Below are 56,513 nucleotides of genomic sequence, written 5' to 3' on the forward strand. Positions count from 1 at the left end.
ATCGATCGGCACGATCTGGTCGTCGTCGCCGTGGATGATCAGCGTGGGCACGTCGAACTTCTTCAGGTCCTCGGTGAAGTCGGTTTCCGAGAACGCCTTGATGCAGTCGTACGCGTTCTTGAAACCCGACTGCATGCCCTGCGTCCACCATGCGCGGATGTTGCCTTCCGATACCTTCGCACCCGGCCGGTTGTAACCGAAGAACGGGCCCGTGGCGACATCGAGGAAAAACTGCGCGCGGTCGGCCAGGTACGCCTGGCGGAAGCCATCGAACACCGACAGAGGCAGGCCGCCGGGATTGGCATCGGTCTTCAGCATGATCGGCGGCACCGCGCCCATCAGCACCGCCTTCTTCACCCGCTGGGTGCCATGGCGGCCGATGTAGCGCGCCACTTCGCCGCCGCCGGTCGAGTGGCCGATCATCACCACGTCCTTGACGCCCAGGTGCTCGAACAGCTGTTCGAGATCGTCGGCATAGGTGTCCATCTCGTTGCCGTTCCACGGCTGGCTGGAACGGCCATGGCCGCGCCGGTCATGGGCGATGCAGCGGAAACCCTTGCTGGCCAGATGGAAGATCTGCGGATCCCATGCATCGGCGCTCAATGGCCAGCCGTGGCTGAAAGACACCACGGGGCCCTTGCCCCAGTCCTTGTACCAGATCGTCGTGCCGTCTTTGGTGGTGAACGTGGCCATGCGTCGTTCCTCGTGAGGGAGGGTGGAAGAAGGAGTACGCGCCGCCGACAGCGGCAACGCGGGAAGCGCGGCGAGCGCGGTAGCGGCCGCACCGGCGATGACCACGCGACGTCGTTGCGGGTCGGCAGGCAGGTGATCGTCTGGAATGCGCATCGCGATGTTGCGCCTGTGGGCGTGGAGACCACGTCAGCGTGCGCCCGTGCCGGCGTGTCGCGATTGCACATCCGTGCGCGACGTGGCGCGGCGATCAGAGCTGGATGATGCCGCGCTTGATCGCGATGGTGACCGCATGCGTGCGGTCGTTGGCACCGAGCTTCGACAGGATGCTCTTCATGTGCGCCTTGACCGTCTCTTCCGAGATGCCCAGCGTGCGCGCCACGCGCTTGTTGGCATTGCCTTCGGCGACCTGGCGCAGCACTTCGACCTCGCGCGCGCTCAACCCGTCGTCGCCCAGGTGTGCGGCCAGGCAATCGGCGATTTCCGGTGGCACCCGACGCCCACCGGCATGCACCACGCGGATCGTGTCCACCAGCTCCCGGCGCAGCATGCTCTTGAGCAGGTAGCCGTGCGCGCCTGCACGCAGTGCGCGCAATGCCTGCACGTCCCCCTGGTAGGTCGTCAGCACGACGATCCGTGCCGCGGGGTCGCGCTCGCGGATGGCGCGGATGGCGCTGATGCCATCCATGCCGGGCATCTGCAGGTCCATCAGCACCACGTCCGGGCGCCACCGACCATACAGTTCCACGGCCTCGGCGCCCTCGGTGGCCTCGGCCTGCACGCGCATGTCCGGCTGGGTGCCGAGCACGGCGGCGATACCCTCGCGCAGCAAGGGATGATCGTCCACGACAAGCACCCGGATCGTGCCGTCGGCGGGAGACAGGCTGGCAGGCGTCGGCTGCGACACGGGCGGGGAAGGAAGGCCGGAGTGCGGGCAAAGATAGCGCGTGCCTTCCTTCGGCGCGAGGCATTCCCGAGCCTGTGCCGCCCGTCGGAAGGATGTCTGCGTTTCGTTGGCGGGTGAAGCGGACGAACGGCCCACCGGCCTACCCCAATCGAGTGAGGACACCCCTACGCTGACAGGGGTATCAAGGCACATCGACACCGGTGCACCTTGAGCGGCAGGGGACCCCACGGCGCACGGGCCACGTTGCGCCTCCATGCCCAACAAGGCACGACCATGCACGCCTGCCACGACACCCATCCTGCCGTCCAACGCAGTGCGCCGGGCCTCAACGAGCGCGCCTTCCTGCGCGCGGACGCCTTCATCCTGCGCAACCTGGGCAGGAACTTCACGCTGGCGGACGTCGCCTCCGCCGCCTGCATCAGCCGTTTCCATTTCGCCCGCCAGTTCCGCCAGCGCGTGGGCTGCAGTCCTATGGCCTACGTGATGCGGCTGCGGCTGGAGCGCGCGAAGGAAATGCTCGCACGCGGCGACCAGCGCATCGCCGACACCGCCGCGGCCCTGGGCTTCTACGACCAGAGCCACTTCACCCGCACGTTCCGGCGCGCCACCGGCGTGTCGCCGCGGGCGTTCTCGCACCAGTGCCGTCACGCCGGCGCCACGGGTCCGATCCGCATACTGCGTCTGCCTGACGCTGCGCAGGCGCACACGCATCCCTGAGGAGCAACGACGATGGCCAGGATCCTGGTGCTGTACTACTCCGCCTACGGGCACATCGAAACGATGGCGCACGCGATCGCCGAAGGCGCGACCGGCGCGGGCGCGCAGGTCGACATCAAGCGCGTACCGGAACTGGTGCCGGAGGACGTGGCGCGCGCCTCGCACTACAAGCTCAACCAGGCCGCGCCGGTCGCCACCATCGCCGAGCTGGCCGATTACGACGCCATCATCGTCGGCACGGGCACGCGCTTCGGCCGGATGAGTTCGCAGATGGCGAACTTCCTGGACCAGGCCGGCGGCCTGTGGGCGCGCGGCGCCCTGCACGGCAAGGTCGGCGCCGCCTTCACCTCCACCGCCACCCAGCATGGCGGCCAGGAAACCACCTTGTTCTCGATCATCACCAACCTGCTGCATTTCGGCATGGTGATCGTCGGGCTGGACTACGGCCACGCCGGGCAGATGACGCTGGACGAAATCACCGGCGGCTCGCCGTACGGTGCGAGCACCATCGCCGGCGGCGACGGTTCACGACAGCCGTCGGAGAACGAACTGAAGGGCGCGCGCTACCAGGGCCGTGTCGTCGCGGAGACCGCCATCAAGTTGCATGGCTGAGCCGTTCGCGACGTCGCGCCTCATCCCGCGCACGACTGGCCGAACACCGCTGGCTGCGCGTGCGCGACGGCGGCGACCGCAGCGGCTGGCGTCGGTGTGGACCGCCAGGTCAGCGACCGCTTCAAGGCCAGCCTGCGCTTCAACTACACCGACTTCAGCGGCGACCTGACCCAGCTCGGTCGTTCGCGTAGCGGCTGGGCGGTTCGCCGACGCTGCGGCTGAAGGCGACGCTGAAGGTGCTGGTCGAGCCATAGCCCACGCGCTCGGCCACTTCCGCCACGGTCATGTCGCCCTGCCGCAACAGGTCCTTGGCGATCTCCATGCGCCACGCCAGCAGGTATTCCATCGGCGCCACGCCGACCGCGCGGGTGAATCGTTCAAAGAACGTCGAGCGCGACAGCGCGGCAGCGTCTGCCAATGCCGCCACCGTCCACGGATGCGCGATATCGGCATGAAGGCGCGTCAGCGCCTTCGCCACCCGTTCGTCCCCGAGCCCGCGCAGCAGGCCGGGCGGCGCGTCGACGGCACTGGTCCAGCGCATGGCTTCGACCAGCAGCATTTCGACCAGGCGCGACAGCAGGTAGTCGCTGCCGGGCTGCTGCGCGTCGTACTCCTCGCCGACCATCTGCACCAATTGCATCAGCCGTTGCGATCCGCGCACATGCACGACAGTCGGCAACAGCGAAGCCAGCAGGCCCGCCTGTTTCGTGTCGAACAGGAACGCGCCACCGAGCGAGCGCATGTCCGCGGGGCCGTCCTGCTCACCGTGACGCAACTCGCCGCGCCCACCCGGCACGAGGTCGGGATCGATGAAGACCGGCGGCGCCGGCGCGAACCCGGAGAGCGTGAACGGTGGCGTGGTCGGCAGCAGCACGAAGTCGCCTGCGCCGAGGGTGATGGCCGCGTGTCCGTCCACCGTCAGCAGCGCGCTGCCCTCCAGCACGATGCAGAACCCCGGCAGCCCGTAGTCGGCATAGCGCACGGCCCAGGCGCCCTTGCCGCTGATGACGTTGGCGAACACCGAGCGCGGACGCAGCAGTTGGACGACATCGGAGAGCGGATCACCCATTCCGGACGCTCACTAAAAAAATAACGACGATCTGTTATCGACCGTCCGGCGAGGCTCTCGTATCGTGCCTCCCGCGTCAACCCATCCCCGGAGAACGAAACACCATGAAGACCCTTCTGATCACCGGCTGCTCGTCCGGCTACGGTCTGGAAACCGCCCGCCACTTCCTCGCACAGGGCTGGAACGTCATCGCCACCCAGCGCCAGCCTCGCGAAGACCTGCTGCCCGCCTCACCCCGTCTGCGCCTGCTGGCGCTGGACGTCACCCGTCCCGACAGCATCGCGCAGGCGATGGCCGCCGCCGGCCCCATCGACGTGCTGGTCAACAACGCCGGCATCGGCCTGTTCGGCGCGTTCGAAGCCACGCCGATGGCGACCGTGCGCGAGGTGTTCGACACCAACACCTTCGGCACGATGGCGATGTGCCAGGCAGTGATCCCGCAGTTCCGCGAACGCCGCGCCGGCGTGATCGTCAACGTCACCTCCAGCGCCACGCTGGCGCCGTTCCCGCTGGTCGCCGCGTACACCGCGAGCAAGACGGCGGTCGAGGGCTTCACCGCCTCGCTGCGCCATGAACTCGAGGCTTTCAATGTGCGCGTCGCACTGGTGGAGCCCGGCTACGGTCCATCCACGCGATTCACCGCCAATGGCCAGCAGCGCATGCAGGGCCTCATTCCGGAGCCGTACCAGCCGTTCGCGCACAGCGTCTTCGCCGGGCTCGGCCGCAACACCGCGGTGACGATGGAAACCGATGTCGCCGAAGGCGTGTGGCGTGCGGTCCACGATAGCGACGGACAGCTGCATTTCCCCTCCGGTGCGGACGCGGTCGCGCTGGCGGCGCAGCGCTAGCGCACGAAGACGCGCGCGGGCGCGCGACTTACGCCGGGAAGCGGATCGGCGATGCGTCGTGCCACGCCAGCACCAGCGTACTGCCGAGCGCCGGCGGCGGCGCTACGCCGAGATCCACGTCGATGCCGCTGCCGTCCGGCAATTGCACGCGGCCTTCGAAATGCGGGCCGCGGAAGCTCACCGCGGTCAGCACGCCGCGCAGTTGACCGTCCGGATCCGGACGCAGATCGCCAGGCCGCACAAGCACCTCACCGTCGCCGGCATCGAGCACGGACGCCGGCACCAGCAGGCCGCGCCCGATGAAGCTGGCGACGTCGCGGTGCGCAGGCTGCCGATAGAGCTGTTCGGGCCGATCCCATTGCAGTAATCGTCCCTGTGCCATCACGCCGACACGGTCTGCCAGGGCGAAGGCTTCGGCCTGATCATGGGTGACGAACAGCGATGTAGTGCCGGAAGTCTTAAGCAAGCCGCGCAACTCCGTTGCAAGACGCCCACGCATCTGCACATCCAGGCTGGAGAACGGCTCATCCAGCAGCAGCAGCGACGGTCGCGGGGCCAGCGCGCGCGCGAGCGCGACACGCTGCTGCTGCCCGCCGGAGAGTTCGTGCGGATAGGTGCGCAGCGCCTCCGGCAGGCCCACCAGTTCCAGCATCTCGCGTACCCGCGCGTCGCGCTCGACCGCACCCAGCGCCCGCAGACCGAAGCCGACATTGCCCGCGACATCCAGGTGCGGGAACAGCGCGTAGTCCTGGAACATCATGCCGATCCGCCGCCGTTCGGGCGGCACCGCCTCGTCCGTCGATGCCAGTACGCGACCATCGAGCACGATGCGCCCCGCCTTCACCGGCTCGAAGCCGGCGACCGCGCGCAACGTGGTGGTCTTGCCGCAACCCGATTCGCCCAGCAGCGCGCCGATCTCACCGCGCTGCAGGCGCAGCGACAGACCGTGCACTACCGCACGCCATCCGGCCGGGCCGGGATAACCGACCACCAGATCCTCCACTGCGAGCCAGTCGTTCTGCGTCATGCGACGTGATGCCTCCCCATGCGATGGCCGGCGCGCGCCAGCAGGATCACCGGCAGCAGGCCCGCCAGCACGATCAATAGCGCCGCAATTGCGCCTTCCTCATACGCGCCGCGCGCGGCGTCGGCGTACAGCCACGTGGCCAGCGTATCGAAGCCCAGCGGCCGCAGCAGCAGCGTGGCGGGCAGTTCCTTCATGACGTCGATGAACACCAGCAGCGCCGCGGCGGCCAGCGCAGGCCGCAACAGCGGCAGATGCACCTGGCGCAGCGTGGCCGACGAAGTCCTGCCCAGGCTGCGCGCGGCGTCGTCCATCGACGTGGGAATGCGCTCGAACCCAGCCTCGAGATTGCCGATGGCGATCGTCAGGAAGCGCAGCGTGTATGCGAGGACCAGGGCCGCCATCGACCCCATCAGCCAGAGTTGCGGCGCGATGCCGAACGGCGACAGCACACGGGAAAGACTGGCGTCGAAGATCGCAAACGGCACCAGCAACCCGAGCGCCAGCACCGTGCCCGGCACCGCGTAGCCGAGGCTGGCCGCACGCACACTGGCGGTCTCCAGCGCGGGCCTGCGCCGTGCACGCGCAAACCGCAGCGCCCACACCACGACCAGCGCGGCGATCAGCGCCGCCAGCGTCGCGAGCACCGCCACCGTCAGCGTGTTCCACAGGCTGTCCATCAGCTGCGCCGACACGCCTTCGCGCCGCCAGCGCGCCCATGCGCTGGCGGTCAAGTGGCCGAACGGCAGGATGAAGCCCGCCAGCACCGGCAGCAGCGTCGCGACGAACGCCGCCACCGCCTTCATTCCATGCAGGCGGCGCGGTCGCATCGGTTGCGGCCGGCGTTGCGCGGCATAGCGCTGCCTGCGCCGGCCGTACCGTTCCAGTGCGATCAAGGCCAGCACGATCACCAGCATGCCGAGCGCGATCTGCGCGGCGCCGGCAAGGTCGCTGCGCGAGATCCAGGTGGTGTAGATCGACACGGTCAGCGTCTGCACGCCGAGGAATTCCGACGCCCCGATATCGTTGAGCGCTTCGAGCAGCGCCAGCACCATGCCCACCGCGATCGCCGGCCGTGCCAGCGGCAGCGCCACACGATGGAACAGCGCCGCGGATGGCATGCCCAACGACCGCGCCGCCTCCAGCAGCCCGCCGGCCTGGGTCATGAACATCGCCCGCGTAGTGAGGTAGACGTACGGATACAGCACGGCGCCGAGCAGCACGATGCAGCCCACCAGCGAGCGCGCATCGGGCAGGCGGAGATCGCGCGGATCGTCGATGCCCAGCAGTGCGCGCAGGCCGCCATGCAGCGGCCCCAGCGGATGCAGCAGGTCGAGATAGACGTAGGCCACGATGTAGGTGGGCACCGCCAGCGGCAGCAGCAGTGCCCACGCCATCGTGCGACGGCCGGGGAACTCGAACGCGGTGACCAGCCACGCGGTGCCCGTGCCCACGATGCCGACGATCAGGCCCACGCCCGCCAGCACCAGCAGCGTGTTGAGGCCCGCGCGCGGCAGCACGTGTTCGGCCAGGTGTGCCCACTGGCCGACACTGCCGCCCGCGGCCTGCCATGCGAGTGCCAGCAGGGGCGCGACCGCGACCAGCCCGATGCCGGTCGCGGCGATCCGCCATCCCGCGGTCAGACCGGGGACCTGCCGCATGCTGGGTGCCTCAGTTGTCGAAGCCCACGCGATCGACCAGTTCGCTGGCCTTCTTGCGCTGTGCGACGACCTGCTGCAGCGGCAGCGGATCGCTGGTCAGTTCGCCGAAACTGGCGACGACCGTATCCAGTTCCACGCCCGCCTTCACCGGGTACTCGTAGTTGGCCTTCGCATACAGGCTCTGCGCCTCGTCCGAAACCAGGTACTCCAGCAGCTTCACCGCGTTGTCGCGGTTCGGCGAGAACTTCGCCACCGACGCGCCGCTGATGTTGACGTGGGTGCCGGTCGGATTGGCCGACGCGAACACCGGACGCACCACCTGGATCGCATCGCCCCACTGCCGCTGCTCGGAGCCTGCCTCGCTGTTCTTCATGCGGCCGACGTAGTACGCATTGGCAATACCGATGTCGCAGATGCCGCCGAGGATGTCGCGCGCCACTTCGCGGTCGCCGCCGGCGGCCTTGCGCGCCAGGTTGGCCTTCACGCCGCGCAGCCATTGCTCGGTCGCGGCCTCGCCGTCATGGGCGATCATCGCCGCGATCAGGCTGACGTTGTACGGGTGCTGGCCGGAGCGGATGCACACCTTGCCCTTCCATTCCGGCTTGGCGAGATCTTCGTAGGCGAAGCCGGCCAGCGACAGGTCCTTGCGCGCATACAGCACGCGGTCGCGCAGCGACAGCGCGAACCACTGGCCATCGGCCGCACGCAGGTGCGCCGGAATCGCCGCGTTGAGCACCTCGGAGGCGACCGGTTGCGTGTGGCCGCCGTCGACCAGTTCGATCAGGTTGCCGCTGTCGACCGTCATCAGCACGTCGGCCGGCGAACGTTCGCCTTCGGCGCGCAGTCGCTCGGGCAGGCCATCCTTCACGAACACCGTGTTGACCTTGGTGCCGGTCTGCGCGGTGAATGCATCGAGCAACGGCTGCACAAGTGCGGGCTCGCGCGTGGTGTAGAGATTGAGTTCGCCACCGCCCGCAGCAGGTGCCGGCGCGGCCGCGGTGGGTTCACTGGCAGGGGCCTGCGGCTTGCAGGCGGCGAGCAGGACAAGCAGGCCGCCGGCGGCCGCGAGCTTGCAGGTACGCGCCATCAAGGACGCAGGGACACGGTGCGCAACAGGACGCATGGGTTCTCCTAGGTGATTGAGTGGAGCGCTCTGGCGTAGCCGTCTGCGGGCTTGAGCGACGAGGCGATACTACGGTGTGAACAGGCGATGCTGCCACCTTCCTCCCTCGCTCTTTGGTCCTATGCCGCCGCATCGACGTGCAGGAATCATGCGTAGGGCGCGAAAAACTGAATGGTAATTCAGGTTGGCGGCATGTCGTCGGAGGGAAGAATTTCGCGCATGCGATGATCGACCTTCCTCCGCTACCGCTTGACTGTATGGAATGGCTCTCCGACCCGACCATCTGGATGGGTCTGGCTACGCTGGTGGTGCTCGAGATCATCCTCGGCATCGACAACCTCGTCTTCATCGCCATTCTGGCGGACAAGCTCCCTCCCCATCAGCGGGACAAGGCGCGCCTGATCGGTTTGAGCCTGGCGCTGCTGATGCGGCTGGGCCTGCTGGCGACACTCTCCTGGATCATGCGGCTGACCGCGCCGCTGTTCTCCGTTTTCGAACACGCTTTCTCCGGCCGCGACCTCATCCTGCTGGTCGGCGGCCTGTTCCTGCTGTTCAAGGCGACGATGGAACTGCACGAGCGCCTTGAAGGCCGTGCGCACGAGGCCGGCGGCAACAAGGTCTACGCCAGCTTCGGCCTGGTGGTCACGCAGATCGTCATCCTCGATGCGGTGTTCTCGCTCGACTCGGTGATCACGGCCGTCGGCATGGTCGACGAGCTCGGCGTGATGTTCGCGGCGGTGATCATCGCGATGGTCGTGATGATGATCGCGAGCAAGCCGCTGACCAGCTTCGTCAACCGCCATCCGACCGTGGTCGTGCTGTGCCTGGGCTTCCTGCTGATGATCGGTTTCAGTCTCGTGGCCGAAGGCCTGGGCTTCAAGATCCCGAAGGGCTACCTGTACGCGGCCATCGTGTTCTCGATCCTGATCGAGGCCTTCAACCAGTGGTCGCGCTTCAACCGCGAGAAGCACGCCAAGCGCCTGCCGTTCCGCCAGCGCACCGCCAATGCGGTGCTCACGCTGCTCGGCTCGCGCCCCTCGACCGACGCCGGCGGCGAACCGTCCGGCGAGGAGACGCGGGAAGAGCCCGGCCTGGAAGCCGTCGAACACGACATGATCCGCAGCGTGTTGACGCTGGCCGACCGCTCCGTGGCCAGCGTCATGACCGTGCGCACCGACATCCAGTGGATCGACGCGCGCAAGGGCGCTGAGCATGCGGCCGAGCGCCTGATGCAGTCGCCGCATACGCGCCTGCTGGTCGGCGATGGCGAACTCGACAACCTGCAGGGCGTGGTGCAGAGCCGTGACCTGCTCGCCGGCCTGCTCGCGGGCAGGCCGATGGTGCTGTCGGAGCATCTGCGCGAGCCGCTGACGCTGCCGGAAGGCACGACGGCATTGAAGGCGCTGGAACGGATCAAGGAACACGCGATCCCGCTGGCCGTCGTGGTCGACGAATACGGCAGCATCGAAGGCATCGTCACCGCCAACGACCTGCTCGCCGCCATCGCGGGCGACCTGGCCGATACGCGCGATGCCGACTACGGCGTCGTGCAGGCGGAGGATGGCTGGATCGTCGATGCCTCCATGTCGATGGAGGACATCGAGCGCACGACCGGCATCGCGCTGGAACGGCATCCGTCGTATGTCAGCCTGTCGGGGTTGGTGCTGCACGCACTGGAACGCCTGCCGGTGGCCGGCGATACCGTCCGCACGGGCGCCTGGACCGTGGAAGTGCTGACGCTGGAGCGTCGCCGGGTAGGCAAGGCGAAGCTGCTGCCGGCGGAGCCCGCCTAGCGGAAGCTCATCCCTGCGGCACGCCCGTCATGTCCGGCAGATGATGGGCGACGCCCTTGTGGCAGTCGATGCAGGTCTTCTTGCCGGTGCCGAGCCACAGCTTGTGGACCTGCGCGGCGCGCGAGCCCTGCCGGGTCAGGTCCATCGAATCGTAATCGTGGCAGTTGCGGCACTCCAGCGAATCGTTGGCCTTCAGCCGGTTCCATTCGTGCGTGGCCAGGATCAGGCGCTCGTCGAGGAACTTCTCGCGGGTGCTGATCGTGCCGAAGATCTTCCCCCACACTTCCTTGGACGCCTGCATCTTGCGCGCGATCTTGTCGGTCCAGTTGTGGGGCACGTGGCAGTCGGGGCACGTCGCACGCACGCCCGAGCGGTTGCTGTAGTGGATGGTGGTTTTCAGTTCCTCGAACACGTTGTCCTGCATCTCGTGGCAGCTGGTGCAGAACGCCTCGGTGTTGGTGGCTTCCAGTGCCGTGTTGAAGCCGCCCCAGAAGATCACGCCCGCCAGGAACCCCGCCACCGTCAGGAAACCCAGGCTGTAATGCCGGCTGGGCAATCGCAACGTACGCCAGAACGCCAGCCCTTCCCGCTTCATCCGTGACCACATGGGCTACTCCTTTGCCGTCGGCCGCGTCGACAGCACGCTGTCGATGTCGCGGAACTGGTTGGCGACCAGCACCGGCGCGTCGGTCTGCACCACGTGGCACTGGTTGCAGAAGTAGCGGCGCGGCGAGATCGTCGCGAGGAACTGGTCGTCGCGGTCCATGTAGTGCGTCACGCTGACCGGCGGCGCCTGGAACGTCGCCGCGTTCGCGCGCGCATGGCACAGCATGCACCGGTTGCTGTTCTTGTCGACCTGGTAGCCGTCGATGGCGTGCGGGATGGTGGGCGGCTGCATCGGATAGGCGCGCGCGCGTTTCAGGTCGGCGTTCTCCACGTGCGCCATCGGTGGCGGATGGCCTTCCTGGTCGATCGGCACGCCGCGGCGTATCGCATCGATCTGACCGGCGCCCGGCACGAACACCGCGCGCGCGTCCACCGGCGTGGAAGCCACCGGCACCGGCGTCTCGTGCTTCGCCGGTCGCCCCACCATCCAGCCCGCCACGAACACCAGTGCCATCAGCGCCACTGTCAGTCCCACCGCGATCCAGAGATGCTTGTTGCGCATGACGAGCCTCCTAGGCGGCGACGACCTTGACGGCGCACTTCTTGTAGTCGGTCTGCTTGGAGATCGGGTCCGTCGCATCCAGCGTGACCTTGTTGATCAACTGTCCCGCGTCGAACCACGGCACGAAGACCACGCCCTTCGGCATGCGGTTGCGACCGCGCGTTTCCACGCGCGAGCGCATCTCGCCACGCCGGGACGCGACGATGATCTCGTCGCCGCGCTTGAAGCCGCGCGCCTTCGCGTCGTCGGGATTCATGAACACCACGGCCGCCGGGAACGCCTTGTACAGCTCCGGCACGCGCATCGTCATCGAGCCGGAATGCCAGTGCTCCAGCACGCGTCCGGTCACCAGCCACAGGTCGAACTCCTCATCCGGCGATTCGGCCGGCGGTTCATACGGCAATGCCCAGATCACCGCCCTGCCGTCCTTGTTGCCGTAGAACTCGAACCCCTTGCCGGCTTTCACGTATGGATCGGTTCCTTCGCGATAACGCCAGCGCGTCTCCTTGCCCTCGACGACCGGCCAACGCAGTCCGCGTGCCTTGTGGTAGTCGTCGAACGGGGCCAGGTCGTGGCCATGGCCGCGACCGAACGCCGCGTACTCCTCGAACAGGCCCTTCTGCACGTAGAACCCGAACACCGCGGATTCGTCGTTCGCGTACCCGGCTTCGATCTCCGTGGTCGGAAACCGGTCCACGTTGCCGTTCCGGTACAGCACGTCGAACAGCGTCTTGCCCTTGTACTGCGGGTTCGCCGCCAGCAGCTCGGCCGGCCAGCATTCGTCGGTGGTGAAGCGCCTGGAGAATTCCATCAGCTGCCACAGGTCCGAGCGCGCCTCCCCCGGCGCCTTCACCAGCTGGTGCCAGAACTGCGTACGACGCTCGGCATTGCCGTAGGCGCCCTCCTTCTCGACCCACATCGCCGCCGGCAGGATCAGATCGGCCGCCTGTGCGGTCACCGTGGGATACGCGTCGGAAACGACGATGAAGTTGTCGGGATTGCGGTAACCGGGCCAGGTTTCCTCGCGCAGGTTCGCCGCCGCCTGCATGTTGTTGTTGACCATCACCCAGTACGCGTTGAGCTTGCCGTCCTTCAGCGCGCGGTTCTGCTCGACGGCGTGGTAACCGACCTTCGGATTGATGGTGCCGGGCGGCAGCTTCCAGATCTCTTCGGCGTGCTTCCGATGTTCGGGATTGGTCACCACCATGTCGGCCGGCAGGCGATGGCTGAACGTGCCCACCTCGCGCGCCGTGCCGCAGGCCGAGGGCTGGCCGGTCAGCGAGAACGGGCTGTTGCCCGGCGTGGCGATCTTCCCGGTCAGCAGGTGGATGTTGTAGACCATATTGTTGGCCCAGGTACCGCGCGTGTGCTGGTTGAAGCCCATGGTCCAGAACGACATCACCTTGACCTTCGGATCGGCATACAGCGCGGCCAACTGCTCCAGCCAGCCGCGCTCCACGCCGGTCATCTCGACGGCCTTCTCCAGCGTGTACGGCGCCACGAACGCGGCGAAGTCCTCGAAGCTGATCGGTTGGCCGCCGTTGGGGTCCTTGGCGTTCTTCGCCTTGACCTCCAGCGGATGCTCGGGACGAAGGCCGTAGCCGATGTCGTCGTTGCCGCGCTTGAACGTGGTGTGCTTGCCGACGAAGTCCTCGTTCACCTTGCCGCTGCGGATGATGTGGTTGGCGATGTAGTTGAGGATCACCAGGTCGGTCTGCGGCTTGAACACGATCGGGACATCGGCCAGCTCGAAGCTGCGGTGTTCGAACGTCGACATCACCACGACCTTGACGTGCGGATGCGACAGCCGGCGGTCGGTCACCCGCGTCCACAGGATCGGATGCATCTCCGCCATGTTCGAGCCCCACAGCACGAACGCGTCGGCGGCCTCGATGTCGTCGTAGCAGCCCATCGGCTCGTCCATGCCGAAGGTGCGCATGAAGCCGGTCACCGCCGACGCCATGCAATGGCGGGCATTCGGATCGATGTGGTTGCTGCGGAAGCCCGCCTTCATCAGCTTGTTGGCGGCGTAGCCCTCGAAGATCGTCCACTGGCCGGAGCCGAACATGCCGATGGCATCGCCGCCCTTGTCCTTCAGCACGCGCTTGAACTGCGCGGCCATCACGTCGAAGGCCTCGTCCCATTCCACCGTGGTGAAGTCGCCGTCCTTCGCATACACGCCGTCCTTCTTGCGCAGCAGCGGTTTCGCCAGCCGGTCGGCGCCGTACAGGATCTTCGACAGGAAGTAGCCCTTCACGCAGTTGATGCCGCGGTTGACTTCGGCGTGCACGTCGCCGTGGGTGGCGACCACGCGCCCGTCCTTGACCGCGACGTTCACGCCGCAGCCGGTGCCGCAGTAGCGGCACGGCGCCTTGTCCCACTTCAGCGCGGTCAGGTCGCCTTCGGTGACGACGTTGCTGCCGCTGCCGGTCAACGGCAGGCCGGCCGCCGCGGCCGCCGTGGCCAGCGCGCTGTGGCGGATGAAGTCACGACGTGTGCTCATGGGCATCTCCGGTCGCCGACACGATGGACAGGGAAGGAAGCGGCTGGTCGAGCGCGTGCGCCGGTTCGGCGTGGTGGTAGACCAGCAGCACGTTCAGCACACCGGGGACGGCCTGCAGCTGGTCCACGCGTTCCATCACCGCATGGCGGTCGGCGGATTCACAGATCACCACGCTGCGCGTCTCGCCACGCAGCGCGAGATCGAGGTCGTCGTGCGCATCGATCATCGCGGCAAGTGCCCGTGCCGCACTGTCGCGGTGCTGGATGACGAAGCTGGCGATGTGGACGTCGGCATCGGGACGTTGGCGATTCATGCGATGGCCTCCATGGCGGGTGCGTGCTGCAGGGAAAGGGCGTCGACCGGACAGGTACCGATGCAGGCGCCGCAGCCGGTGCAGGCGTCGGCGTCGATCTCGGCGATGCCGCGCGCCGCGGGCGGCACGTGGATCGCGGTGGCGGGACAGGCGCCGCGGCAACTGGCGCAGACCACACCGTGCGCGGAGAGGCAGGTATCCGCGACCCGGGCGGACAGCGTCCAGGGTGGATCGAGGGTCGGCAGGAAGGCGTTGCTGCCGCAGGCCGCCATGCAGTCGCCGCAGAAGGTGCATTCGCCGGCCTGCGCATCGAAGCGCGGCAGGCCATCGTCGCCACGCACCAGAACCTGGGGTGGGCAGGCGGCCACGCAGGCGTCGCACCGCGTGCAGGCCGTCGCGAAATCAGGTTCGGGCTTCGCCCAGGGCGGGCGGAAGGCGACGGCGATCGGAACGATCGCCTCGCGGCCGAACAGCAGGGTACGACGCGAAAGGGAGCGGAGGCCGTCCATCGCTCACGGCCCTGTCGGCGGACCGGCGAACACGAGCTGCCACATCCAGACGAGGAAGCCGTACCCGGCCACGATCAGCACCGCCATCAGCGGAAAGATGACCGCCGTCAGCAACAGGAACGCGGTGCGCTCCTGCTTCTTGCTCGCAACGGCTGTCCCTTCACTCTGCTCCATGATGCCTACCTTGCGGGTGGGTACTGGGTGCAACGATGCTGCCGCCGCAGGCTATCACATTCATGTTGCAGGTCATGCCCGGCCATCGGCGGGCGGGGTTTCAGGCCAGCGCCTGCAATGCTGCCCAGTCTTCCGGTGTGTTGCAGTTGCGCAGCGCGCGTTGCCAGGGCGCAGCAGGCAGATGCTCCGCACGCAGCGACTGCTGCAATGCGCGCAACGAGCACTCGCGTCCCGAGCGACCGCCGATATCGGCCATCACCGCGCGCACCCGATCATCGATCCGCAGCACCATCGGCAGCATGTGGTCTTCCACGCAGGCGCAGGCGGACCTCGTCGCCAGCAATGCGTCGATCAGACCGCGTGAAAGCAGCGGCATGTCCACCGGCACGATCAGCCAGGTGCCGTCCTCCAGGCGCGGCGCAAGCTGGGCCAGCGCGCCCATGGGGCCGGTGCCGGGAAGCACGTCCGGCACGCTATCGATACCGGGCCGGTGACCGCTGATGATCACGCCATCCGCGCCCGCTGCGCGCAACACGTCGTGCATGCGGGTGAGCAGTGTGCCGTCACCCCACGGCAGCATCGCCTTGTCGGTGCCCATGCGTGAGGAGCGGCCGCCCGCCAGCAGCACCGCACGCCAGCCCGGTGTCATGCCGGCATCCATGACGGCGCCCGCAGATGGCCTGGCCCGTGCACCTGCACGAGCGTGCCTGCTTCGACGCGCGCGGTGTCTTCCGGCAACGTGATCCACACCGACGACTGCGAGAACGGCAGCAGGCGGAACGACGCCTGCGCGTCGGCGACGCAGGCCTGCAACCGACCATCACCCCTGCAGCGCAGCGTGCCGTGGAACGCGGCGTGCAGGCCGGCACGCTTGGCGCAGGCGGCGGCCAGCGGCAGGCAGCGCACCGGTTCGGGTGCCATGCCGAGCCATGCACGCAGCAGCGATTCGACCAGGAAGCGGAAACCCACCGCCGTCGACAGCGGGTTGCCCGGCAACCCGACGAACATCGCGCCTTCGCGCAGGCGCGCCGCCAGCACCGGTTTGCCGGGCCGCATGGCCACGCCATGGAACAGCCGTTCGGCGCCACGCGCATCGAGCGCATCGGGCACGAAGTCGTAGCAGCCTTTCGACACCGCCCCCGTGCTGAGCACCAGGTCGATGCCGCAGGACAGTGCCGCGTCGATGGCGGCCTGGAAGCCCGCCACGTCGTCACCGACGTGCGCAATCCGGATCATCTCCGCCCCTGCGGCGGCGACCGCTGCGGCGAGGTACGGCGATGTCGCATCATGGATGCCGCCCGCCGGCAACGGCGCGCCCGCCGCGACGATTTCACGACCGGTCGCCAGCAGGGCCACGCGCGGACGCCGCGCGACCCCGACGCGGTCGATGCCGGTGCCCGCGAGCAGCATCAGCTGCGCCGTGTCGATGAGTGTCCCGGTCTCCAGCAACCGCTGGCCCGGCAGCACGTCCTCGCCGCGTCGCCGGATGTTCGCGCCCGGCAACGCATCGGCCAGCAGGCGCACGCGTGGCGCGTGGTCATGTCCGTGCGGCGACAGCCGGTCGATGCGTTCCACCGGCACGACGGTGTCGGCGCGCGCGGGCAGCGGCGCGCCCGTCATGATGTCCCACGCGGAGGCGTCGTCCTGCGGTGGCGGATCGCCGGCGCCGATGCGCGCGGCGATCTCCCACTCGCTGCCTGCGCGCACGGCCCGGCCCATCGAGGCCAGTGCCACGCCATCCATCGCCGCGTTGTCGAACGGCGGCAGCGCGAGCGTCGCCACGGCATCGCCGGCGAGCACGCGACCGACCGCATCGGCCAGCGCGACCTGCTGCACGGCCAGGCGACCCGCACCGTCCGTCAGTCTCGCCACCGCCTCGTGGTAACCGATCACTGCGCCTCCCTGTCCCCGTGCTCCGCGGCGGCGACCAGCCTAGTGCGGGGCCCGGCGCTTGCCAATCCTGCTCGTCCGTGCCGCTTCACGACGCTGAAGCCTGCGGCGGCCTGCCGCATCCGATTGACCCATGTCAAGGACAGCGCGGCGCGACCTGCCTAGGCTGCTTCCATGGCCAGCCTGTCCTCCCTCTTCGACCCCGACCTGCTGCGGCGCTACGACACGCCGGGGCCGCGCTACACCTCGTATCCCACCGCACCGCAGTTCTCGCCCGGTTTCCAGGAAGCCGACCTGCGCGAGATGGCGGTAGTCAGCAACGGCGACCCGATCCCGCGACCGCTGTCGCTGTACCTGCACATCCCGTTCTGCACCAGCCCGTGCTTCTACTGCGGCTGCAACCGCATCATCACCCGCGACACCGCACGCGGCGCGTCCTACCTCACCCGCCTGTACCGCGAGGTGGCGATGAGCTCGGCGCTGTTCGACCGCGATCGCGACGTGGAGCAGGTGCACTTCGGCGGCGGCACGCCGAACTTCCTGTCGCCGGCGCAGATCGCCGAAGCGATGGACGTGTTGCGCCGGCACTACTCGTTCGCACCGGCGTCGCGACTGGACTGCTCGATCGAACTGGATCCGCGCTTCGTCACCCCGGACGACATCGGCGAACTCGCCGCCGCCGGCTTCAATCGCGCCAGCCTGGGCGTGCAGGATTTCGACCCCGAGGTGCAGCGCGCGGTGAACCGCATCCAGAGCGTCGAGCAGACGCTGGCGATCATCGATGCCTGCCGTACGCACGGCCTGCAGTCGGTCAACGTCGATCTGATCTACGGCCTGCCGAAGCAGACGCTGGCCGGCTTTTCGCGCACGCTCGACATCACCCTGGATGCGCGCCCCGACCGGCTGGCGATCTACAGCTACGCGCACATGCCGTCGCTGTTCCGTCCGCAGCAGCGCATCAATGCCGACGAACTGCCGGCGCCGGAAGACAAGCTGGGCCTGCTGCAGTGCGCGATCGACAAGCTGGGCGAGGCGGGCTACGTCTACATCGGCATGGACCACTTCGCCCTGCCCGGCGACAGCCTGGCCATCGCGCAGCAGCGCGGTGGCCTGCACCGCAACTTCATGGGCTACACGACGCATGCCGAGAGCGATCTGGTCGGCCTGGGCGTCAGCGCGATCAGCCACATCGGCCCCAGCTTCAGCCAGAATCCGCGCGACCTCGGCAGCTGGGAACAGGCGATCGACCAGGGCCACCTGCCTGTCTGGCGCGGCATGCGGCTGGAGGAGGACGACGTGATCCGCGCCGACGTCATCCAGCAGCTGATGTGCCACGGCACGCTGGATTACCGCGATCTCGGCCGCCGTCACGTGATCGATTTCACGAAGTATTTCGCCGAGGCGCTGCAACGCCTGCGCCCGCTGCAGGACGACGGCCTGGTGCAGCTGGCCGCCGACGGCCTGCGGGCGACCTCGCGGGGACGACTGCTGTTGCGTATCATCGCGATGTGCTTCGACCGCTACCTGCCCACCACCGCAGCCTCGACGCCTCGCTTCTCGCGCACGGTCTGATCCACCCGGGAGTGTCCGCATGACCTCGCCGCTGGTCTTTCCGCGCACCGACGCGAGCATCGTCGCCGACGACGGCGATTCGCTGACCTTCTGTTCCACCTGCGCGTTCTCGCAGGCCTGCCTCTCCGAGGGCATGGACAAGCGCGCGCTGATGGACCTGCACGTCCTGGTCGAACACGTCGGCCCGCTGCGCGCGGGCGAACACGTGTTCCGCGAGGGCGATCCGTTCGGCGCCATCGCCGCGGTGCGCGCCGGCACGGTCAAGACCTACCAGATCGACCGCAACGGGCACGAACAGGTACTCGGCTTCCACCTGCCCGGCGAGGTGATCGGCCTCAACGCGATCCACGGCGACCGCTATCCGTGCAACGCCATCGCGCTGGACACGGTGATGCTGTGCCGGTTCTCGTTCCCCAAGATCGCGATGCTGGCCACGCGCCTGCCCAACCTGCAGCAGCACCTGTTCAAGCTGATGAGCCACGACATCGGCGTGGCCTCGCTGTTCGCGCGCGACAACACCGCCGACGAACGCATGGCCGCGTTCCTGATCGGCCTGTCGCGGCGGCTGGCCGCGCGCGGCTTCTCGCCGCGCCGCTTCCAGCTGACCATGGCGCGCACCGACATCGCCAACTACCTGCGCCAGGCGCCGGAGACCGTCAGCCGCGTGCTGCGCCGCTTCGAGAAGGACGGCCTGCTGCACATCAAGCAGCGCGACGTCGAGATCCTCGACCTGCCCCGCCTGGAAGCCCTCGCGCTGACCGTGCTGCGGGATTGAGGTTGCGGGGGATGCCGGTGTGGGAGCGACGTAAGTCGCGATGAAGCTTTACCGGTGGACCATCGCGACTTAAGTCGCTCCCACAACAGCTGCCAAGGTCTTCTGCAGGGGCCACCCCTCCTGATTCCATCCGGCTTGACCTGCGTCATGGAGGCCCCGGGCCGGCGCGCCGATGATGCGGCCGTTCCTCCAGGAGAGCCGCATCATGAATTCGACACGCAAGTTGTGGGTGGGGTTGGCGGCCCTGCTCATTGCGTCGTTCGCCGTCCTGCTCTGGGTCGGCAGCGAAGTACATCGCCAGGCGCCCCCCATGCCGGAGCAGGTCGTCGCCGACGACGGCACGGTGGTCTATACCCGCAAGGACATCGAAACCGGTCGCCAGGTCTGGCAGTCCATCGGTGGCCAGCAGCTGGGCTCCATCTGGGGACACGGCGGCTACGTCGCGCCCGACTGGGGTGCCGACTGGCTGCATCGCGAAGCCGAGGCCGTGCTGGACCTGTGGGCCAAGCGCGAGGGCGGCGTCGACAGCTACAAGCAGCTGGACGAAGCCACCCAGGCCGCCTACGCCAAGCGGGTACAGCAGCTGCTGCGCCCCAACACCTACGATGAAGCGACCCGCACCGTGCACGTCAGCAACGATCGTGCCCTTGCGATCGCGCAGGTGGCGTCGCACTACACCGCACTGTTCAGCGATGAACCCGGCACCGCCGAGCTGCGCGAAGCCTATGCCATGCGCAACAACACGGTGCCCGATGCCGAACACCGCCGCCAGCTGACCGCGTTCTACTGGTGGGCGGCGTGGTCGTCGGTGACCGAGCGTCCGGGCGCGGAGATCAGCTACACGGCCAACTGGCCGGCGGACGAGCTGGTCGGCAACACGCCGCCGCCGAGCGCCTTCCTGTGGACGGTCTTCAGCGTGCTGTTCCTGATCCTGGGCGTCGCCCTGCTCGGCTGGCACTACGCGGTCAACCACGGCGACGAAATGGCGCCGGTGCTGCCGAAGACCGATCCGCTGGCGAAAATCAGGATCACCCCGTCGATGCGCGCCACCGCCAAGTACTTCTGGGTGGTCATCGCGCTGTTCGTCGTGCAGATCCTGCTGGGCGCGATCACCGCGCACTACCAGGTCGAAGGCCAGGAGGCCTACGGCTTCGCCCTGGCCGACATCCTGCCGTACTCGCTGACGCGCACCTGGCATACGCAACTGGCGGTGCTGTGGATCGCGACCGCGTGGCTGGGCATGGGCCTGTACATCGGCCCGGCGATCTCCGGGCATGAGCCGAAGTTCCAGCGACTGGGCGTCAACTTCCTGTGGACGTGCCTGCTGATCATCGTGGTCGGCGCATTCACCGGCCAGTGGTTCGCGGTGATGCAGAAGCTGGGGCTGGAGCACAACTTCTGGTTCGGTCACCAGGGCTGGGAGTACGTCGACCTCGGCCGCTTCTGGCAGTGGTTCCTGTTCATCGGCCTGACCCTGTGGCTGGTGCTGGTAGGCCGTGCGTTGTGGCCGGCGATCCGTCATGGCGGCGAGTCGCGCAGCATCGTCAGCCTGCTGTTCCTGTCGACCGTGGCCATCGGCCTGTTCTACGCCGCCGGCCTGATGTGGGGCGAGCACACGCACCTGTCGATGGTCGAATACTGGCGCTGGTGGGTCGTGCACCTGTGGGTGGAAGGCTTCTTCGAAGTCTTCGCGGTGGCGGTGATCGCCTTCCTGTTCACCCGCCTGGGCCTGCTGCAGACGAAGACCGCGACCGTCGCCGTGCTGTTCGCCACCATCGTGTTCATGGCCGGTGGCGTGCTGGGCACGCTGCACCACCTGTACTTCACCGGCACGCCGACGGCGGTGATCGCCATCGGCGCGAGTTTCTCCGCACTGGAAGTGGTGCCGCTGGCCTACGTGGGCTTCGAGGCGTACCACAGCTGGAAGATGGGCAAGGCCACGCCGTGGATGCAGAGGTACCGGTGGCCGATCATGTTCTTCATCGCGGTGGCGTTCTGGAACCTGGTGGGCGCGGGCCTGTTCGGTTTCCTGATCAACCCGCCGCTGCCGCTGTACTACATGCAGGGCCTGAACCTGACCCCGAACCACGGCCACACGGCGCTGTTCGGCGTGTACGGCATGCTCGGCATCGGCCTGATGCTGTTCTGCCTGCGCGGCCTGAAGCCGGACGTGGTGTGGAACGAGAAGCTGCTGAAGACATCGTTCTGGTCGCTCAACATCGGCCTGGCCGGCATGTCGCTGCTGACGCTGCTGCCGCTGGGCATCCTGCAGCTCAACGCGGCGCTGGAGCACGGCTACTGGTATGCGCGCTCGGCCGAGTTCATGCAGCAGCCGATCGTCGACATGCTGGTATGGATGCGCGTCCCGGCCGACACGCTCTTCAGCGTGGGTGCGCTGGCGCTGGTGTGGTTCGTGGTCAGCCTGTGGCTGGCCCCGCGCCGCGAGCCCTTGCCCGTCGCGCAACCGAACGAAGCCTGACCCTGGAACCGGCCTCTCCGGGTGGGGAGGCCGGGCCACCTGCTGCGGGTTGCAGCAAGAGAGCCGCGACAGCGGCTCTTTTTTTTGTCCGTTGACCGCGGTGCCGTGCGCCGCCATCCTGTGGCGCTGCGAGGAAGCCGACAGCACCATCGACTGGCCTCCACCTTGATCCGAACACGGCCGGCATGCGTCATCCTCACCGTGCCCTCCTTTCCAGTCCTCCATTGACCAACCACCCATGCGGAAAACCGTTGTCCAGATCGTGGAATCCGACCAGTGGTCCCTGGCTGAAGGCCTGCACAACGACAAGCCTCTGTTGATCCGCTATCGCGGCGAATTCGCCAGCAAGCCCGACGTAAGCGCCTACCCGATCCTGATCCGTGTGTCGTGGTCGTTCGCCACGGACGATTCGGGCATGCCGGAGTCATCGGCCAGCGACGCCATGGCCATCTTCGAGGATCGCCTGGTCTCTGCCGTGGAATCGCATCGTGACGCGGTACTGGCCGCCGTCATAACAAACGACGGACAGCGCGAATGGCTCTTCTACGCGTCCAGCACCCGCGAATTCGGCCGCCGCCTTACGGAAATGCCTCAGGAGGAAGAGCGCTACCCCATCAGCCTGACGTCCGAGAACGATTCCGGCTGGTCCGTGCTGCACGAGGACATTCTTGCAGGCGTCGCGGAAACGATGGACTGATGGCGAAATGTCTCCGGACCGATCCCTGGCCGTCGCGCACGCATGATGTCGTGAAGCCTCCGGCCCCGACGGAGATCGGCGGGCAGCTGGCGCGCGCTCTTCCCGTCATCGAGCATCACCTGCGGCCACATTTGCTGGCCGTGCATCTCTATGGCTCCGCGCTGGAAGGCGGCCTGAAGCCACTCAGCGATATTGACCTGCTGGTGACTGTCTCGGCACGGATCGATACGGCCACGCGGCAGGCACTGCTGATCGACCTGCTCGAGGTGTCGGCTCCCCCGGGCCAGAGCGATACGCTTCGCGCGCTCGAGGTCACCGTCGTCGTGCGCGACGACATCGTTCCTTGGCGGTATCCAGCCACACGGGAACTGCAGTTCGGCGAGTGGCAGCGCGGCGACATCCTCACCGGCATCTTCGAGCCTTCGATGCGCGACGCCGACCTGGCGATCCTGTTGACCAAGGCGAGTCAGCACAGCATCGCGCTGGTCGGCCCGTCCTCGGACGCGTACTTCGATCCTGTCCCGGAAAGCGACCTGTTTAAGGCCTTGATCGATACGCTTGCCCAATGGAACACACCGGCGGACTGGGCGGGCGACGAGCGGAACGTGGTGCTTGCCCTGGCCCGCATCTGGTACACCGCGGCGACGGGCAGCATCGCATCGAAGGAACGCGCGGCCGACTGGGCGATCGAGCGCCTGCCCGTGCAGCACAGGCCCCTCCTGTCCGAAGCCCGAGATGCCTACCTCGGAAAAACGGAGGATCGCCTCACGACACAGGCTGATCAGATGGAGGCGTTCGTGCAGTTCGTGAAACAGGAAGCGATCTCCTGCCTGGCGACCCGGCGATGATGCGTCCCCGGCTCAGCCGCATCGGACTGGCGTTCGGTCTGGCGTACCTCGCACTCGTCGGCCTGTGCGTCTGGGCATCCGTGCATGCGGATGCGGCAGGCGACCAGAAAGGTGCGTTCGTCTTCCTGCAGCTTCCCCTTGCGCCACAGCTCGCTGCGCTCGATGGGCTCGGACTGGGCCCCGTGCTGGCCGGCATGTCATGGCCGGCAGGCTACCTGTTCGTCGGTGTCCCGACGCTCGGTCTGCTGTATCTGCTCGGCTGGCTGCTGGGCCGTGCCGCGAAGGCCGTGCGCAGGGCTTAGGATGGGTGCACGTCCGCGCGCGGCGCCCTCCTGGCCCGTCTGGAATCTCCCCCTGCGCTCCCGAGCCACGAAGGCAGACGTCCACGCCATGAAGGTCTACATCACCCCGACGCCACGCGAGCGACGGCTCGCACTCGGCAAGGCCCTCCTTCCGCCGCTCGGCGGCGCCGCGATCTTCCTGACGGCGCGTCTCTACGATCGACATGCGGCCGACCTGTCCTTGTGCGAGCAGCTTCCCTGGATGTGGGTCGTCGTCGTGATGGCCACGACGATGGTGGCGAGTCTTGCCTATCTGTGTGGCCGGAGTGCCTTCAGGATATGGCGGTCCGGACAGTACCCTGCGCCCGGCACATCGGTGCTCTTCCGCACGCGCGTGCATACGGGATGGTGGGCGCGCACGAACGCCATCGCCTACGCGATTGTTTCGCTCGTACTTGCCGCCTTCCTGGCAGCATTCCTCAACATGCTTGTTTTCCCCGACGCAGCGCTGTTCGACCTCGGCCAACATAGCTGCCAACCCTGACTGCCCGGACAGCCTCCACTTCGCAGGATCGGACTGCGCTGGAGGGGTTCGCTGGCCCACCCCAGCCTATGACCTGAGCAGTCCACGCGAGCGAAGCACGCGAACGAACAGCGAAGATGCCGCGATCCGGGCCGTCGCGCGACACAAGGATCAAGGCAAGCCCGGGTGGTATGCAATCATGCGGTCGACCAAGTGCACGAACCCTCCCGAAAGGAACGACATGAAGAGTCTCTTGGCTTTACTTTTGCCAATGGCTTCATTCATCCAAGACGCGGCGGCAGCGTCTCCACAGGACGTTGTCAAAGAGTTCTACACACGGGAGATCCACGGACCCTACTCTTCCGATGGGCGCATGCTTGGCAATGTCCGGCACTTGCTTTCGGATGAACTCGACGCGTTGCTCACCGCAACCGATCGTTATCAGGCCGCATGCACCAGGCTGGTTCCGCCCGGCGTGAAACCTTGGATCATCGATGGGGACCCTTGGTACTACTACTCGTCGGATGGCGCCAGATCGATCGATGGAACCACACTTGTCTCGCATGGAAAGACCACTGCTCATGTCACCGCGCAGTTGACCTATGACTCCAGCATGCGATGGGCGGATACGGTCACGCTAGTAAAGGCAGGCGATACATGGCGCATCGCGAACATCCGCTTCGAGCAGGGAGGGAGCCTTATAAAGTCACTGCACACCTACATCAAGCACCGATGCGCCAATGGATGAGTGCGCGTGAATCGCATGTTCCGCCATGCGATTCGCATATCGGGCAGTTCCATCGCTTGATTGCAGGGTAGCGCCGCACTGATCAGTGCGAACACCCGCCGCAGCACTGCCCGGCCTTGTGGCCGCGCGGTTCGGCGTCACCAGCTTCGGCGTGCTCCCCCAGGTCCTTCAACAGGGCGATCACGCGCTCGGTGGGCAGCGTGGTCATCACCATCAGGCGGCCGGTGCCGGCTTCGAAGGTGACTTCGGCTTCCGGATCCCAGGCGCGCAGCGCCTCGGTCATGGCCTGCTGGCGTTGCTCGGACGGGGCGTGGGCGTGATCGTTCATGGGTGTTCCGGGCTCTTCATGAAGTGGGCGCAGTCGCGCGGGTGACCGGACTGTAGGCGCTCCCTGCCGGGCCAGCCTTGACCCGGATCAAGGCCACCGCAGGCAACGAATCGCCGCCCGCCTGATCCACGTCAAGGCGACGACGCGCGCCCACGCGCAAGCTGGCCGCATGAAGATCGACATCGTCGCCCCACCCCGCTCACGCACCGCGCCACCGCTGCCCGGCCCCTCGCCCGCCTGGCTGGCGCACGCCCCGCACCGGCTGATGTTCTTCATCGGCGCCGGCAACGTGCTGCTGGCGATGCTGTGGTGGACGCTGTGGCTGGCCGCCACGCGCTGGGGCCTGTGGACGATGCCCGAGACGCCGATCTACGCCGGCTGGCTGCATGCGTTCCTGATGCAGTACCTGGTGCTGCCGAGCTTCTTCTTCGGCTTCCTGCTGACCGTGTTCCCGCGCTGGATGGGCATGCCCGACCTGAAGCGCTGGCACTACGTGCCGGTGGGGCTCGGCCTGATGGGCGGGCAGCTGGCGATCCTGCTGGGCGTCGCCGGCTGGCAGGCAGGGCTCACCGTTGGCCTGTGGATGGCGCTGGCCGGCTGGACCGCCGCGCTGTTCACGCTGGGCCACCTGCTGGCCGACGACACCGCGAAGACCTGGCATGCGCGCTCGTGCTTCGCCGGTCTGCTGCTGGGTTGGCTGGGCCTGGCGATGTTCATCGCCTTCGCGCTGGGCGCATCGCCGACGTGGGCGTTCGCCAGCATAAAGCTGGGCGGCTTCGGCCTGCTGCTGCCGGTGTACGTGACGGTGGCGCACCGCATGTTCCCGTTCTTCGCCGGCAACGTGGTGCCGGGCTACGTGCCGTGGCGCTCGCTGCCATGGCTGGGCGCGGTGTGGGCGCTGCTCATGGTGCACCTGGGCCTGGAACTGGTTCATGCCTACGCGTGGCTGTGGCTGGCCGACGTGCCCCTGCTGGTGCTGACCGCATGGGCGGTGCATCGCTGGTGGCCGCGCGGGCGCATGCCGGGCTTGCTGGCGGTGCTGTTCATCGGCACGGCGTGGCTGCCGATCACCTTCCTGCTATACGTCGTGCAGAGCGCGACGTTCCTGGCGACGGGCGATTTCATCCTCGGACGTGCGCCGATGCATGCGATGTTCATCGGCTTCTTCGGCAGCCTGCTGGTGGCGATGGTCACGCGGGTGACGCAGGGCCACTCGGGACGACCGCTGGTGATGCCGAAGGTGGCGTGGTTTGCGTTCGTTGCGATCCAGGTGGTCGCGGTGATGCGCATCGTGGCCGATCTCGCGCCGGATGCGATGGCCTGGCAGGCCGCCGCCGCCATCGGCTGGCTGCTGGCGCTGGCGCCGTGGGTGGGCCGTATCGGCGGCATCTACCTGAGTCCGCGCGCGGACGGGCGGCCGGGATGAGCGCCATGATGACCTTCTATCCCGACATCAAACTGGTCCATGTAGCGGCGGCGATGACCAGCGGCACGCTGTTCACGCTGCGCGCGCTCGGCCTGCTCACCGGCATGCGCTGGCCACGCGCGGCGCTGGTGCGCTACACCAGCTACACCGTCGACACCGTGCTGCTGACCGGCGCGATGATGCTGCTGACGATCCTGCCGGCAGGGCTGTTCGCCAACGGCTGGCTGGTGGCGAAGATCGTGTTCGTGGTCGCCTACGTCGGCCTCGGTATCGCAGCGTTCCGTCCCTCGTGGAGCATCGGTGCACGCGCGGGCCTGGTGACGGCTGCCCTGCTGTGTTTCCTGCAGGTGTACGGCATCGCGCGGGCGCACGACCCCCGCGGCTGGCTGCTGTGGCTGGCCGGCTGACCGACATGGACGGCGCATTCGATACCGCGTTGCTGCCCGAGGCGTTCGGCGCATGTGCGTACTGCGTGCGCGAGTCGCTGGATGCGGCCGGCGTGTCGCTCGACTGCCGGCCAATGGCGGACGAGGCGGAGGTGGACGCATGGCACACGCGCTGACCCTGCTGCGCCTCGACCTGCGCGACCTGCCTGCGCCGGAACCGATGGAGCGCATCCTCGACAGCCTCTGTACCCTGCGGCGCGGCGAACGGCTGGTGGCGCTGACACCTCGTCCGCCGGTGCCGTTGCTGCCCATCCTCGATGAGGGCGGCTTCGCCTACCACGTGTACGCCGCGGCCACCGGGACCGCCTGCATCGCGATCTGCCACGCCGAGGACCGGGACGCCCTGCATCCGCCGCGCGCGGCATGAGCGGCCTCGCCTTCGCGCAGGCGCCGTCACCGGCGCTGCCGATACGCTTCCTGTGCACGGCATTGGCCTGGGGCATCGTGGCGGGCCTGTGGCTGGCGTGGCATGGCGACGCCGTCGTGCTGTCGCGCTGGACCCCGGCCACGCTGGTGCTGGTGCACATGCTCGCGTTGGGCCTGCTCGGCAACGCGATGCTGGGCAGCCTGGTGCAGTTCCTGCCGGTCGCCGCGGGAAGTCCATGGCCGTGCGCGCGATGCGTGCCGTGGCTGCATGGTGCGTTCAACAGCGGGCTGGTGGCATTGCTGGCCACGCTGGCGTGGCAGGTACGCGCGCTGGCATGGCCTGCGGGCGGACTGCTCGGCGGGTCGTTGGTGGTGTTCGCCGTGCTCGCGCTGATCGCCGTGGCGCGCGGCAACGGCGAGCGCGTGGCCCGCGACGGCATCGGCCTGGCGCTGGCCGCGCTGGCGGCCACGACGATCCTGGGTCTGGTGCTGCTCGCCGCGCGCACCGGATGGCGTACGCCCGCGCCACCCGGCCTGGTCGACCTGCATGCCGCGATCGGTGGCATCGGTTGGATGCTGGGGTTGCTCGCCGCCGTCGGCAGCGTGACGTTGCCGATGCTGCACGGGACGCGCGCGCCATCGCCTGCCGGTGTACGTGCGTGGCAGGCGGCGTTGCTGGCGACGCTGGGGCTGATGGTCGCGTGGCAGGTGGGCGCGGTGCCGTATGCCGTCGTGCGCGTGAGCGCGTGGCCGTTGGCGATGTTCGCCCTGGCCGTGTTCCTGCTGCAGGCGCGTGCCCCGCATCGCCGCAATCCGGTGCTGCGCCGCTTCTGGCAGGCGGGCTGCACCTGCCTGCTCGCGGCGAGCGTGGTCATCGCATTACCCGATCCAGCGCCGATGCGGGTCGGCGCCCTGTTCCTCGGTGCCGGCGTACCGCTGCTGGTGCTCGGCATGGCGCTGGAAATCACCGCCTTCCTCACCTGGATCGCGCTGCGCCAGTGCGTGCCACGCGGCATCCGCGTGCCGGGGGTGGGCAGCCTGTTCGACGACGCGCACAAGCGGCGCGCTTTCCTCCTGCATGCGATCGCCAGCGCACTCGTGGTGGGCGCGACGCTCGTGCCCGCATTCTCGCGGCTCGCGGGCGTTGCCCTGGCCCTGGCGTATGCGGTGAGCCTGCACGCGCAATGGCGGTGCTGGCGGCAGGCGTGGACATGGCAGGCCGACGGCTCCGGCTGATCGGCCGGAGCCGCAGACCGGCGCGTCAGTAACGCAGGTTGAGCTTCACCCACGCGGTGCGGCCGGGTTCGCCGATGCGCACCGGATCGGCCGGATAACCGAAGGCGCTGTTGCCGCCCAGGTTGAGGTGCTCGCTGTAGGCGCGGTCGAACAGATTGTCGATGCCGGCCGTGAGCTGCACCGCATCGCTGAACCGGTAGCCGCCGTTGAGCGAGAACACCGCGAAGCCCGCGCTCGGCCCGAGGTCGCGTCCGACGATGTTGCCCTGGCGCGTGCTGACGCGATCCTGCGACGCCACCACGCGCCACAGGGCGCCCCACGTCCACGCGCCCTGCTCGCGGCTCGCGGACAGGCGCGCCTCCAGCGGCGGCATCTGCGGCAGCGCGGTGCCCGTGTCGCGTACTTCTCCCCAGGCGTAGGACAGTGCGCCGGACAGCTTCCAGCCGTCGGCGGGCCGCCAGTCGACACCGGCCTCGCCGCCGCGAATGCTGGCATCCACGTTGTGCGCGCGCGTCGTGCTGCCCATCATGCCGGCGGCGTAGTCGAACAGGATGAAGTCCTGCACGCGTCCTGCGTACAGCGACGCCCAGGCATCGACCTTCGCACCCTTGTACTGCACACCGATGTCGAACTGCGTGGTGCGCTCGGGCTGCACGCCGGCGAAGGCATTCGGCGCGCCGGCCGGGCCGCGCGTCGGCGAGAACAGCTCCCAGTAGTCCGGCATGCGCTGCGTGTTGCCGAGGCCGGCGTACGCGCCCCAGCGGCCGCCCATGTCGTACTCGTAGCGCACGAACGCGCTGGGCAGCGTTTCCTCGCGCGTCATGCCGGCGGTGGGATTCGGCATCGGCATCATCCCGCCAGTGCGCAGTCGCAGGTCCTCCACCTTCGCCCGGTCGAAGCGCAGGCCGCTCATCAGGTGATGGGTGTCGGTGATGTGCCAGTGCGACTCGGCGAACACGGCCCAGGTCTGGAACTTCGCATCGACCGTCCACGGCACCGCGCGGTAGGCGCCGCGTCCGGATGCGCTGCGCTGGCTGTGCCGGCTCGCACGCAGGTCCGCGCCGGCCGTCACTTCCCAGCGATCCGCTTGCCACGTGGCCGCCACCCGGCCACCTCGCGTGCGGTGCGCCACGTTGCTGGCCATCGGCATGGGCATGCTGCCGGTCGGATCCGGATCGCGCAGCGTGTAGTTGTCCATCACGTGGTCCACGTCGTTCTGGTAGACGTTGGCGACCACGGCGTCGAGCACGCCGCCGATGTGCTTCTTCTCGAAGCGCAGGCCCAGGCTGTCGCGCCGGAACTGCGCGCCGTCCATGCCGCGGCCGGCATAGCGCGCCTGCGCGTCGCCGGTGCCGGCGCTGAGTTCCAGCACCGTGTCCTCGTCCGGCGTCCAGCCGAGTGAGGCGTCGGCATTCCACTTCTTCCAGGCCGACGGCACCACGTCGCCGTTGCCGTCCTCGTAGTCGTCCGCCTCGGAGCGGTTGGCCGACACGCGCGCATACCCGCGCGGGGTACCGGCGCTGATGTCGAGCACCTGGTCGTTGCGGTGGCCGCTACCCACCAGCGCACTGCCGGAGGCCTGTACGCCCGGTTCGGCGAAGTACGGGATCTCGCGCTCGAAGCGCACCGTGCCCGCGGAGGCGCCGCCGCCCCACAGCACCGTCTGCGGTCCCTTGATGACGACCAGCCGGTCGTAGGTTTCCGGCGCGATGTAGGACAGCGCATTGTCCATCCGCGACGGGCAGGCGCCACTCATCGCGCCATCGTTGGTCATCAGGTTGATGCGCGAGCCGAACATGCCGCGCAGCACCGGATCACCGTTGGTGCCGCCGCTGCGCAGCGTGGCGAAACCGGGGATGGTCTTCAGGTAGTCCGCGCCGTCGCTGGCCGGCACCGGCTGGCGCGGCAGCTTGGGGTCGGTGATGAAGGTGGTCGCCATCGCGGGCGCGACGCCGACCACGACGATGCCGTCCAGCGTGGTCGTCGTCATCGCGTCTGCATGCATGGCGGCGTGCGCGTCCTCCGCGTGCGCCAGCGGCATGTTCGCGAGTGCGCCCAGCAGGGCGACGGCCAACAGATGACGGTTCATGACGCATCTCCTCGTGTGATGCGGCCATTCTCGCGACGCACCCTGGAGTGCAGATGCGACGTGTTGTCGCAGGCAGGACGGCGCTTGACTTTGGTCAAGCCCGCGCGCGAATCCCGGCGCATGACCCCGTCGGATTGATCGAGATCAACGTCGTGCTTCCGTCGCGTTTCCACCATGGCCACACACCCACCGAGAGCCATCGAAGGAAACGCCATGAAACGCCTCTACCCGTCCCTGCTCGCCTGCGCCCTCGCCGCGCTGTTCGCCGGCCCTGCCTTCGCCGAGGGCGGCAAGATCACACCTGCCGGCGAGACGATCCACGCCGTGCTGACGGCGCCGCCGATGGTGCCGCCACCGATCACGCGCAAGACGCCCGCCCACGTCGTCGTCGACCTGGAGATGATCGAGAAGGACATGCGCATGGCCGATGGCGTGACCTACAACTTCTGGACGTTCGGTGGCACCGTGCCGGGCAGCTTCATCCGCGTGCGGAAGGGCGACACGGTGGAGTTCAAGCTGAAGAACCGCCATGACTCGCACATGTCGCACAACATCGACCTGCATGCCGTCACCGGCCAGGGCGGCGGCGCGGAAGCCACGTTCACCCTGCCGGGCAAGGAAACGCAGTTCTCGTTCAAGGCGCTGAATCCCGGCCTGTACATCTACCACTGCGCGATGGCCCCGGTCGGCATGCATATCGCCAACGGCATGTACGGCCTGATCCTGGTGGAACCGGAAGAAGGCCTGCCGCCGGTCGACAAGGAGTTCTACGTGGTGCAGGGCGACTTCTACACCGAAGGCGCGTACGGCGAGCCGGGCCTGCAGCCCTTCAGCCTGGAAAAGGCCATCGACGAGCATCCGACCTACGTGGTGTTCAACGGCTCGGTCGATGCGCTGCAGGGCGAGAACGCATTGACGGCCAAGGCGGGCGAGACGATCCGCATGTTCGTCGGCAATGGCGGCCCGAACCTGGTCTCCAGCTTCCACGTGATCGGCGAGATCTTCGACAAGGTCTATACCGAGGGCGGCAGCAAGTACCAGGAGAACGTGCAGACCACGCTGATCCCGGCCGGCGGTTCGGCCATGGTCGAGTTCAAGGCGGACGTGCCCGGCAATTTCGTGCTGGTCGACCACAGCATCTTCCGCACGTTCCACAAGGGCTCGCTGGGCATCCTCAAGGTCGAGGGCGCGAAGAACCCGGACATCTACACGGGCCAGCAGCACGACATCGAGTATCCGGAAGCCAAGCCGGCCGCCGGGAAGTGAGGAACGGATGACACGGACGCTGCCCCCGATCGCCCTGCTCCTTCTGCTCGCGCTGGCATCCGCCTTCGCGGCCGCCGGCGATGCCGGCGGCGGGTACCGGCCGGTCGAGGGCGGCGACTTCCGTTCTTCCGTGCGTTTCGAAGAGTCCACCCGCGTGGTGCGGGTGGACTCGTTCTGGCTGATGGAGAAACCCGTCAGCAACCGCGATTTTTCCGCCTTCCTCGCCCGCCAGCCGCAATGGCGCCGCGACCGCCTTCCCGCGGTGTTCGCCAGCCCGGGCTACCTGGGCCATTGGGCCAGTGCCGACACGCCCGGCGACACCGTCGACCCCGACGCCCCGGTGGTGCATGTGAACTGGTACGCCGCCGACGCCTATTGCCGCGCCCAACAGGCACGCCTGCCGCGCTTCGTAGAATGGGAGTACGCCGCCGCGGCGGACGCGACGCGACGCGATGCGCGCGGCGATGCGGCGTGGCGGATGCGCCAGGTCAACGACGGCACGCCGCATGCGCTCGATGCCGCGCCCGGCGCACCGGCGAACGCCTACGGCATCCGCGGCCTGCATGGCGCGCACTGGGAATGGAGCGAGGACGTGGCCTCGCTGCTCGGCGACGGCGACCGCCGCGGCCAGCAGGACGGCGAGGCGTTGCGCTACTGCGGCGCCACCGCCATGAGCTTCAACGATCCCGGCGACTACGGCGTGGTCAAGCGCTTTGTCCTGCTGTCGGCGCTGCAACCCGCGGCCACGCTGGGCAACCTCGGTTTCCGCTGTGCCAGGAGCACACCATGAAGATGCCTTCCCTGTTCCTATCCGCCCTGCTGGCCGTGGCCGCGCCGCTGCACGCGCAATCGCTGCCGGGCGATTCGGTCTACCACCTGCCGGCGGCGACGCAGGACGCCGACGGCCACCCTGTCGCCTGGTCGACGCTGCGCGGCCAGGCGCGCGTGGCGTCGATGTTCTACACGCACTGCCACCTGATGTGCCCGCTGATCCTGGAGAACGCCAAGAGCGTGCAGAAGCAGCTGACGCCGGACGAACGCCGGCGCCTAGGCGTGGTCATGGTCAGCCTGGACCCGGCCCGCGACACCCCCGCCGCGATGCGCGAGGTCGCGCAGCGCCACCGCGTGCCGGAGGGCTGGCGATTCCTGACCCCCGCCGAGAACGACGTGCGCGCGATCGCCAGCGTGCTGGACGTGCGCTACCGCTTCCGCGACGACGGCAGCATCAACCACACCAGCGTGCTGGTGCTGCTGGACGCCGAGGGCCGCATCCGTGCCCGCAGCGAGGTGAACGGTGCGGCCGCCGATCCGGCCTTCCTGATCCAGATCAAGGCGCTGCTCGCCGGGCCGTGATGACATGGCACCCACACCCCTCCCTCATCCGACGATTTCCCCAAGGAGTTCCACCATGAAGCTCTCCCGCACCTTCGCCACCATCGCCCTGCTCAGCGCCGCCGGCATGGCGCAGGCGGCCGGCAACTGCACCGTCAGCCTCAAGGGCGACGACGCCATGAAGTTCGACCTGAAGGAGGCCACCGTCTCCGCCAGCTGCCCGACCATCACCATCGAACTGACCCACAGCGGCAAGCTGCCGGTCGCCGCGATGGGCCACAACGTCGTCGTCTCCAAGACCGCCGACCTGGCCGGCGTCGCCCGCGACGGCATGAAGGCTGGTGCGGCCGGTGCCTACGTGCAGGCCGGCGACGCGCGCGTGGTCGCGCACACCTCGCTGGTCGGCGGCGGCCAGAAGACCAAGGTCACCTTCCCCGGCAAGAAGCTCACCGCCGGCGGCGACTACAGCTTCTTCTGCAGCTTCCCCGGCCACTCCACCCTGATGAAGGGCAAGCTGGTCGTCACCAAGTAAGCACCCACGCTGCGCCGCCTCCGGGCGGCGCAGCGCTTTCCGGAGCCCGGTCATGGAATACGTCATCCGCCTGGACGATGTGACGGCCGACCTGGCCGACATCGAGCAGCACCTGCTCGACCTCGATCCGGCCGTCGTCCTCGATCGCGACGCCGCGACAGGCGTCCTGCGCTGTTCGACCAGCGCGCTGGCGGCGGAACTGCTGCACGCCTTCGCCGACGCCGGCTATCGCGTGGCGCCCGACGCGATCGAACGCCTGCCGTCGGTGTGCTGCGGCGGCTGCAGCGGCTGACGCACGTCGGCGTCGCGGCTGCGGGATCTCAGATCGCCCATACGCTGTGCGGATCGCCACCGTGGGCGCGCCGGCGCACCGCGGCCGCCATGCGCCAGAACGCCACCGCCATCAGCAGTGCGGTCCCATCGATGAAGAAGCGGTGCCAGTGGCCGTGCGCGAACGCCGCGACCAGGTGCTCGCCCGAGGCCACCGCGCCGGCCACCGGAATGGCGGCGGTAAGCGCGACGCAGGCCCACAGCAGTTCGTTGGCCGCATGCGCGGGCCGCCGCAGCAGCGCCCACGCCAGGCTGGCGAAGAACACCGCGTAGTACACCGACGGGGCCGCCCACGAGGGCTGCAGCGCCGCCGCCACGAACACCGCCGACACACCGGCCACGCAGCCCAGGCAGACGCCGAGCGTCAGCCCCGCCATCACCCGCGTGCGGCGCGGCTGCGCCACCTCGCGGCGCTTGCGGCGCGCTTCGATCCACAGCAGGTTGCCGCTGTAGAACAGGAAGGCGCCCGCCATCCCCAGCACGAAGTACAACCACTTCACCGCCATGTCGCCGAAGTTGCCGTAGTGCAGGTGCTGCAGGCCACGCAGGAACGCCATGCCCGGCGGATAGTCCTTCGGCGGCAGCGCCTTGATCAACTCGCCGCTGGCGGCGTTCAGCGCCACGCCGCCCATCGAGTTCAGCTGGCGCTGCGGGAGTTCACCGTAAAGGGTGACCTGCGCGTTGGTGTCGCCGGCTTCGTGGTAGTTGAGGCTTTCCACGGCGAGTCCCGGCAATGCCAGCTCCGCGCGGCGTACCAGCTCGGCGACCGGCAGCATCGGTTTCGCGACACCGGCAGGCTCCACATGCGGTGCCACGTCGAAGTCGCTCTCCAGGATGCCGAGCAGCTTGTTCTCGTAGACCAGGAACTGGAACGGCGCCAGCATGATGAAGCCGATCGTCAGCACCGCACCGCTCCACGCGAAGATCACGTGGAACGGCAACGACAGCATGCCGATGACGTTGTGCGCGTCCTGCCACATGCGCTTGATGTTGCGCCCCAGCCGCAGCGCGAACAGGTCTTTCAGGAAGCCAGGAGCGTAGATCACCACGCCACTGACCAGCGCCAGGCCGTAGAGGATGCAGAACACGCCGAACAGGTACATGCCGGCCGTGCGCGGCAGCCCCGCGGTGAAGTGCAGGTCGTAGATGAACTCGACGAAGCCGGCGCGCGCCGGCGCCTGCTGCAGGCCCTCGCCTTCCAGGGTGAACTTGTGCTGCTCGGCGGTCTTCTCGTCGTACCAGTACAGCTGCGGCCGCGGACCGTGTTCGCCGGGTAGCGTGAGGAAGAAGGCGTGATCGGCTTCCGGGTGCTTCGCCAGCACGCGTTCCACCAGCGCCTGCGCCTGCGCGAAGCCGACATCCCGCGCCGGCGCCGTTTCGGCAGGACGTTCCCAGCCCTGCAACTCGTGCACGAACACGATGATGGAGCCGGCATAGAACGCGATGAACAGGCCCATGCCCGCCACCAGCCCGACCCAGGTGTGCACCGACAGATAGGTACGCAGCGTGGCGGCCTTCATGCCGGCAGCTCCGTGGCCCAACCCAGCATCTTCGACAGGTGGATCAGGCCGAAGCACAACAGCGTGGCGCCGCCCATCCACAGCCAGGCGCGCAGGCCGGACTTGAACAGGAACGCGCCCGACATCACCGCCACCCAGATCGGGAACGACATCAGCAGCCAGGGCAACGTCACCCGCGTGAGCTCGCCCGGCCAGTGCAGCGCCACCAGGCCGACGATGCCCACCGTCAACGGCAGGCCCAGCAGCGCCGCCGCCAGCGACTTACCCCACATGGCGCTTCTCCTGCCGCGCATGCCACCACGCATCGGCATACGGCAGCGCCACCAGGGCGGTCATCGCGGCAGTGAGCGCGGCGAACACGCCGGCCCACACACCAAGCTGCACCACCGCCAGTACGACCGCCAGCAGCGTGCACAGCCAGGCGACCACGCGCAGCGGGCGCTTCTTCGCGATCGCGCCCGGTGCGAAACGCTGGTGTGCGCAGGCCAGGTAGAACGCCAGCGAGGCGGCCAGTGCGGGCAGCAGGTAGAGGACGCTCTTCATGGAACTCCGTGCGGCGGATGCCGGGGTTTACCAGCGGTAGTCGAACCCGATGCCGACCACGCGGGGCGCACCGGCGATGATGTTGGGGCTGTCATCCGACCACGCGTACTGCGTATAGCCGCGGTCGAACAGGTTGCTGGCGAACACGTAGGCGCTCCAGTCCGGGTTCTCGTAGCCGAAACGGCCGTTGACCAGCGTGCGCGACGACAGCCGGCGCGCGTCGCTGCCGATGTCCGGCGTCACGTCGCTGCGATAGTTGGCGTTGACGTTGGCCAGCCAGTGGTCGCCGAAGCGCAGGTTGGCGCCGACCGCGAACGTCCAGCGCGGCGCGTAGGCGAACTCCGAGCCGGTGTAGTCGTTGATCTGCGCATCCAGGATGGTCTTGAACTCGTCGTAGCGCGTGCGCGAATAACCCAGCGACGCGTACCAGTCGAAGCCGGCGCCGACGCGGTGGCTGGCCTCGATCTCGAATCCGTACAGGTGCGCCTTGCCGGCGTTGACCTTGTGGTAGTCGTAGTCGTTGATGCCGAACAGCGCGGTGACCTGCTTGTCTTCCCAGTCGATGTAGTACAGGTTGGCGTTGAGCGTCAGCCGGTCGTCCAGCCACTGCGAGCGCAGCGACAGCTCGGCATTCCAGGTGAACTCCGGGTCGTACGCGTAGTTCTGCCCGCGCGCGATGTTGAACGCCGAACCACCGGAGCGGTAACCGCGCTGCACGACGAAGGCGGTGGATACATCGTCCGTCCATGCATAACGCACGCCCAGCTTGGGCAGGAAGGCGTCGAAGTCGCGGGTGGATTCGGGCGTCTGGCTGTTGGCCTGCTGCACCATGCCGAGCACGGCCTGGTTGATACCGGCGATGGCCGGTGCCAGCTGCGGGCCGAACGCCGCCGGATCGGGCAGCGTGCCGGCGAAGTCCGCCGTCGCGACGGCGCCGAAGCGGTATTCCTCGCGGTCGTAGCGGAAGCCGCCCAGCAGGGCGAGGCGTGCCGTCAGGTCGACTTCGAAATCCGTGAACAGCGCGACGTTGCGCGAACGCGACTGGCCGTCGCTGGCGTAGTCCACCGGGATCACCGGCACCGCCTGCGCGTACAGGCCTGCCACGTAGTTCGCGGTCAATGCGTCCAGCCCGGCGCCCTGCAGCACGGCGGCGATGGTGGAGACCGGCGTGTCGACGTTGGTGCGGTTGATGCTGACGTTGTCAGTCTCGCGCTGCGAGGCGTACAGGCCGACCAGGCCCCGCAGGCGCTCGCCGCGGTAGTGCGCGCGGAACTCCTGCGAGAACGTGCCGTACTGTTCGTCGGTATCGCCGTAGGCCTCGGCGCGCTCGGTCAGGTCCGTGTCGAACTGGCGCTGCATGTCGGTGTCCGACCAGGCCGTCACCGCCGACAGCGACCAGCGGTCGGACAGGAGGTAGTCGACTTCCAGCGTGGCGATCTGCGCCAGCGTATCGGTGGCACCCGGGTAGTCCGACAGGTTGATGCGGTCGTCGTAGTGGTTGGGCACGTCGTTGCGCGAGTAGGCGTACATGTACGGCCCCTGGCGGTCGTCGCGCGTGTAGGTCAGGCGCGCGGTCAGCCCGTCGATGCCTTTCGGCGTCCACAGCAGCTTGGCGCGCGCCATCGTCGACTCGCGCTCGTCTTCGCCGACGCCGCGCGTCGGGTTGTAGACGAAGCCGTCGAACGAGCGGTCTTCCACCGCCACCCGGAACGCCAGTTCGTCGGCCACCAGCGGACCGCCGCCGGCGAAGCCGATGCGGCGGTCGGACGGGTCGGACAGCAGCACGCGGGCACGTCCGGACCAGTCCATCGTCGGGTCTTCGGTGCGCAGCACGATGGCGCCGGCCAGCGCGTTCTCGCCCTGGATGGTCGACTGCGGGCCGCGCAGCACTTCCACCTGCGCGATATCCCACAGGTCGGTCGGGCCGGCATCGCTGACCTGGCTGGGCAGCGGTGCGCCGTCGACGTAGATCGTCGCCAGCGGGTTGGGCGCACCGGCCTCGTTGGCGATACCGCGGATGGTGAAGCCGCGGTCGCCGTACATCTGCGACACGTTGGCGGTGCGGTTGAGGATGTCGAACAGGCTGAGCAGGGTTTCCTGCTCCATCCTCACCGAGGTCGATACCGCGACGCTGGCGGTGGTGTCCTGCAGCGAGCGTTCGGTCTTCTCGCCGCGCACGACGATCTCGTCGAGCGTGGTGGGTTCGGGACCGGGGGAAGGCGGCGTCTGGGCGTGGGCCTGGACGGCGGCAAACAGACACGCAGCCAGCACGGACACGCGCTGACCGGCAACGTGGGAAAGGGGGTGCAACACGGGAAGTTCCCCAGAGCGAGACCTTGGGCAGGTCACCAGGGACGCGGCGGCAGGCTGACGTCCGACGGGGAAATGATAAGTGCCGGCCGAAGGCGTTGGCAATCGGCGCGGTGACGGACGGGACGCAGGAAGCTCCGCGGCGCCATCGCGGCGCGCGGGATCCGCGCTACCAGAACAGCGTGTACAGCGCGGCCAGGATCGCCAGTACCGCGACGGCGCCGATGTTGAACGGAACGCCGGTGCGGTAGTCGACGTCACGGGTCTGGATGATGTCCTTCTCCGGCGCATGCGGCGTGGCCAGCGACACCACCACCGCCAGCGCCAGCGCCAGCAGGAACACCAGGCCGACGCGATCGATGAAGGGCAACGCCGGCCAGGCCAGCTTCAGCACGATCGACAGCGCGAACGAACCGATCGCCGCCGCCAGCGCACCGGCCTCGTTGGCGCGCTTCCAGAACAGGCCCAGCACGAAGATCACCACGATGCCCGGGGTGAAGAAGCCGGTGTACTCCTGGATGTACTGGAAGGCCTGGTCGAAGCTGCCGAGCAGTGGCTTGGCTGCCAGGATGCCGAGCACCACGGTGACCACGGCAGCGATGCGGCCCACGCGCACGAGCTGCGCCTCGCTATGCTGGCGCTTGCCCTTCGCATAGAAATCGAGGGTGAAGATGGTCGCCACCGAATTGATCTTCGAGGCCAGCGACGCGACGATCGCCGCCACCAGCGCGGCGAACACCAGGCCGAGGATGCCGGTGGGCAGCAGCCGCATCATCGTCGGATAGGCCTGGTCGGGCTTGTCGAGGCCCGGCGCCAGCATCACCGCGGCGATGCCCGGCAACACCACGATCACCGGCATCAGCAGCTTGAGGAAAGCGGCGAACAGCACGCCCTTCTGCGCTTCGCCGATGTCCTTCGCCGCCAGGGCGCGCTGGATGATGTACTGGTTGAAGCCCCAGTAGCTGATGTTCATGATCCACATGCCGCCGATCAGCACGCTGATGCCCGGCAGGTCCTTGTAGAACGGGTTGTCCTTGTCGAGGATCATCTCGAAGTGGCCCGGCTGCGCGTCCCACAGCCGGTGGAAGCCGGCGACGACGCCCGCGCCCTCGCCCAGTTGATCGAGCGTCAGGCCTGCGACCAGCAGGCCGCCCAGCACCAGCAGCGAGACCTGCACGATGTCGGTCAGCGCGACCGCCTTCAGTCCGCCGTACAGCTGGTACAGCAGCGCGAACACGCCGATCAGCACCACCGCCAGCATCTGGTCCATGCCGGTGACCTGCGATACCGCGATGGCGCCCAGCCACAGGATGGAGGTGACGTTGACGAACACGTACAGGCCCAGCCAGAACACCGCCATCAGCGTGCGGATGCGCGTGCCGTACCGCTGCTCGAGGAACTGCGGCATCGTGTAGATGCCGTTGCGCAGGAACACCGGCAGGAACCACTTGCCGACGATCAGCAGCGTCGCCGCCGCCATCCATTCGTAGGAGGCGATCGCCAGGCCGATGGCATAGCCGGAACCCGACATGCCGATGATCTGCTCGGCCGAGATGTTGGCCGCGATCAGCGACGCGCCGATCGCCCACCACGGCAGCGACTTGCTGGCGAGGAAGTAGTCCTTCGCGTCCTTGGTGTGTCCCGCCTTCTCGCGCGACACCCATTGCGCCAGCACGAAGATGGCGGCCAGGTAGGCCACCACGATGCCGATATCCAGTCCCGACAGTGTCATCCCGTTCCCCTATCCCCATGCCACCGGCGTCGTTGCCGGTCCCGGGCGCCTGCGCGCCCGGGAATCCGCCGCACTCAGCGCGCGCAGTCGACTGCGACTTCCGCCTGGTCCAGCGCGCCCAGCGCGACGCGCGACACCGACACCGTCATTGCGCCCGCCGCGCCGATCGACCACGGACGGTCGAGCTTGCCCACGTCCGCGCCCGCCTTGGCCAGGCACTTCAGCGGCACGCCGACACGCGTCCACTGGCCCACCGGCAGCTTGGCCAACGTCGGAGACAGCGCGACGCGCGCGGTGCAGCCCGTGCCGCAACCGACCGACAGCCACGCCTCGCCGGCCGGGGCCGCATCCACGCGCAGCGTGGTCAGCAGCATCACGTCGCCGTTGCTTTCGCGCTGCAGGTCGAGCGCGGTGTGCGACTGCAACGCAACGGTCGCCTCGCCCTTGCCCGACCACGCGAGGCGGCGCCCGTCTTCCTGCGCCTGGTGGTCCACACCGGTGACGCGCAGCAGATCGCCCTCCAGCGCCTCGGGCACCTTGGTGACCGTCACGCCCTGGCCGTCGGCGGTTTCAAGCCGCAGCGCAATGCCGGAACCGGCATCGCCGCGCGCGAAGAACACCCCGCTCGCGCCTTCGTCGCCGGTCACGCCGGAGTCTTCCGGCAGCGCGGCCAGATCGCCCTTGTCCGCATAGGTCAGGCCGAAGCCGAACGCGAACAGCGGGTCGTAGCCCTCCTGGCCCACGTTGTTGGCGTACTGCACGGCGGTGCGCGGCCAGCTGAAACTGAGCTTGCCGGTGAAGTCGTGCTGCACGCTGCCATCGGCCTTGCGCAGCAGGACATCGGCGATGCCCGCGCCCTCCGAACCCGGCAACCACGCCGCCACGAACGCGTCGGCCGCGTTGATCTCGCGGTTCATCCACAGCGGACGGCCGCTCAGGAACACCGCGACCACCGGAATGCCATCGGCCTTCAGGCGCTTGAGCAGTGCCAGGTCGGCCTCGTCGCCCGGCTTGTACTGCAGCGTCTGCAGGTCGCCCTGGAACTCGGCATACGGGTTCTCGCCGAACACGACCACCGCGACGTCCGGCTTCTGCGTGTACCGGCCGTCGACGGACAGGACCGCGTCGCCGCCGGCCGCCTTCGCCTGCTGCGCGATGCCTTCGTAGATCGAATCGGCGTTGGGGAAGTCCTTGCGCGTGGTGCCGGTGCCCTGCCAGTTGAGCGTCCAGCCGCCGGCCTGCTTGCCGACGTCGTTGGCACCGTCGCCGGCCACCAGGATGCGCTGCTTCGGCGCCAGCGGCAGCACGCCGCCCTGGTTCTTCAGCAGCACCAGCGATTCGCGCACGGCCTGGCGCGCGACGGCGCGATGCTCCGGCGAACCGAGCAGGGCGAACTGCCCGCCCACCGCACGCGAGGACGGCTTGCCCGCTTCGAACAGGCCCAGGCGGATCTTTACCCGCAGGATCCGGCGCACCGCGTCGTCCAGCCGTTCCTGGCTGATCGTGCCCGCCTTCACCGCCGCCAGCGTGGTCTCGTAGAAGCCCTTCCAGCTGTCCGAGGCCATCGCCATGTCGAGGCCGGCATTGATCGTCGCCGGACAGTCGGTATTCGTGCAGCCCTTCACCTGGCCATGCCCGTTCCAGTCGCCGACGACGAAGCCACCGAAGGCCATGCGGCCCTTCAGCGCATCGGTCAGGTATGGCTTGTGGCCGTGCATCTTCTCGCCGTTGACGCTGTTGAACGACGCCATCGCCGTCTGCGCGCCGGCCGCGATCGCCGGCGGATAGCCCGCGGCGTGGATGCGCACCAGATCGGCCTCGCTGATCTTCGTATCGCCCTGGTCCTTGCCGTTGGTGGTGCCGCCATCGCCGAGGAAATGCTTGACCGACGCGATCACGTGGCGACCGTCGAGGAAGTCCGGCGACCCGACCTTGCCCTGCAGGCCTTCGACCACGGCCACCGAGTAGCTCGCCACGACCTCGGGCGATTCGGAATAGCCCTCGTAGGTACGCCCCCAGCGGTCGTCCTGCGGCACCGCCACGGTGGGGGCGAACGTCCACTCCATGCCGGTGGCGCGCGTCTCCAGCGCGGTGATCTCGCCGATCCGGCGCACGAGCTCCGGATTGCGCGCCGCGCCCAGGCCGATGTTGTGCGGGAACAGCGTGGCGCCGACGATGTTGCTCTGCCCGTGCACGGCATCGATGCCGAAAATGATCGGGATGGCCTTGCCTCCCTGCGAGGTATCCATCGACGCCTCGTAGAACGCATCAGCCAGCGCCAGCCATTCGGCCGGCGACGCGTCGTAGCGGCCGCCGGGATCCGAATTGCCGCCGGCCAGGATCGAGCCCAGCCGGTACTTGCGCACGTCGTCCGGCGTGATGCTGGCGATGTCGCCCTGCACCAGCTGGCCGACCTTCTCCTCCACCGTCATCGTGGCCATCAGGTCGGTGATGCGCTTTTCCAGCGCAGGATCCTCGGCCAGCGGCCAGGCGACCTGCGGCCACGGATTGGCGTCGGCCGCCGTCGCGGGCGCGGCGGCCTTGTCGTCGCCCTTGCAGGCACCGAGCGCCACCACGAGCGCTGCGATCAGGACGCCGCTGCGGACGCGCATGGGATTCCGGTTCGTCATCGTCTTCATCCTTCCATCTGCTCCAGTTCCTTGCCCTTGGTCTCGTGCACGTACTTCAACACGAAGAAGACCGAGATGATCGCCGAAACCAGATAGATGCTGTAGGTCGCCGCCAGCCCGATGGCCGCCAGCAGGATCGGGAAGCTCACCGTAATGGCGAAATTGGAGGTCCATTGCGCCGCGCCGGCCACCGCCAGGGCCGAGCCGCGGATCTGGTTGGGGAACATCTCGCCCAGCATGACCCACATCACCGGACCCCACGAGATATTGAAGAACACCACGTAGAGGTTGGCCGCCACCAGCGCCAGCGTGCCCATGCCCTCCGGCAGCTGCAGGTGGCCGTCGACCAGCGAGCCGCTCGCGAACGCCACCACCACCAGCGCCAGCGACACCGCCATGCCGGCCGAGCCGATCCACAGCAGCGGCTTGCGGCCGATGCGGTCGATCAGCAGCACGGTGATGATGCAGGCGCCGATGCTGAGCGCGCCGGACAGCACGTTGATCGCCAGCGCGTCGTTCTCGGAGAAACCGACCGCCTGCCACAGCACCGCACCGTAATAGAACACCACATTGATGCCGACCAGTTGCTGGAACGTGGCCAGGCCGATGCCGACCCAGACGATGGGGCGCAACCTGCCCGTCGTCCTGCTCTTCAGGTCCGACAGCCGCGGACGGTGATGGTCCTGCGACAGCGAGGCGTCGATTTCCGCCAGCTTGGCCTGCGCTTCGGCGCCACCGAACAACCGCGTGAGCACCCGCAGGGCCTCGTCCTTGCGCCGCTTCACCACCAGGTAGCGCGGGCTTTCGGGAATGACCAGCAGCAGCGCGAGGAAGACCAGCGACGGCACCGCCTGCATCCAGAACATCCAGCGCCACGCGGCATGCCCACCCCACAGCGCTTCGGTGGAGGCGCCGGCCTTGGCGGCCAGCAGGTAGTTGGACAGGAACGCCGCGGTCAGGCCGCTGATGATGGCGATCTGCTGCACCGTGGCCAGGCGACCGCGATAGCGTGCCGGCGCGACCTCGGCGATATACGCCGGCGAGATCACGCTGGCCGCGCCGACGGCGAAACCGCCGATCACGCGCGCCGCGATGAACACCACCGACGACGTCGCCGCGCCGGCGCCGATCGCCGACAGCAGGAACAGCACCGCCGAGACGATCAGCACGTTGCGCCGGCCGAGGCTGTCGGCCAGCCGACCGGCGCTGAACGCACCGACCGCGCACCCCAGCAGCATCGACGCGACCTCGAAGCCGAGCCCCGCCTTGGTGGAGCCGAATGCCTGCTGCAGGCCGTCGACCGTGCCGTTGATGACGCCGCTGTCGAAGCCGAACAGGAATCCGCCGATCGTCGCCACCACGCTGATCAGCACGATCAGCCGGGTGTTCTCGCCCCCGGTCATTGCCTGGTTCATTGCCGTCCCCTTCCTCGATCCGATGATGTCGTTGCCGTCCGCCGCGCTCAGCGCAGCAGGTACTGGTTGAGCAGGTTCTCGTAGCGCTCCTGCTTGCCGCTGGTCTGCTTCGGTTCGCCCAGCTGCGTCGCGAGCGACGCCAGGCCGGCCAGGTCCAGCGTGCCGTTCTCGAAATCCTTGCCCTGGCCGCTGTCGAAGCTGGCGTAGCGCTCACGGCGCCATTGCTCCCAGGGCGAGTCGGTCAGCAGTGCGTGCGCGACTTCGAGGCCGCGCGCGAACGCATCCATGCCGCCAATGTGGGCGATGAACAGGTCTTCCAGGTCGGTCGACTCGCGGCGCACCTTGGCGTCGAAGTTCAGGCCGCCCTCCAGCCCGCCCTGGCGCAGCACCACCAGCATCGCGCCGACGGTGTCGTAGAGATCGGTCGGGAACTGGTCGGTATCCCAACCGTTCTGCGCGTTGCCGCGGTTGGCGTCGATGCTGCCGAGCAGGCCGTGGTCGGAGGCGACCTGCAGGTCGTGCTCGAAGGTGTGGCCGGACAGCGTGGCGTGGTTGGCTTCGATGTTGAGCTTGAAGTCCTTCTCCAGCCCGTGTTCTTTCAGGAAACCGGCGACGGTCGCGCTGTCGAAGTCGTACTGGTGCTTCATCGGCTCCATCGGCTTGGGCTCGATCAGGAAGTTGCCTTTCAGTCCGATGCTGCGGCCGTAGTCGCGCGCCATCGTCAGGAAGCGCGCGAAGTGCGCGACCTCGCGCTTCATGTCGGTATTGACCAGCGACGCGTAGCCTTCGCGACCGCCCCAGAACACGTAGTGCTCGCCACCGAGTTCGACGGTGGCGTCCAGTGCCGCCTTCACCTGCACCGCCGCGCGCGCGACGACGGCGAAATCGGGATTGGTCGACGCACCGTTCATGTAGCGCGGATGCGAGAACAGGTTGGCCGTGCCCCACAGCAGCTTCATGCCGGTGGCGTCCTGGCGCGCCTTGGCCAGGCCGACCATGTGCCTGAGGTTCTTCTGGTACTGGCCGATGTCGTCGGCGTCCGGCGCCAGGTCGATGTCGTGGAAGCACCAGTACGGCACGCCGAGCTTGGTGAAGAACTCGAAGGCCGCATCGACTTTCGCTTCCGCCGTCGCCATCGGCGAGCTAGCCTCCCACGGGAAGTGGCGCGTACCGGGACCAAACGGATCGTGGCCGGCGTTGCAGAACGTATGCCAGTAGCAGACCGCGTAGCGCAGGTGCTCCTGCATGGTCTTGCCGCCGATCGTCTTCTGCGCGTCGTAGATCTTGAAGGCCAGCGGATTGTCCGAGCCACGGCCCTCGAACGGGATGCGGCCGATGCCGGGGAAGTATTCCTTGGCGCCGATGAAGGGCTGCGTGCTCATGGTGCGGTGATCCTGTGGTTGTGCGGGGTGTCGCGGGGGAACGTCAGCCGCGTTGCAGCGGGGTGACGGCATCGAGGTACTGGAGGAAGCGGTGATAGGCCGCCGCGTAGGCGGGGGCACGGGACGCGTCGGGGGTGGCGGACAGGGCGGGATCGACGGCCACGTGCGTGCGCGTGACCTCGGCGATGGACGTTTCGCCGCCCTGCGCCTTGTCCCACGCCCACAGCGCCTGCAGCGCCGCACCGAAGGCCGCGCCTTCGGACTGCGCGGGAACATCGACCGGCAGGCCGAACACGTCGGCCACCAGTTGCCGCCACGCCGCGCTGTTGCTGCCGCCACCGGTCAGCACGATCCGCTCGAAGCGCATGCCGGCACGGACGAAGGCATCGAAGCCGTACTTCAGGCTGTAGGTCGCGCCTTCCATCGCGGCGCGGTAGAGATGCGCCGGCGAGAAGTTCGTCGTGTCCAGTCCGGCCAGCACGCCCTTGCCCAACGGCAAGTCGGGCGTGCGCTCGCCGTTGAGGAAGGGCACCATCACCAGCCCGTCCGCGCCGGGCGGCGTGGCGTGCAGGTGGGCATCGCCGTCACGGGTGCTGAAACCGAAGGCCTTCGCGACCTGCTCGGTCGCCACCGTGCAGTTCATCGTGCAGATCAATGGCAGCCAGCCACCGGTGGACGAACAGAACGCCGCCCATGCGCTAGCCGGATCGACCACCGGCGTATCCGAATACGCGAACAGCGTGCCCGAGGTGCCCAGGCTCATCGCCAGGCGTCCCTCTTCCACGCAGCCGGTACCGATGGCCGCCATCATGTTGTCGCCGCCGCCGACGGCGACCTTCACCGTCGGCGGCAGGCCCAGCGACACGGCGGTATCGGCATCGATGTCGAACAGCGCCTCGGGCGCCGCGATCGGCGGCAGGCAGGCGGCGAGATCGCGTTCCGGATCCGTCGCGCGCAGCAGGTCGGCCGACCAGGTACGCGTGCGCACGTCGAGCCAGCCGGTGCCGGAAGCGTCGCCGTATTCGCAGAAGCGCTGCCCGGTCAGCACGAAGTTGAGGTAGTCGTGCGGCAGCAGGATGGTCGCCAGCCGCGCATAGGCGTCGGGCCGGTGCGTCTTCGTCCAAGGCAGCTTCGAGGCGGTGTAGCCGGCGAGGATCGGATTGCCGGCGATCTCGATGGTGCGCGATGCACCACCGACGGCCGCCATGATCTGCCCGCACTCGGCGGTGGTACTGGTGTCGCACCACAGCTTGGCGGGCGCCAGTACGTTGCCGTCAGCATCCACGGGCACGAAACCGTGCTGTTGTCCGGACACCGCCAGCGCCACGATGCGTGAGCGCACGTCAGGATCGATGCCGGCGAAGCAGCCGTGCATCGCCGCCACCCAATCGGCGGGCCGCTGCTCGCGACTGCCATCGTCACCGCTGGTCAGGTCGAGCGGCACGCTGGCGCTGGCGACGAGGGCGCGCTTGGCGGGATCGTAGACCACCACCTTCAGGCTCTGCGTGCCTGCGTCGATGCCGGCGACCAGCCTCATCGGAACTCCTTCACTGTCATGACTTCACCAATGCGCCCTGGCGCAGCTTCACCGTGGCCGAGGCGCCGGCGGCGAGTTCGAGATCGAGCGTGCTGTCCGCATGCGCCAGTTGGTAGCGCCCGCCCTTGTCCGAGTGCAGCGTCGCCTGCGCGAGGCGACCACCCTTCCACGCCAGGTCCAGGCTCGCCGCATTGCGCACGCGGATCCCTTCGAGTTCACCGTCGCGCCACGCGCCCGGCAGTGCGGGCAGCAGGAAGATCGATCCTCCCCAGCTCTGCACCAGCATCTCGACGATGCCCGCCGCGCCGCCGAAGTTGCCGTCGATCTGGAACGGCGGATGCGCATCGAACAGGTTCGGGTAGCTGCGCTGCGGCGACAGCAGCATGCGCAGGATCTTCAGGCTCCGCTCGCCATCCCACAGGCGCGCCCAGAAGTTCAGCCGCCACGCGATGCCCCAGCCGGTGGCGTCGTCGCCGCGGATTTCGAGGGTGCGGCGCGCGGCGCGCGCGAGGTCGGGCGTGTCGCGCAGGTTGATCTGCGCGCTGGGATGCAGGCCGTACAGATGGGAGATGTGGCGGTGGTGGATCTCCGGCGCCTGCATGTCCCAATCCTGCTGCCATTCCTGCAACTGCCCCGCCTTGCCGATGCGGTTGGGCGGCAGCTGTTCGCGCAACGCCGTGAGCTGCGTGGCGAAGTCGGCATCCACACCCAGTACGCCTGCGGCCTCGATGCACTGGCCGAACAGATCGCGGAGGATCTGCGCGTCCATCGTCGGACCGGCGCAGACGGTGGCACCGAAAGGATGCACGTTCTCAGGCGAGATCGACGGCACCGTGACCATCGCGCCGGTGGCGGGATCTCGTTGCAGCGTCGCCGCGAAGAAGGCGGCCGCGCCACGCAGCCACGGCCACAGGCGGCGCAGGTCGGCGGGGTCGCGGCCGTAGTCCCAGCGATCCCACAGCTGCTGCAGCAACCACGCGCCGCCCATCGGCCACAGGCCCCACTGCGCGCCGTCGATCGGTCCGGTCTGGCGCCACAGGTCGGTGTTGTGGTGCGCCACCCAACCCGGCGCGTCGTACATCTCGCGCGCCATGCGCGCACCGGTCTCGGCCAGGTCCCCGATCATGCGCGCCAGCGGCTCGACGCACTCGGACAGCGCATTGGCCTCCGCCGGCCAGTAGTTCATCTCGGTGTTGACGTTGGTGGTGTACTTGCTCTCCCACGGCGGATCCATCAGGTCGTTCCAGATGCCCTGAAGGTTGGCCGGCTGGGTACCCGGGCGCGAACTGCAGATCAGCAGGTAACGTCCATAGGCGTGGTACAGCGAGACCAGCGCGGGATCGTCGCCATGCGCGAACGCCGCGATGCGCTCGTCCGTCGGCAGGTCCGCGGCCGCGGTGCGACCGAGGTCCAGCCGCACGCGGTGGAACAGGCGGCGATGCTCGACGAGGTGGTCGGCCTGCAAGGCGGCGAACCCTTTAGCCCGTACGCTTTCCCACTGCCTGGCCGTGATCGCTTCCGGATCTCCGCCGACATCGTCGTAGCGGAGGTAGCTGGTCGCGGCGACCAGTCGCAGCTCCAGCTCGCGCACGCCATCGAACACGATCTGGTCCTGCTCGACGCGGACCCAGCCTCCCTGGTGGCGGACGCCCACACGGAATGCGAACCGCAGCCGTCCTTCGATGCCGAACTTGTCGACGTTGCGACCCGCGACCAGCCAGCCGCCGTCGACGATGCGGGTCGTCGTGGCATGTTCGTTGGCCGTGCGGATGCGACCGATCATGGCGTCGCCCCCCTCGACGGTGCAGCGCATCACCAGGCACTGGTCGACCGGCGACACGAATACCTCGCGCCGGTGCACGCCCGCACCGACACGGAACGACGTGCGCGCGACGGCGGCGTCGAGGTCCAGCTCGCGTACGTAGTCGGACACGCCGTCCAGACGATCGAACTGCAGCCACAGGTTGCCCAGCGGCTGGAACGGCATCTGCTTCAGCGGCTCCGCCATCAGGGTGGCATTGGCCAGCGCCTCGGCTTCGGCGTAGCGGCCGGCGAACACGGCTTCGCGCACGCGCGGCAGGTTCTCCCTCGCGCGTGAATTGATCGCGAAGTACGGCCCGCCCGCGTACAGCGTGTCTTCGTTGAGCTGCAGGCGCTCGTGCGCCACGCCGCCGAAGACCATCGCCCCCAGGCGGCCGTTGCCGACCGGCAACGCCTCTACCCAGACCCGCGCCGGCTGGCGATACCAGAGCCGCAGGTCCCGCGCGGACATCGCACCGACCGGCGCCGCGCCTGCGCCCGAAGGCAGGCCCGCGACCACCGCGGCGGCCGCCACGCCCTTGAACAGCGTCCGGCGCGCAGGATCGTGCGGTGCGGCGGCATCGATGGCGTCCGGCGGCATGCCCGGGCGCGGGAACTGCATCATCCGGCCCTCCCGGACAGCTTTTGTCTACCGGTTACCATGGTGCCGCCCGACCACGCGCCTGTCATCGTGCAGTGCGGGGAAAACGCACGACCTGCGCCTTGCCGTCGTAGCGCACGGTGACGTCGCCCGGCGGCTCCAGCGTGCCGGCATCGGCGCGCGGACCGTCGATGAAGCGCACCCGCACCTCGCGCGCAGCCGCCATGCCCGGGTAGCGCCCCTCGCGTGCACCGATGCGCAGCTCGCCCGCCATGTCGTTCCACGCCAGCGGGATGCGGCTGGACTCGCCGCGCTCGTAGCCATAGCTGCGGCCGTTGTCCTCGTACAGCGAGAACGTGCCGTCGGCGCCGGTGTAGACCTCGATCGTCAGCGGCGCATCGGGCTTTTCGTCCACGTACTGCTGCACCACCGTGCGCGGCACGATGGCGCCGGCGCGGACGAACAGCGGCATGCGCTGCAGCGGCGCGGCGGCGTCGATGGTCTGGCCACCGTCGTAGCGCTTGCCGGTCTCGAAGTCGATCCAGCTCGTGCCGGCCGGCAGATAGACCTGACGCGTGGTCGCCTTGAACGACGTCACCGGCGCAACCAGGAACGCGGGCCCGAACAGGTACTGGTCGGCGATGTCGCGCACCTTCGGGTCGGCGGGGAAATCCATCGCCAGCGTGCGCAGGATCGTGCCGTCCTTCTGCCAGGTATCGCCGGCCAGCGTGTAGATGTACGGCAGCAGGGTGTAGCGCAGCTTCAGGTAGTGGACGAAGCTGTCGTAGTGCGGCGTGCCTTCCGGCGCGATCTCCCAGATCTCGCGGTACGGAAACTGGCCGTGCAGGCGGAAGATCGGTACGAAGGCGCCATGCTGGAACCAGCGCAGGCTCAGTTCGCGCCATTCGGCCAGATGCGCGGGATCCTTGGTTTCGTAGCGACGCTCCGGCGAGAAGCCGCCGATGTCGAAGCTGACGTTGGGCGCGCCGGCCATCGAGGCATTGACCAGGCCGGAGATCTGCTCGCGCAGGTCGTCCCAGCGCGGCACGATGTCGCCGCTCCAGAACGCCGCACCGGCACGCTGCTGTCCGGCGAAGAACGCGCGCGACAGGATGAAGACGCGCTTGTCCGGATCCTGCTCGCGCGAACCGCGGTAGACGCCTTCGGAGTGCACCAGCGGGTACGAGTTGAAGAACTCCACCGACGGGCCCAGCGCGGTCGGCGTGGTGCGCGCCTTGCGCTCGCCGATGTCGATGTTGCTGTGCAGGTCGGGCTCGCTGGCATCCAGCCACCAGGCATCGAAGCCCTTGCGGTTGAGCTTGCCGTTGACCTGGCGCCAGAAGATGTCCTGCGCCTCCTTCGAGTAGGGGTCGTAGAAGGAGTTCAGGTAGCCCTTGCCGATCCAGTCCAGCTCGCCCACCTCGACGTTGCGGTGGTACATGTGGCCGGCGGCATCGAGTTCCTTGTAGTTCGCGGTGGTCGGATAGAACTTCGGCCACACCGAGATCATGATCTGCGCGTGCTGGTCGTGGACGTGATCGACCATGCCGTCCGGATCCGGGAAGTTCTTCGCATCGAAATCATGCGAGCCCCAGGCGTCCTCCGGCCAGTACGACCAGTCGAGCACGATGGCGTCGATCGGCAGCTTGCGCTTGCGGTACTCGTCCAGCGCGCCGGTCAGCTCGGCCTGCGTCTTGTAGCGCTCGCGGCTCTGCCAGAAACCGTACGACCATTTCGGCAGCAGCACGGCCTTGCCGGTCAGCGTGCGATAGCCGGCCAGCACCTGGTCGGCGTCGTCGCCGGCGACCACGTAGTAGTCGATGGCGTGCGCGGCCTCGGACCAGATCGACAGGTCCTTCGCCTCATCGGCCGGCAGCGGATCGCGATGCAGCAGCGCGACGTAGGCCGGTTCGATGCGGTCCCACTCCAGCTTCACCGCGTGCCGCTGGCCGGCCTTCATGTCCAGCGCGAACTCGTGGTGCCACGGATTCCAGTTCTGCCGCCAGCGGTCGAGCACCAGCTTGCCATCGATGTAGAGCTTGGCGTACTCGCTGTTGTACAGCGAGAACGTGTGGCGGCCGTCGCTGCGCGCGGCGATCTCGCCTTCCCAGACCACCTCGCTGCGGCCGCCGGTGGCCAGGTTCTTTCCCTTCTCCGGGAAGTTCGCCAGGTCCTTGATGTACTGGTAGTTCACTTCGCTTTCGCGACGCGCGACCACCTGCTTGCCGTTGACGCTGTAGCGCGCGGTCAGCGCGCCCGGCTTGCCCTGCGCATCGAACAGGTCGAGCGACGCCCCCAGCGGCTGCAGGCCACGCGGATCGCCGTAACGGGTGATCGCGTTGCTGTCCCACAGGATGCCGTAGTGGCGCGTGGAGACCAGGTAGGGAATCGCCTTGTCGATGTTGTGCTGGAGCAGTTCGACGTCGCGGCCCTTCAGGTTCATCCAGCCCTGCTGGTGCAGGCCGGTGCCGTAGAAGGCCTCGTCGGACTGCGATTCGAAGCGCTGGCGGATGCTGTAGTAATCCTTGCCCTCGACCTGCGTCGGGGTGAAGGTGCGCGCATGCTCGGCGAGCAGCGGCTTGCCGGCGGCATCGAAGAAACTGACCCGGCCCGTGCGCGCATCGACCGTCGCCGAGATGCCCTGGGTGGATACCGACACCTGCCCACCCGCCTCGCCGACCTTCACCGCCGGCGGCGCGCCCGTCTTCGCCCGCATCAGACTGGGCGTGCGCGCGAAGTCCCCATCGGGATCGGCCATCACCCGCAGGATGCCGGGGGCGACGGCCTCCACCTTCACATCGGCGGCCGTGGCGTCGGTCGGACGCACGATCACGCCGTGCGCGATCTTCTCGACCACGCCGTGGTCGGCGGCGTTGGCGCCCGCCGCGGCCAGGGCCAGCAGCGGCACCGTCAACGTCTTCAAGTAACCCATCGCTTGCTCCTCGTTCGGGTGCGCGGGCACCCGGGTTCTGGGACCGGCCAGGCCGGTCCGCGGATCGATCAATATGTCGCCAGCTTCACCCGCAGCAGTTGCGGGACGCTGGAGAAATTGAGGCCGTAATCGGTCTGGTCGCCGTTCCAGCGGCGACGGAACACCCACTTGCCGTCGACGTAGGTGCCCTCGTCGACGTACTCGTAGATCTGCCGCGCGGCGACGGCCGGATCCACCGCATCGATGTTGATGCGCGCATGCGCACCGGCGACCAGGAATTCGTCCGCACCGAGCTGCACCACCAGCGCGCGGCCGATGGGCTCGGGATTGCCCGGCGGTTCGCCCTGGAACCAGAACTGCGGCACGCCGTAGGTCACCACCATGTTCCAGCGGTCGTCGATCTTCACCGTCTGCACGGCCTGGCCCGGCTGCTCGGCGGTGCCGCGCACCTTGCCCTCGAAACTGGCCTGCGCGATGACGCGCGCCGCCGGCCGCACGATGGCGTAGTTGAGTGCGAACGACTCCAGCGCCTTTTCGTCCAGGTGCTTGGCGCCGAGCGGCCAGTTGGAATAGCGCGAATAGTCGATGCCGAACGGCGACCATCCGATCGCCTGCTCGCCGAGCGCCGAGAAGAAGTAGCGCGGGTACTCCTCGCGGTTGCCAGTCTCGGCGACGAACAGCGGGTTGTCGGAGCGCGAGTAGCGGTCCAGCACCGTGGTGTAGTGGGTGTACTCCGGCATGTAGATGTCCGGCGCCAGCAGGTCGATGTGCGGCGCGGCGGCCTTGTAGACGTCCAGCACGTTGTCGGTCGGTCCGCCGCTGGCGTACTGCCCCGGCTGGCCGGGATTGAACGGTCCGCGCAGCGCCGCATTGACCAGCATCGGCAGCGGGTAGACGGCCTTGCCGGCTTCCGCGACCTGGTCGATGTAGTGCGCGATATGCCAGGCATGGAAGAACTCGTCCGCGTCGGCGCCGAACACCGCGCGCCAGGTGCCCGGCGACTTGCCCAGCTTCTTCAGCAGGGCCTCGGGCACCGGGCCGTCGAACACCTGCTGCGCCAGCGGCGAGAAGTCGCGCACGCTGCCGTAGGTGCCGGGCTCGTTCTGCGGCTGCACCATGATGACGGTGCGCTGCGGGTCCGCCGCCTTGAGGTGCGTCATCAGCGCGACGAAGGCCTTGCGGTCGGCATCCAGCGTGGCCTGCGCATGCGGCGACAGCGAATTCAGCGTTCGGCCGTCGGCGGTGACGACGCGCGGAAAGCGTGCGTTGTCGAGCTTCACCCAGGCCGGCGCGTAGTTCGGGCCGTTGTTCTTCCAGGTCGCGAACCACAGCAGGATCAGCCTCACGTTCTTCTCGCGCGCCTGCTTCAGCAGCACGTCGACGAAGGAGAAGTCGAACGTGCCCTCCTTCGCCTCGACCTGCTCCCACGCCACCGGCACCATCACGGTGTTCGGCTTGATCACGTCGATCGCCGGCCACACGTCGTCCAGCGCCTGCGGCCAGTTGCTGGAGTTGTTGACCTGCGCGCCGAGGATCAGGAACGGCGCGCCATCGACCATCAGCGCGTGACGGCCGTCCTTGCTGACGATCTGCGGGATCGGCGCCTCGCCGCCGTCGCGCGCGCCAGCCGCCTTGCCGGCGTCGCCCGTGCTGGCCGCATCGCCGCCGGGTTGGCAGGCGGCCAGCAGCAGGGCAGCGGCCAGCAGGCCGAAGGACACGAACGAACGGGACAGGCGAGGCATCATCAGGAAGACTCCAGGTTCACCAGTTGTCGCTGCGGAACGGCGAGGCCGGCAGCTGGTCGGTGTTGATCAGATCGGCATCGACCGGGTTGTCGGACCAGCCGTAGCGCACGGCGGCGGGCCGTGGCACCGCCGCACTGCGCACCACCACGCGTCCGTTCTGCAGCGTCGCCTCCGCCGGGTGGAACACCTGGTCGGTGCCGGCCAGCGCGAAGCCGTGCACCCGCGTGCCCCCGCCGCGCACGGCCAGCGTGCCGCCGGAGGTGCCGAACTCGACGTGCGCCGCGCTGCCTTCGAAGCGGGTGTACTGCGGCACCGGTCCGTGGAACGCGACCGTTTCGCCGTACGCCACGTTGCGCGCGGCCAGCGCGAGCCGCTTGCCGACGTCCTGCTTGTTGAGCGGATGGATGTCGGACGGATTGCCGATGTCGATCGTCACCACCTGGGCGGTGCCGGGCATCCACAGCGTCATCGACTGCGCCTCGCGCAGCGTCGCCCATGGGCTTTCGTCACCCTTGTCCGCGCCGGAGGAGAAGTTGGCCAACTGGACCCACAGGAACGGCAGGCTCGGCGCATCCCACTGGGTGCGCCACTGCGTCCGCCACTGTTCGATCAGCGCGGGAAACTGCCGGCGGTAGCGCAGCGCCTCGGCGACCGTGTTCGCATTCGACTCGCCCTGGTACCAGATCACGCCGCGCAACGCATAAGGCTGCAACGGATGGATCATCGCGTTGTACAGCAGGGTCGGGTGCTGGTTCTTGTCGTCGATCAGGGCGACCGTGACGTTGCTCGGCCGGAACGACCAGTCCGCCAGCGCACGCGGCGCGCCACCCTGCGGCTGCACGAAGACCTCGGTGACCTCGCCATGGATGCCGCCGCCGCCGCCGGTGTCCGACACCCGCACGGCGACATGGTTGACGCCCTTGCGCAGCGCCGATGCCGGTACGACGTAGCGGCGCGGCTGGTTGTACTGCATGCGCGTCTCGCCGACCTGGGTGCCGTTGACCCAGGTGATGTCGGAGTCGTCGATGCGGCCGACGCCGAGGGTGACGCCGGCCGCCGCTTCGTCGGCCGTCAGCGTGAACGTGGTGCGATACCAGGCCACGCCGTCCATGCCCGTCCAGCCGGTGGCCTCCCACAGCGACGGCACCCGGATCGGCGTCCACGCGGACAGTTTCAGTTTCGGCGCCTGCCAGCCGGCGTCATCGACGGGCAGCGCAGGCCAGCGCGCGAGGTTCTGCCGCGTCTGCGCCAGCGCGCGCTCGTCGTCGGCGCGAAGCTTTTCCGCCTGCGTCGCCAGCGCCTGTTCGTCCAGCCGCTGCGACGACGCATCCATCCACGCCTCGATGCGGCTGCCGCCCCAGGTGCTGTCGATGATGCCGATCGGCACGCCGGTGACCTTGCGCAGTTCGCGCGCGAAGAAGTGCGCGACCGCGGAGAACCGGGCGGCGGCCTGCGGCGACGAGGCCACCCACTCGCCGCCGGCGAGGTCGGCCTGCGGTTCGCCCGCCCAGGACTTGGGAATCTTGAAATGGCGGATCTGCGGATCGGTCGCGCGCGCGGCCTCCGTCTCGGGATCCGCCGACTGCGCGATCGGCCATTCCATGTTCGACTGGCCACTGGCCAGCCACACGTCACCGACCAGCACGTCGCGCAGCACGCGCGGCTGCGTGCCGTCGTCGATACGCATCACGTACGGACCCCCGGCGGTCTGCGCCGGCAGTTCCAGCGACCAGCGACCTTCTTCGTCGGCCTGGGCGATGATCGCTTCGCCCTCGGCGAAGCTCGCGGCGATGCGCGCCCCGGGTGCGGCGCGGCCCCAGACCTGCACGGGCTGGTCGCGCTGCACGACCATGCCGTCGGAAAACAGACGCGGTAGTTCGACCGCCTGCGCGGCGGGGACGGCGAGTAGAGCGAGTAGGACGGTGGTGAATCTATTCACTGCGGATCTCCATGCCAGATGCCGCGTCCTTCGGTACCGAAGTAGACGCGGCCGTGCAGGCGGGGATCGCCTGTCACATGGCGGATGATGCCGCCAAACCGCAGCGCATCGGTGTCGATCCGGAGCCAGCGGCGTCCCGCGTCGTCGGACCG

52 protein-coding genes (2 of these 52 only partly in view) are annotated in these 56,513 nt (G+C 68.2%); 22 read left to right on the forward strand and 30 right to left on the reverse strand.

The features are described from left to right. Together ACSQ1W_RS16385 and ACSQ1W_RS16390 are read right to left on the reverse strand one after the other, a co-directional pair. Positions 1-846, reverse strand: the 5' portion of a protein-coding gene (locus tag ACSQ1W_RS16385; RefSeq protein WP_436044722.1) for an alpha/beta fold hydrolase. Its footprint begins 132 nt before the window's first position; 846 of the gene's 978 nt are visible here — the first part of the coding sequence; the start codon lies at positions 844-846; its stop codon lies beyond the left edge, outside the window. A gap of 94 nt (positions 847-940) precedes the next feature. Further along, positions 941-1,546, reverse strand: a complete 606-nt coding sequence (locus tag ACSQ1W_RS16390; protein WP_436046226.1) for a response regulator — start codon at positions 1,544-1,546, stop codon at positions 941-943. Positions 1,547-1,870: 324 nt separating this feature from the next. Here ACSQ1W_RS16390 and ACSQ1W_RS16395 point away from each other — a divergent pair, with 324 nt between their 5' ends. Together ACSQ1W_RS16395 and wrbA are read left to right on the forward strand one after the other, a co-directional pair. Further along, positions 1,871-2,314 (forward strand): helix-turn-helix transcriptional regulator, encoded by a 444-nt coding sequence (locus ACSQ1W_RS16395; protein ID WP_436044724.1) that lies wholly within the window; start codon positions 1,871-1,873, stop codon positions 2,312-2,314. A 12-nt stretch (positions 2,315-2,326) separates the two neighbouring features. Beyond that, a complete protein-coding gene (gene wrbA, locus ACSQ1W_RS16400; RefSeq protein ID WP_436044726.1) occupies positions 2,327-2,926 on the forward strand; it encodes an NAD(P)H:quinone oxidoreductase in 600 nt (199 codons plus the stop codon). 154 nt (positions 2,927-3,080) lie between these two features. Here wrbA and ACSQ1W_RS16405 read toward each other — a convergent pair whose 3' ends face one another. After that, complete coding sequence (locus ACSQ1W_RS16405; RefSeq protein WP_436044728.1) at positions 3,081-3,995, reverse strand: AraC family transcriptional regulator; 915 nt, start codon at positions 3,993-3,995, stop codon at positions 3,081-3,083. A 104-nt stretch (positions 3,996-4,099) separates the two neighbouring features. On the opposite strand from ACSQ1W_RS16405, the gene ACSQ1W_RS16410 reads away from it, so the two are divergent. Continuing rightward, a complete protein-coding gene (locus tag ACSQ1W_RS16410) occupies positions 4,100-4,843 on the forward strand; it encodes an SDR family oxidoreductase (protein WP_436044730.1) in 744 nt (247 codons plus the stop codon). 28 nt (positions 4,844-4,871) lie between these two features. On the opposite strand, the gene ACSQ1W_RS16415 is transcribed toward ACSQ1W_RS16410, so the two are convergent. From ACSQ1W_RS16415 to ACSQ1W_RS16425, 3 genes are read right to left on the reverse strand one after another with little or no spacing between them, the layout of a single operon-like run. Further along, positions 4,872-5,870: an ABC transporter ATP-binding protein gene (locus ACSQ1W_RS16415; protein ID WP_436044731.1), complete on the reverse strand. Its 999-nt coding sequence runs from the start codon at positions 5,868-5,870 to the stop codon at positions 4,872-4,874. Beyond that, positions 5,867-7,528: an ABC transporter permease gene (locus ACSQ1W_RS16420; RefSeq protein WP_436044733.1), complete on the reverse strand. Its 1,662-nt coding sequence runs from the start codon at positions 7,526-7,528 to the stop codon at positions 5,867-5,869. Before ACSQ1W_RS16420 ends, ACSQ1W_RS16415 begins: the two co-directional genes overlap by 4 nt. Before the next feature lie 10 nt (positions 7,529-7,538). Then, on the reverse strand, positions 7,539-8,651 hold the full coding sequence (locus ACSQ1W_RS16425) for a Fe(3+) ABC transporter substrate-binding protein (protein ID WP_436044735.1): 1,113 nt from the start codon (positions 8,649-8,651) through the stop codon (positions 7,539-7,541). A 257-nt stretch (positions 8,652-8,908) separates the two neighbouring features. Here ACSQ1W_RS16425 and ACSQ1W_RS16430 point away from each other — a divergent pair, with 257 nt between their 5' ends. Further along, complete coding sequence (locus ACSQ1W_RS16430; protein WP_436044737.1) at positions 8,909-10,444, forward strand: TerC family protein; 1,536 nt, start codon at positions 8,909-8,911, stop codon at positions 10,442-10,444. A gap of 7 nt (positions 10,445-10,451) precedes the next feature. Here the strand turns inward: ACSQ1W_RS16430 and ACSQ1W_RS16435 are convergent, their stop codons facing one another. The 8 genes from ACSQ1W_RS16435 to ACSQ1W_RS16470 all read right to left on the reverse strand — a co-directional run bounded on the left by ACSQ1W_RS16435 (position 10,452) and on the right by ACSQ1W_RS16470 (position 17,004). Continuing rightward, entirely contained in the window at positions 10,452-11,051 is a 600-nt protein-coding gene (locus tag ACSQ1W_RS16435) for a NapC/NirT family cytochrome c (protein ID WP_436044739.1), read from the reverse strand. Positions 11,052-11,054: 3 nt separating this feature from the next. Further along, a complete protein-coding gene (locus tag ACSQ1W_RS16440) occupies positions 11,055-11,612 on the reverse strand; it encodes a nitrate reductase cytochrome c-type subunit (protein ID WP_436044741.1) in 558 nt (185 codons plus the stop codon). 10 nt (positions 11,613-11,622) lie between these two features. Continuing rightward, a complete protein-coding gene (gene napA, locus ACSQ1W_RS16445; RefSeq protein WP_436044743.1) occupies positions 11,623-14,115 on the reverse strand; it encodes a periplasmic nitrate reductase subunit alpha in 2,493 nt (830 codons plus the stop codon). Continuing rightward, positions 14,099-14,428: a chaperone NapD gene (locus tag ACSQ1W_RS16450; RefSeq protein ID WP_436044745.1), complete on the reverse strand. Its 330-nt coding sequence runs from the start codon at positions 14,426-14,428 to the stop codon at positions 14,099-14,101. Before ACSQ1W_RS16450 ends, napA begins: the two co-directional genes overlap by 17 nt. Continuing rightward, the gene (gene napF / locus ACSQ1W_RS16455; protein WP_436044747.1) at positions 14,425-14,937 is read right to left on the reverse strand and encodes a ferredoxin-type protein NapF; all 513 of its coding nucleotides are present in this window, start codon (positions 14,935-14,937) and stop codon (positions 14,425-14,427) included. Before napF ends, ACSQ1W_RS16450 begins: the two co-directional genes overlap by 4 nt. A 3-nt stretch (positions 14,938-14,940) precedes the next feature. Then, positions 14,941-15,111, reverse strand: a complete 171-nt coding sequence (gene napE, locus ACSQ1W_RS16460) for a periplasmic nitrate reductase, NapE protein (protein WP_436044749.1) — start codon at positions 15,109-15,111, stop codon at positions 14,941-14,943. Between the two features lie 100 nt (positions 15,112-15,211). Next, entirely contained in the window at positions 15,212-15,760 is a 549-nt protein-coding gene (gene mobA / locus ACSQ1W_RS16465; protein ID WP_436044751.1) for a molybdenum cofactor guanylyltransferase, read from the reverse strand. Then, positions 15,757-17,004 (reverse strand): molybdopterin molybdotransferase MoeA, encoded by a 1,248-nt coding sequence (locus tag ACSQ1W_RS16470; protein WP_436044753.1) that lies wholly within the window; start codon positions 17,002-17,004, stop codon positions 15,757-15,759. Before ACSQ1W_RS16470 ends, mobA begins: the two co-directional genes overlap by 4 nt. Positions 17,005-17,175: 171 nt before the next feature. Here ACSQ1W_RS16470 and hemN point away from each other — a divergent pair, with 171 nt between their 5' ends. The 8 genes from hemN to ACSQ1W_RS16510 all read left to right on the forward strand — a co-directional run bounded on the left by hemN (position 17,176) and on the right by ACSQ1W_RS16510 (position 24,924). Next, on the forward strand, positions 17,176-18,573 hold the full coding sequence (gene hemN, locus ACSQ1W_RS16475; RefSeq protein WP_436044755.1) for an oxygen-independent coproporphyrinogen III oxidase: 1,398 nt from the start codon (positions 17,176-17,178) through the stop codon (positions 18,571-18,573). 19 nt (positions 18,574-18,592) lie between these two features. Next, positions 18,593-19,348 carry a helix-turn-helix domain-containing protein gene (locus ACSQ1W_RS16480; protein WP_192273653.1) on the forward strand — a complete coding sequence of 252 codons (756 nt, stop codon included), beginning with the start codon at positions 18,593-18,595 and terminating at the stop codon, positions 19,346-19,348. Positions 19,349-19,553: 205 nt separating this feature from the next. After that, positions 19,554-21,827, forward strand: coding sequence for a nitric-oxide reductase large subunit (locus ACSQ1W_RS16485; RefSeq protein WP_436044757.1), 2,274 nt, complete (start codon positions 19,554-19,556; stop codon positions 21,825-21,827). A 238-nt stretch (positions 21,828-22,065) separates the two neighbouring features. Beyond that, positions 22,066-22,524, forward strand: a complete 459-nt coding sequence (locus ACSQ1W_RS16490; RefSeq protein ID WP_436044759.1) for a DUF695 domain-containing protein — start codon at positions 22,066-22,068, stop codon at positions 22,522-22,524. Between the two features lie 50 nt (positions 22,525-22,574). Beyond that, positions 22,575-23,372: an AadA family aminoglycoside 3''-O-nucleotidyltransferase gene (locus tag ACSQ1W_RS16495; protein ID WP_436044761.1), complete on the forward strand. Its 798-nt coding sequence runs from the start codon at positions 22,575-22,577 to the stop codon at positions 23,370-23,372. After that, positions 23,369-23,674 carry a hypothetical protein gene (locus ACSQ1W_RS16500; protein WP_436044763.1) on the forward strand — a complete coding sequence of 102 codons (306 nt, stop codon included), beginning with the start codon at positions 23,369-23,371 and terminating at the stop codon, positions 23,672-23,674. The genes ACSQ1W_RS16495 and ACSQ1W_RS16500 overlap by 4 nt, the downstream gene beginning before the upstream one ends. A gap of 88 nt (positions 23,675-23,762) precedes the next feature. Further along, positions 23,763-24,197: a hypothetical protein gene (locus tag ACSQ1W_RS16505; protein WP_436044765.1), complete on the forward strand. Its 435-nt coding sequence runs from the start codon at positions 23,763-23,765 to the stop codon at positions 24,195-24,197. Positions 24,198-24,417: 220 nt separating this feature from the next. Beyond that, positions 24,418-24,924, forward strand: coding sequence for a hypothetical protein (locus ACSQ1W_RS16510; RefSeq protein ID WP_436044767.1), 507 nt, complete (start codon positions 24,418-24,420; stop codon positions 24,922-24,924). An 82-nt stretch (positions 24,925-25,006) separates the two neighbouring features. On the opposite strand, the gene ACSQ1W_RS16515 is transcribed toward ACSQ1W_RS16510, so the two are convergent. Then, positions 25,007-25,252 (reverse strand): hypothetical protein, encoded by a 246-nt coding sequence (locus ACSQ1W_RS16515; RefSeq protein ID WP_436044769.1) that lies wholly within the window; start codon positions 25,250-25,252, stop codon positions 25,007-25,009. A 169-nt stretch (positions 25,253-25,421) separates the two neighbouring features. Between ACSQ1W_RS16515 and ACSQ1W_RS16520 the strand changes: the two genes are divergently transcribed. From ACSQ1W_RS16520 to ACSQ1W_RS16540, 5 genes are read left to right on the forward strand one after another with little or no spacing between them, the layout of a single operon-like run. Beyond that, on the forward strand, positions 25,422-26,678 hold the full coding sequence (locus ACSQ1W_RS16520; protein ID WP_436044771.1) for an NnrS family protein: 1,257 nt from the start codon (positions 25,422-25,424) through the stop codon (positions 26,676-26,678). 8 nt (positions 26,679-26,686) lie between these two features. Then, positions 26,687-27,085 carry a SirB2 family protein gene (locus ACSQ1W_RS16525; protein ID WP_436044773.1) on the forward strand — a complete coding sequence of 133 codons (399 nt, stop codon included), beginning with the start codon at positions 26,687-26,689 and terminating at the stop codon, positions 27,083-27,085. A 5-nt stretch (positions 27,086-27,090) separates the two neighbouring features. Continuing rightward, the gene (locus ACSQ1W_RS16530) at positions 27,091-27,240 is read left to right on the forward strand and encodes a hypothetical protein (protein WP_436044775.1); all 150 of its coding nucleotides are present in this window, start codon (positions 27,091-27,093) and stop codon (positions 27,238-27,240) included. Continuing rightward, a complete protein-coding gene (locus tag ACSQ1W_RS16535; RefSeq protein WP_192273662.1) occupies positions 27,225-27,491 on the forward strand; it encodes a DUF2249 domain-containing protein in 267 nt (88 codons plus the stop codon). The genes ACSQ1W_RS16530 and ACSQ1W_RS16535 overlap by 16 nt, the downstream gene beginning before the upstream one ends. Next, positions 27,488-28,726 (forward strand): hypothetical protein, encoded by a 1,239-nt coding sequence (locus ACSQ1W_RS16540; RefSeq protein WP_436044777.1) that lies wholly within the window; start codon positions 27,488-27,490, stop codon positions 28,724-28,726. The genes ACSQ1W_RS16535 and ACSQ1W_RS16540 overlap by 4 nt, the downstream gene beginning before the upstream one ends. Positions 28,727-28,751: 25 nt before the next feature. Here the strand turns inward: ACSQ1W_RS16540 and ACSQ1W_RS16545 are convergent, their stop codons facing one another. Next, positions 28,752-30,815, reverse strand: coding sequence for a TonB-dependent copper receptor (locus ACSQ1W_RS16545; RefSeq protein WP_436044779.1), 2,064 nt, complete (start codon positions 30,813-30,815; stop codon positions 28,752-28,754). Positions 30,816-31,028: 213 nt separating this feature from the next. Between ACSQ1W_RS16545 and nirK the strand changes: the two genes are divergently transcribed. From nirK to ACSQ1W_RS16570, 5 genes are read left to right on the forward strand one after another with little or no spacing between them, the layout of a single operon-like run. Continuing rightward, positions 31,029-32,081, forward strand: a complete 1,053-nt coding sequence (nirK, locus tag ACSQ1W_RS16550; RefSeq protein ID WP_436044780.1) for a copper-containing nitrite reductase — start codon at positions 31,029-31,031, stop codon at positions 32,079-32,081. Positions 32,082-32,088: 7 nt separating this feature from the next. Next, the gene (locus ACSQ1W_RS16555; protein ID WP_436044781.1) at positions 32,089-32,871 is read left to right on the forward strand and encodes a formylglycine-generating enzyme family protein; all 783 of its coding nucleotides are present in this window, start codon (positions 32,089-32,091) and stop codon (positions 32,869-32,871) included. After that, positions 32,868-33,434 carry an SCO family protein gene (locus ACSQ1W_RS16560; RefSeq protein WP_436044783.1) on the forward strand — a complete coding sequence of 189 codons (567 nt, stop codon included), beginning with the start codon at positions 32,868-32,870 and terminating at the stop codon, positions 33,432-33,434. The genes ACSQ1W_RS16555 and ACSQ1W_RS16560 overlap by 4 nt, the downstream gene beginning before the upstream one ends. A 55-nt stretch (positions 33,435-33,489) precedes the next feature. Continuing rightward, positions 33,490-33,945, forward strand: a complete 456-nt coding sequence (gene azu / locus ACSQ1W_RS16565; protein WP_436044784.1) for an azurin — start codon at positions 33,490-33,492, stop codon at positions 33,943-33,945. Positions 33,946-33,997: 52 nt separating this feature from the next. Then, positions 33,998-34,237 (forward strand): hypothetical protein, encoded by a 240-nt coding sequence (locus ACSQ1W_RS16570; RefSeq protein ID WP_436044786.1) that lies wholly within the window; start codon positions 33,998-34,000, stop codon positions 34,235-34,237. A 28-nt stretch (positions 34,238-34,265) separates the two neighbouring features. Here ACSQ1W_RS16570 and ACSQ1W_RS16575 read toward each other — a convergent pair whose 3' ends face one another. The 14 genes from ACSQ1W_RS16575 to ACSQ1W_RS16640 form a co-directional block, all read right to left on the reverse strand. After that, the gene (locus ACSQ1W_RS16575) at positions 34,266-35,795 is read right to left on the reverse strand and encodes a PepSY-associated TM helix domain-containing protein (RefSeq protein ID WP_436044788.1); all 1,530 of its coding nucleotides are present in this window, start codon (positions 35,793-35,795) and stop codon (positions 34,266-34,268) included. Then, the gene (locus ACSQ1W_RS16580; protein ID WP_394696247.1) at positions 35,792-36,067 is read right to left on the reverse strand and encodes a hypothetical protein; all 276 of its coding nucleotides are present in this window, start codon (positions 36,065-36,067) and stop codon (positions 35,792-35,794) included. The genes ACSQ1W_RS16575 and ACSQ1W_RS16580 overlap by 4 nt, the downstream gene beginning before the upstream one ends. Continuing rightward, positions 36,057-36,338 (reverse strand): hypothetical protein, encoded by a 282-nt coding sequence (locus tag ACSQ1W_RS16585; protein WP_436044790.1) that lies wholly within the window; start codon positions 36,336-36,338, stop codon positions 36,057-36,059. The genes ACSQ1W_RS16580 and ACSQ1W_RS16585 overlap by 11 nt, the downstream gene beginning before the upstream one ends. A 27-nt stretch (positions 36,339-36,365) precedes the next feature. Beyond that, the gene (locus tag ACSQ1W_RS16590; RefSeq protein WP_436044792.1) at positions 36,366-38,651 is read right to left on the reverse strand and encodes a TonB-dependent receptor; all 2,286 of its coding nucleotides are present in this window, start codon (positions 38,649-38,651) and stop codon (positions 36,366-36,368) included. A gap of 166 nt (positions 38,652-38,817) precedes the next feature. Beyond that, the gene (locus ACSQ1W_RS16595) at positions 38,818-40,380 is read right to left on the reverse strand and encodes a sodium/sugar symporter (protein WP_436044794.1); all 1,563 of its coding nucleotides are present in this window, start codon (positions 40,378-40,380) and stop codon (positions 38,818-38,820) included. Between the two features lie 74 nt (positions 40,381-40,454). Continuing rightward, entirely contained in the window at positions 40,455-43,019 is a 2,565-nt protein-coding gene (locus ACSQ1W_RS16600; RefSeq protein ID WP_436044796.1) for a glycoside hydrolase family 3 protein, read from the reverse strand. Next, positions 43,016-44,425, reverse strand: coding sequence for a sugar porter family MFS transporter (locus ACSQ1W_RS16605; RefSeq protein WP_436044798.1), 1,410 nt, complete (start codon positions 44,423-44,425; stop codon positions 43,016-43,018). The genes ACSQ1W_RS16600 and ACSQ1W_RS16605 overlap by 4 nt, the downstream gene beginning before the upstream one ends. 47 nt (positions 44,426-44,472) lie before the next feature. After that, the gene (xylA, locus tag ACSQ1W_RS16610) at positions 44,473-45,807 is read right to left on the reverse strand and encodes a xylose isomerase (protein ID WP_436044800.1); all 1,335 of its coding nucleotides are present in this window, start codon (positions 45,805-45,807) and stop codon (positions 44,473-44,475) included. A 43-nt stretch (positions 45,808-45,850) separates the two neighbouring features. Next, positions 45,851-47,344: a xylulokinase gene (gene xylB / locus ACSQ1W_RS16615; RefSeq protein WP_436044802.1), complete on the reverse strand. Its 1,494-nt coding sequence runs from the start codon at positions 47,342-47,344 to the stop codon at positions 45,851-45,853. Between the two features lie 16 nt (positions 47,345-47,360). After that, a complete protein-coding gene (locus ACSQ1W_RS16620) occupies positions 47,361-49,745 on the reverse strand; it encodes a glycoside hydrolase family 95 protein (RefSeq protein WP_436046228.1) in 2,385 nt (794 codons plus the stop codon). 85 nt (positions 49,746-49,830) lie between these two features. Further along, positions 49,831-52,677 (reverse strand): TIM-barrel domain-containing protein, encoded by a 2,847-nt coding sequence (locus ACSQ1W_RS16625; protein WP_436044804.1) that lies wholly within the window; start codon positions 52,675-52,677, stop codon positions 49,831-49,833. Between the two features lie 68 nt (positions 52,678-52,745). After that, complete coding sequence (locus ACSQ1W_RS16630) at positions 52,746-54,422, reverse strand: DUF5597 domain-containing protein (RefSeq protein ID WP_436044806.1); 1,677 nt, start codon at positions 54,420-54,422, stop codon at positions 52,746-52,748. A gap of 16 nt (positions 54,423-54,438) precedes the next feature. After that, positions 54,439-56,274, reverse strand: a complete 1,836-nt coding sequence (locus ACSQ1W_RS16635) for a sialate O-acetylesterase (protein ID WP_436046230.1) — start codon at positions 56,272-56,274, stop codon at positions 54,439-54,441. 83 nt (positions 56,275-56,357) lie between these two features. Further along, positions 56,358-56,513 carry the 3' portion of a cellulase gene (locus ACSQ1W_RS16640; RefSeq protein ID WP_436044808.1) on the reverse strand. The gene runs 2,043 nt beyond the window's last position, so 156 of the gene's 2,199 nt are visible here — the last part of the coding sequence; the start codon falls outside the window, past its right edge — the gene reads right to left on this strand; its stop codon occupies positions 56,358-56,360.

Origin of the sequence: Pseudoxanthomonas sp. LjRoot143 (assembly GCF_964252945.1) — a bacterium.
In the GTDB taxonomy this organism is placed as follows: Bacteria; Pseudomonadota; Gammaproteobacteria; order Xanthomonadales; family Xanthomonadaceae; genus Pseudoxanthomonas_A.

Coding starts and splice junctions, on each gene's coding strand:
- ACSQ1W_RS16395 (WP_436044724.1), top strand. CDS start 1,871: ATGCACGCCTGCCACGACACCCATCCTGCCGTCCAACGCAGTGCGCCG.
- wrbA (WP_436044726.1), top strand. CDS start 2,327: ATGGCCAGGATCCTGGTGCTGTACTACTCCGCCTACGGGCACATCGAA.
- ACSQ1W_RS16405 (WP_436044728.1), bottom strand. CDS start 3,995: ATGGGTGATCCGCTCTCCGATGTCGTCCAACTGCTGCGTCCGCGCTCG.
- ACSQ1W_RS16410 (WP_436044730.1), top strand. CDS start 4,100: ATGAAGACCCTTCTGATCACCGGCTGCTCGTCCGGCTACGGTCTGGAA.
- ACSQ1W_RS16415 (WP_436044731.1), bottom strand. CDS start 5,870: ATGACGCAGAACGACTGGCTCGCAGTGGAGGATCTGGTGGTCGGTTAT.
- ACSQ1W_RS16420 (WP_436044733.1), bottom strand. CDS start 7,528: ATGCGGCAGGTCCCCGGTCTGACCGCGGGATGGCGGATCGCCGCGACC.
- ACSQ1W_RS16425 (WP_436044735.1), bottom strand. CDS start 8,651: ATGCGTCCTGTTGCGCACCGTGTCCCTGCGTCCTTGATGGCGCGTACC.
- ACSQ1W_RS16430 (WP_436044737.1), top strand. CDS start 8,909: ATGGAATGGCTCTCCGACCCGACCATCTGGATGGGTCTGGCTACGCTG.
- ACSQ1W_RS16435 (WP_436044739.1), bottom strand. CDS start 11,051: ATGTGGTCACGGATGAAGCGGGAAGGGCTGGCGTTCTGGCGTACGTTG.
- ACSQ1W_RS16440 (WP_436044741.1), bottom strand. CDS start 11,612: ATGCGCAACAAGCATCTCTGGATCGCGGTGGGACTGACAGTGGCGCTG.
- napA (WP_436044743.1), bottom strand. CDS start 14,115: ATGAGCACACGTCGTGACTTCATCCGCCACAGCGCGCTGGCCACGGCG.
- ACSQ1W_RS16450 (WP_436044745.1), bottom strand. CDS start 14,428: ATGAATCGCCAACGTCCCGATGCCGACGTCCACATCGCCAGCTTCGTC.
- napF (WP_436044747.1), bottom strand. CDS start 14,937: ATGGACGGCCTCCGCTCCCTTTCGCGTCGTACCCTGCTGTTCGGCCGC.
- napE (WP_436044749.1), bottom strand. CDS start 15,111: ATGGAGCAGAGTGAAGGGACAGCCGTTGCGAGCAAGAAGCAGGAGCGC.
- mobA (WP_436044751.1), bottom strand. CDS start 15,760: ATGACACCGGGCTGGCGTGCGGTGCTGCTGGCGGGCGGCCGCTCCTCA.
- hemN (WP_436044755.1), top strand. CDS start 17,176: ATGGCCAGCCTGTCCTCCCTCTTCGACCCCGACCTGCTGCGGCGCTAC.
- ACSQ1W_RS16480 (WP_192273653.1), top strand. CDS start 18,593: ATGACCTCGCCGCTGGTCTTTCCGCGCACCGACGCGAGCATCGTCGCC.
- ACSQ1W_RS16485 (WP_436044757.1), top strand. CDS start 19,554: ATGAATTCGACACGCAAGTTGTGGGTGGGGTTGGCGGCCCTGCTCATT.
- ACSQ1W_RS16490 (WP_436044759.1), top strand. CDS start 22,066: ATGCGGAAAACCGTTGTCCAGATCGTGGAATCCGACCAGTGGTCCCTG.
- ACSQ1W_RS16500 (WP_436044763.1), top strand. CDS start 23,369: ATGATGCGTCCCCGGCTCAGCCGCATCGGACTGGCGTTCGGTCTGGCG.
- ACSQ1W_RS16505 (WP_436044765.1), top strand. CDS start 23,763: ATGAAGGTCTACATCACCCCGACGCCACGCGAGCGACGGCTCGCACTC.
- ACSQ1W_RS16510 (WP_436044767.1), top strand. CDS start 24,418: ATGAAGAGTCTCTTGGCTTTACTTTTGCCAATGGCTTCATTCATCCAA.
- ACSQ1W_RS16515 (WP_436044769.1), bottom strand. CDS start 25,252: ATGAACGATCACGCCCACGCCCCGTCCGAGCAACGCCAGCAGGCCATG.
- ACSQ1W_RS16520 (WP_436044771.1), top strand. CDS start 25,422: ATGAAGATCGACATCGTCGCCCCACCCCGCTCACGCACCGCGCCACCG.
- ACSQ1W_RS16525 (WP_436044773.1), top strand. CDS start 26,687: ATGACCTTCTATCCCGACATCAAACTGGTCCATGTAGCGGCGGCGATG.
- ACSQ1W_RS16530 (WP_436044775.1), top strand. CDS start 27,091: ATGGACGGCGCATTCGATACCGCGTTGCTGCCCGAGGCGTTCGGCGCA.
- ACSQ1W_RS16535 (WP_192273662.1), top strand. CDS start 27,225: ATGGCACACGCGCTGACCCTGCTGCGCCTCGACCTGCGCGACCTGCCT.
- ACSQ1W_RS16540 (WP_436044777.1), top strand. CDS start 27,488: ATGAGCGGCCTCGCCTTCGCGCAGGCGCCGTCACCGGCGCTGCCGATA.
- ACSQ1W_RS16545 (WP_436044779.1), bottom strand. CDS start 30,815: ATGAACCGTCATCTGTTGGCCGTCGCCCTGCTGGGCGCACTCGCGAAC.
- nirK (WP_436044780.1), top strand. CDS start 31,029: ATGAAACGCCTCTACCCGTCCCTGCTCGCCTGCGCCCTCGCCGCGCTG.
- ACSQ1W_RS16555 (WP_436044781.1), top strand. CDS start 32,089: ATGACACGGACGCTGCCCCCGATCGCCCTGCTCCTTCTGCTCGCGCTG.
- ACSQ1W_RS16560 (WP_436044783.1), top strand. CDS start 32,868: ATGAAGATGCCTTCCCTGTTCCTATCCGCCCTGCTGGCCGTGGCCGCG.
- azu (WP_436044784.1), top strand. CDS start 33,490: ATGAAGCTCTCCCGCACCTTCGCCACCATCGCCCTGCTCAGCGCCGCC.
- ACSQ1W_RS16570 (WP_436044786.1), top strand. CDS start 33,998: ATGGAATACGTCATCCGCCTGGACGATGTGACGGCCGACCTGGCCGAC.
- ACSQ1W_RS16575 (WP_436044788.1), bottom strand. CDS start 35,795: ATGAAGGCCGCCACGCTGCGTACCTATCTGTCGGTGCACACCTGGGTC.
- ACSQ1W_RS16580 (WP_394696247.1), bottom strand. CDS start 36,067: ATGTGGGGTAAGTCGCTGGCGGCGGCGCTGCTGGGCCTGCCGTTGACG.
- ACSQ1W_RS16585 (WP_436044790.1), bottom strand. CDS start 36,338: ATGAAGAGCGTCCTCTACCTGCTGCCCGCACTGGCCGCCTCGCTGGCG.
- ACSQ1W_RS16595 (WP_436044794.1), bottom strand. CDS start 40,380: ATGACACTGTCGGGACTGGATATCGGCATCGTGGTGGCCTACCTGGCC.
- ACSQ1W_RS16600 (WP_436044796.1), bottom strand. CDS start 43,019: ATGAAGACGATGACGAACCGGAATCCCATGCGCGTCCGCAGCGGCGTC.
- ACSQ1W_RS16605 (WP_436044798.1), bottom strand. CDS start 44,425: ATGAACCAGGCAATGACCGGGGGCGAGAACACCCGGCTGATCGTGCTG.
- xylA (WP_436044800.1), bottom strand. CDS start 45,807: ATGAGCACGCAGCCCTTCATCGGCGCCAAGGAATACTTCCCCGGCATC.
- xylB (WP_436044802.1), bottom strand. CDS start 47,344: ATGAGGCTGGTCGCCGGCATCGACGCAGGCACGCAGAGCCTGAAGGTG.
- ACSQ1W_RS16620 (WP_436046228.1), bottom strand. CDS start 49,745: ATGCCGCCGGACGCCATCGATGCCGCCGCACCGCACGATCCTGCGCGC.
- ACSQ1W_RS16625 (WP_436044804.1), bottom strand. CDS start 52,677: ATGGGTTACTTGAAGACGTTGACGGTGCCGCTGCTGGCCCTGGCCGCG.
- ACSQ1W_RS16630 (WP_436044806.1), bottom strand. CDS start 54,422: ATGATGCCTCGCCTGTCCCGTTCGTTCGTGTCCTTCGGCCTGCTGGCC.
- ACSQ1W_RS16635 (WP_436046230.1), bottom strand. CDS start 56,274: ATGGTCGTGCAGCGCGACCAGCCCGTGCAGGTCTGGGGCCGCGCCGCA.